54 protein-coding genes, 1 tRNA gene and 1 pseudogene (2 of these 56 only partly in view) are annotated in these 56,168 nt (G+C 64.6%); 29 read left to right on the forward strand and 27 right to left on the reverse strand.

All coding sequences use genetic code 11. The annotated features are described in order from the left end of the window. Both QX071_RS08350 and QX071_RS08355 read right to left on the reverse strand, forming a co-directional pair. Positions 1-993: the 5' portion of a TIGR01620 family protein gene (locus QX071_RS08350; protein WP_315701353.1), read on the reverse strand. 36 nt of this gene lie to the left of the window's left edge; 993 of the gene's 1,029 nt are visible here — the first part of the coding sequence; it begins with the start codon at positions 991-993; its stop codon lies beyond the left edge, outside the window. Beyond that, positions 990-2,456 carry a YcjX family protein gene (locus tag QX071_RS08355; protein ID WP_315701352.1) on the reverse strand — a complete coding sequence of 489 codons (1,467 nt, stop codon included), beginning with the start codon at positions 2,454-2,456 and terminating at the stop codon, positions 990-992. The genes QX071_RS08350 and QX071_RS08355 overlap by 4 nt, the downstream gene beginning before the upstream one ends. A gap of 186 nt (positions 2,457-2,642) precedes the next feature. Between QX071_RS08355 and trhA the strand changes: the two genes are divergently transcribed. Together trhA and QX071_RS08365 are read left to right on the forward strand one after the other, a co-directional pair. After that, entirely contained in the window at positions 2,643-3,338 is a 696-nt protein-coding gene (gene trhA, locus QX071_RS08360) for a PAQR family membrane homeostasis protein TrhA (RefSeq protein ID WP_315701351.1), read from the forward strand. 21 nt (positions 3,339-3,359) lie between these two features. Further along, the gene (locus QX071_RS08365; protein WP_315701350.1) at positions 3,360-4,154 is read left to right on the forward strand and encodes an SDR family oxidoreductase; all 795 of its coding nucleotides are present in this window, start codon (positions 3,360-3,362) and stop codon (positions 4,152-4,154) included. Positions 4,155-4,573: 419 nt separating this feature from the next. On the opposite strand, the gene QX071_RS08370 is transcribed toward QX071_RS08365, so the two are convergent. Both QX071_RS08370 and QX071_RS08375 read right to left on the reverse strand, forming a co-directional pair. Then, on the reverse strand, positions 4,574-5,674 hold the full coding sequence (locus tag QX071_RS08370; RefSeq protein WP_315701243.1) for an IS4 family transposase: 1,101 nt from the start codon (positions 5,672-5,674) through the stop codon (positions 4,574-4,576). Positions 5,675-6,438: 764 nt separating this feature from the next. After that, entirely contained in the window at positions 6,439-6,909 is a 471-nt protein-coding gene (locus QX071_RS08375) for a MarR family winged helix-turn-helix transcriptional regulator (protein WP_315701349.1), read from the reverse strand. 81 nt (positions 6,910-6,990) lie between these two features. On the opposite strand from QX071_RS08375, the gene QX071_RS08380 reads away from it, so the two are divergent. After that, positions 6,991-7,782, forward strand: coding sequence for a glucose 1-dehydrogenase (locus QX071_RS08380; RefSeq protein ID WP_315701348.1), 792 nt, complete (start codon positions 6,991-6,993; stop codon positions 7,780-7,782). 105 nt (positions 7,783-7,887) lie between these two features. Here the strand turns inward: QX071_RS08380 and mdlC are convergent, their stop codons facing one another. From mdlC to QX071_RS08420, 8 genes are all read right to left on the reverse strand, one after another. Beyond that, a complete protein-coding gene (mdlC, locus tag QX071_RS08385; protein WP_409977731.1) occupies positions 7,888-9,510 on the reverse strand; it encodes a benzoylformate decarboxylase in 1,623 nt (540 codons plus the stop codon). 130 nt (positions 9,511-9,640) lie between these two features. Then, positions 9,641-10,489, reverse strand: a complete 849-nt coding sequence (locus QX071_RS08390; RefSeq protein WP_315701346.1) for a MaoC family dehydratase N-terminal domain-containing protein — start codon at positions 10,487-10,489, stop codon at positions 9,641-9,643. Continuing rightward, positions 10,489-11,604 (reverse strand): CaiB/BaiF CoA-transferase family protein, encoded by a 1,116-nt coding sequence (locus tag QX071_RS08395; protein ID WP_315701345.1) that lies wholly within the window; start codon positions 11,602-11,604, stop codon positions 10,489-10,491. The genes QX071_RS08390 and QX071_RS08395 overlap by 1 nt, the downstream gene beginning before the upstream one ends. 8 nt (positions 11,605-11,612) lie before the next feature. Next, a complete protein-coding gene (locus tag QX071_RS08400) occupies positions 11,613-12,779 on the reverse strand; it encodes an acyl-CoA dehydrogenase family protein (protein WP_315701344.1) in 1,167 nt (388 codons plus the stop codon). 136 nt (positions 12,780-12,915) lie between these two features. Next, on the reverse strand, positions 12,916-13,497 hold the full coding sequence (locus QX071_RS08405) for a thiamine pyrophosphate-dependent enzyme (protein ID WP_315701343.1): 582 nt from the start codon (positions 13,495-13,497) through the stop codon (positions 12,916-12,918). Continuing rightward, the gene (locus QX071_RS08410) at positions 13,497-14,042 is read right to left on the reverse strand and encodes a thiamine pyrophosphate-binding protein (protein ID WP_315701342.1); all 546 of its coding nucleotides are present in this window, start codon (positions 14,040-14,042) and stop codon (positions 13,497-13,499) included. Before QX071_RS08410 ends, QX071_RS08405 begins: the two co-directional genes overlap by 1 nt. Positions 14,043-14,350: 308 nt before the next feature. Further along, positions 14,351-15,625, reverse strand: a complete 1,275-nt coding sequence (locus tag QX071_RS08415; RefSeq protein ID WP_315703094.1) for a cytochrome P450 — start codon at positions 15,623-15,625, stop codon at positions 14,351-14,353. Between the two features lie 313 nt (positions 15,626-15,938). After that, the gene (locus QX071_RS08420; protein WP_315701341.1) at positions 15,939-17,219 is read right to left on the reverse strand and encodes a cytochrome P450; all 1,281 of its coding nucleotides are present in this window, start codon (positions 17,217-17,219) and stop codon (positions 15,939-15,941) included. 252 nt (positions 17,220-17,471) lie between these two features. Here QX071_RS08420 and QX071_RS08425 point away from each other — a divergent pair, with 252 nt between their 5' ends. The 3 genes from QX071_RS08425 to QX071_RS08435 all read left to right on the forward strand — a co-directional run bounded on the left by QX071_RS08425 (position 17,472) and on the right by QX071_RS08435 (position 21,024). Then, positions 17,472-18,644, forward strand: coding sequence for an isovaleryl-CoA dehydrogenase (locus QX071_RS08425; protein ID WP_315701340.1), 1,173 nt, complete (start codon positions 17,472-17,474; stop codon positions 18,642-18,644). A gap of 118 nt (positions 18,645-18,762) precedes the next feature. Then, on the forward strand, positions 18,763-19,896 hold the full coding sequence (locus tag QX071_RS08430; protein WP_315703093.1) for a DUF898 family protein: 1,134 nt from the start codon (positions 18,763-18,765) through the stop codon (positions 19,894-19,896). Positions 19,897-19,929: 33 nt separating this feature from the next. Then, positions 19,930-21,024: a M48 family metallopeptidase gene (locus QX071_RS08435; protein ID WP_315701339.1), complete on the forward strand. Its 1,095-nt coding sequence runs from the start codon at positions 19,930-19,932 to the stop codon at positions 21,022-21,024. A 211-nt stretch (positions 21,025-21,235) separates the two neighbouring features. Here the strand turns inward: QX071_RS08435 and QX071_RS08440 are convergent, their stop codons facing one another. After that, positions 21,236-22,015, reverse strand: a complete 780-nt coding sequence (locus tag QX071_RS08440) for a DUF2927 domain-containing protein (protein ID WP_315701338.1) — start codon at positions 22,013-22,015, stop codon at positions 21,236-21,238. A gap of 51 nt (positions 22,016-22,066) precedes the next feature. Further along, the gene (locus QX071_RS08445; RefSeq protein WP_315701337.1) at positions 22,067-22,654 is read right to left on the reverse strand and encodes a L,D-transpeptidase; all 588 of its coding nucleotides are present in this window, start codon (positions 22,652-22,654) and stop codon (positions 22,067-22,069) included. A gap of 283 nt (positions 22,655-22,937) precedes the next feature. Here QX071_RS08445 and QX071_RS08450 point away from each other — a divergent pair, with 283 nt between their 5' ends. Then, entirely contained in the window at positions 22,938-24,485 is a 1,548-nt protein-coding gene (locus tag QX071_RS08450; RefSeq protein ID WP_315701336.1) for an acetolactate synthase large subunit, read from the forward strand. 135 nt (positions 24,486-24,620) lie between these two features. Next, the gene (locus QX071_RS08455) at positions 24,621-25,136 is read left to right on the forward strand and encodes a hypothetical protein (RefSeq protein WP_315701335.1); all 516 of its coding nucleotides are present in this window, start codon (positions 24,621-24,623) and stop codon (positions 25,134-25,136) included. 204 nt (positions 25,137-25,340) lie between these two features. Here QX071_RS08455 and QX071_RS08460 read toward each other — a convergent pair whose 3' ends face one another. Then, positions 25,341-25,541, reverse strand: coding sequence for a hypothetical protein (locus QX071_RS08460; protein WP_315701334.1), 201 nt, complete (start codon positions 25,539-25,541; stop codon positions 25,341-25,343). 198 nt (positions 25,542-25,739) lie between these two features. Between QX071_RS08460 and QX071_RS08465 the strand changes: the two genes are divergently transcribed. Continuing rightward, complete coding sequence (locus tag QX071_RS08465) at positions 25,740-25,880, forward strand: hypothetical protein (RefSeq protein WP_315701333.1); 141 nt, start codon at positions 25,740-25,742, stop codon at positions 25,878-25,880. A gap of 890 nt (positions 25,881-26,770) precedes the next feature. Here the strand turns inward: QX071_RS08465 and QX071_RS08470 are convergent. After that, positions 26,771-27,292, reverse strand: coding sequence for a GNAT family N-acetyltransferase (locus tag QX071_RS08470; protein ID WP_315701331.1), 522 nt, complete (start codon positions 27,290-27,292; stop codon positions 26,771-26,773). A gap of 155 nt (positions 27,293-27,447) precedes the next feature. Here QX071_RS08470 and QX071_RS08475 point away from each other — a divergent pair, with 155 nt between their 5' ends. Together QX071_RS08475 and QX071_RS08480 are read left to right on the forward strand one after the other, a co-directional pair. Beyond that, a complete protein-coding gene (locus QX071_RS08475; protein WP_315701330.1) occupies positions 27,448-28,275 on the forward strand; it encodes a cysteine hydrolase in 828 nt (275 codons plus the stop codon). Positions 28,276-28,323: 48 nt separating this feature from the next. After that, a complete protein-coding gene (locus QX071_RS08480; protein WP_409977732.1) occupies positions 28,324-28,884 on the forward strand; it encodes a helix-turn-helix domain-containing protein in 561 nt (186 codons plus the stop codon). 82 nt (positions 28,885-28,966) lie between these two features. On the opposite strand, the gene QX071_RS08485 is transcribed toward QX071_RS08480, so the two are convergent. The 4 genes from QX071_RS08485 to QX071_RS08500 form a co-directional block, all read right to left on the reverse strand. Next, the gene (locus QX071_RS08485; protein WP_315701329.1) at positions 28,967-29,353 is read right to left on the reverse strand and encodes a hypothetical protein; all 387 of its coding nucleotides are present in this window, start codon (positions 29,351-29,353) and stop codon (positions 28,967-28,969) included. A 515-nt stretch (positions 29,354-29,868) separates the two neighbouring features. Then, positions 29,869-29,943: transfer RNA gene (locus QX071_RS08490), tRNA-Val, on the reverse strand. Positions 29,944-30,119: 176 nt separating this feature from the next. After that, a complete protein-coding gene (locus tag QX071_RS08495; RefSeq protein ID WP_316171579.1) occupies positions 30,120-31,403 on the reverse strand; it encodes a hypothetical protein in 1,284 nt (427 codons plus the stop codon). Between the two features lie 280 nt (positions 31,404-31,683). Further along, a complete protein-coding gene (locus tag QX071_RS08500) occupies positions 31,684-32,292 on the reverse strand; it encodes a DUF1134 domain-containing protein (RefSeq protein ID WP_315701270.1) in 609 nt (202 codons plus the stop codon). A 117-nt stretch (positions 32,293-32,409) separates the two neighbouring features. Between QX071_RS08500 and QX071_RS08505 the strand changes: the two genes are divergently transcribed. Next, positions 32,410-32,925 carry a YHS domain-containing (seleno)protein gene (locus tag QX071_RS08505; protein WP_316171581.1) on the forward strand — a complete coding sequence of 172 codons (516 nt, stop codon included), beginning with the start codon at positions 32,410-32,412 and terminating at the stop codon, positions 32,923-32,925. A 16-nt stretch (positions 32,926-32,941) separates the two neighbouring features. Here the strand turns inward: QX071_RS08505 and cysQ are convergent, their stop codons facing one another. After that, on the reverse strand, positions 32,942-33,784 hold the full coding sequence (cysQ, locus tag QX071_RS08510) for a 3'(2'),5'-bisphosphate nucleotidase CysQ (RefSeq protein WP_316171583.1): 843 nt from the start codon (positions 33,782-33,784) through the stop codon (positions 32,942-32,944). Positions 33,785-34,061: 277 nt separating this feature from the next. Here cysQ and chpT point away from each other — a divergent pair, with 277 nt between their 5' ends. The 9 genes and pseudogenes from chpT to QX071_RS08555 all read left to right on the forward strand — a co-directional run bounded on the left by chpT (position 34,062) and on the right by QX071_RS08555 (position 44,581). Further along, the gene (gene chpT / locus QX071_RS08515; RefSeq protein ID WP_316171585.1) at positions 34,062-34,724 is read left to right on the forward strand and encodes a histidine phosphotransferase ChpT; all 663 of its coding nucleotides are present in this window, start codon (positions 34,062-34,064) and stop codon (positions 34,722-34,724) included. A 213-nt stretch (positions 34,725-34,937) separates the two neighbouring features. Next, entirely contained in the window at positions 34,938-37,703 is a 2,766-nt protein-coding gene (locus QX071_RS08520; protein ID WP_315701266.1) for a hybrid sensor histidine kinase/response regulator, read from the forward strand. A gap of 29 nt (positions 37,704-37,732) precedes the next feature. Next, entirely contained in the window at positions 37,733-38,203 is a 471-nt protein-coding gene (locus QX071_RS08525) for a chemotaxis protein CheW (RefSeq protein WP_315701265.1), read from the forward strand. A gap of 158 nt (positions 38,204-38,361) precedes the next feature. Further along, positions 38,362-38,727, forward strand: coding sequence for a response regulator (locus tag QX071_RS08530; RefSeq protein WP_315701264.1), 366 nt, complete (start codon positions 38,362-38,364; stop codon positions 38,725-38,727). Between the two features lie 86 nt (positions 38,728-38,813). Further along, on the forward strand, positions 38,814-40,007 hold the full coding sequence (locus tag QX071_RS08535) for a chemotaxis response regulator protein-glutamate methylesterase (protein ID WP_315701263.1): 1,194 nt from the start codon (positions 38,814-38,816) through the stop codon (positions 40,005-40,007). Then, positions 40,004-40,876, forward strand: a complete 873-nt coding sequence (locus tag QX071_RS08540; RefSeq protein ID WP_315701262.1) for a protein-glutamate O-methyltransferase CheR — start codon at positions 40,004-40,006, stop codon at positions 40,874-40,876. The genes QX071_RS08535 and QX071_RS08540 overlap by 4 nt, the downstream gene beginning before the upstream one ends. Before the next feature lie 157 nt (positions 40,877-41,033). After that, a pseudogene (gene kaiC / locus QX071_RS08545) lies at positions 41,034-42,787 on the forward strand (circadian clock protein KaiC). Next, positions 42,784-43,080: a circadian clock KaiB family protein gene (locus QX071_RS08550; protein WP_315701261.1), complete on the forward strand. Its 297-nt coding sequence runs from the start codon at positions 42,784-42,786 to the stop codon at positions 43,078-43,080. The pseudogene kaiC and the gene QX071_RS08550 overlap by 4 nt, the downstream one beginning before the upstream one ends. A gap of 10 nt (positions 43,081-43,090) precedes the next feature. After that, complete coding sequence (locus tag QX071_RS08555) at positions 43,091-44,581, forward strand: sensor histidine kinase (protein WP_315701260.1); 1,491 nt, start codon at positions 43,091-43,093, stop codon at positions 44,579-44,581. Positions 44,582-44,597: 16 nt separating this feature from the next. Here QX071_RS08555 and QX071_RS08560 read toward each other — a convergent pair whose 3' ends face one another. From QX071_RS08560 to QX071_RS08580, 5 genes are all read right to left on the reverse strand, one after another. After that, positions 44,598-44,978, reverse strand: coding sequence for a hypothetical protein (locus tag QX071_RS08560; protein WP_315701259.1), 381 nt, complete (start codon positions 44,976-44,978; stop codon positions 44,598-44,600). 131 nt (positions 44,979-45,109) lie between these two features. After that, positions 45,110-46,267 carry a glutathionylspermidine synthase family protein gene (locus tag QX071_RS08565; RefSeq protein WP_315701258.1) on the reverse strand — a complete coding sequence of 386 codons (1,158 nt, stop codon included), beginning with the start codon at positions 46,265-46,267 and terminating at the stop codon, positions 45,110-45,112. Positions 46,268-46,275: 8 nt separating this feature from the next. After that, positions 46,276-46,527, reverse strand: a complete 252-nt coding sequence (locus QX071_RS08570; RefSeq protein ID WP_315701257.1) for a hypothetical protein — start codon at positions 46,525-46,527, stop codon at positions 46,276-46,278. 153 nt (positions 46,528-46,680) lie between these two features. Further along, positions 46,681-47,070, reverse strand: a complete 390-nt coding sequence (locus QX071_RS08575; RefSeq protein WP_315701256.1) for a hypothetical protein — start codon at positions 47,068-47,070, stop codon at positions 46,681-46,683. Positions 47,071-47,072: 2 nt separating this feature from the next. After that, complete coding sequence (locus QX071_RS08580; RefSeq protein WP_315703091.1) at positions 47,073-47,477, reverse strand: DUF350 domain-containing protein; 405 nt, start codon at positions 47,475-47,477, stop codon at positions 47,073-47,075. A 170-nt stretch (positions 47,478-47,647) separates the two neighbouring features. Here QX071_RS08580 and QX071_RS08585 point away from each other — a divergent pair, with 170 nt between their 5' ends. The 3 genes from QX071_RS08585 to QX071_RS08595 are packed head-to-tail and all read left to right on the forward strand — an operon-like array spanning position 47,648 to position 50,707. After that, positions 47,648-47,905, forward strand: coding sequence for a hypothetical protein (locus tag QX071_RS08585; protein ID WP_315701255.1), 258 nt, complete (start codon positions 47,648-47,650; stop codon positions 47,903-47,905). Between the two features lie 47 nt (positions 47,906-47,952). Next, complete coding sequence (locus QX071_RS08590) at positions 47,953-49,110, forward strand: hypothetical protein (protein WP_315701254.1); 1,158 nt, start codon at positions 47,953-47,955, stop codon at positions 49,108-49,110. 13 nt (positions 49,111-49,123) lie between these two features. Then, positions 49,124-50,707, forward strand: a complete 1,584-nt coding sequence (locus tag QX071_RS08595) for a S53 family peptidase (RefSeq protein ID WP_315701253.1) — start codon at positions 49,124-49,126, stop codon at positions 50,705-50,707. A 10-nt stretch (positions 50,708-50,717) separates the two neighbouring features. Here the strand turns inward: QX071_RS08595 and QX071_RS08600 are convergent, their stop codons facing one another. Then, on the reverse strand, positions 50,718-51,458 hold the full coding sequence (locus QX071_RS08600) for a GntR family transcriptional regulator (RefSeq protein WP_315701252.1): 741 nt from the start codon (positions 51,456-51,458) through the stop codon (positions 50,718-50,720). A 258-nt stretch (positions 51,459-51,716) separates the two neighbouring features. Between QX071_RS08600 and QX071_RS08605 the strand changes: the two genes are divergently transcribed. The 5 genes in view from QX071_RS08605 to hydA are tightly spaced (at most 22 nt apart) and all read left to right on the forward strand, a layout consistent with a single transcriptional unit that may run on beyond the window. Next, positions 51,717-52,667: an ABC transporter substrate-binding protein gene (locus tag QX071_RS08605; RefSeq protein ID WP_315703090.1), complete on the forward strand. Its 951-nt coding sequence runs from the start codon at positions 51,717-51,719 to the stop codon at positions 52,665-52,667. Between the two features lies 1 nt (position 52,668). Next, complete coding sequence (locus QX071_RS08610; RefSeq protein WP_315730256.1) at positions 52,669-53,478, forward strand: ABC transporter permease; 810 nt, start codon at positions 52,669-52,671, stop codon at positions 53,476-53,478. 1 nt (position 53,479) lies between these two features. Beyond that, entirely contained in the window at positions 53,480-54,265 is a 786-nt protein-coding gene (locus QX071_RS08615; protein ID WP_315730255.1) for an ABC transporter ATP-binding protein, read from the forward strand. Then, entirely contained in the window at positions 54,262-54,993 is a 732-nt protein-coding gene (locus tag QX071_RS08620; RefSeq protein WP_315701249.1) for an aspartate/glutamate racemase family protein, read from the forward strand. Before QX071_RS08615 ends, QX071_RS08620 begins: the two co-directional genes overlap by 4 nt. A 22-nt stretch (positions 54,994-55,015) precedes the next feature. Next, positions 55,016-56,168, forward strand: the 5' portion of a protein-coding gene (gene hydA / locus QX071_RS08625) for a dihydropyrimidinase (RefSeq protein ID WP_315701248.1). Its footprint extends 251 nt past the window's final position; 1,153 of the gene's 1,404 nt are visible here — the first part of the coding sequence; its start codon is at positions 55,016-55,018; its stop codon lies off the right edge, out of view.

Genomic DNA, 56,168 nt, shown 5'->3' on the forward strand with positions numbered 1-56,168 from the left:
GGCGAGATCGGCGAGCACGGGGCGCGGCAGGGCCGTGAAGGGCAGGGGGCGGGTGACGTCGATCGCCGCCAGGCCTAACCTTGCAGTCAACAATCCGTTGAGTACGCCTTCGCCGAGCCGTTGCGACAGCTTGGCCGCGATGCCGTGGCCGAGCACCTGCTGGATCAGGCTGTCGCTTGCGGCCATGCCGCCGGTGATGGCGAGGTGGGCGATGACATGGCGCAGCAGGCTGATCATCCCGAGCGCACCGGGCCGGCCGCCATAAAGCCGCGCCAACTGCCGGATCAGCCGCAGCGAGGCGACGAACACGAACAGCACATCGACCAGGGCGCGCGGCGAGACCGCGGTCACCACGGAGACCCGCTGCGCGGCAACCGAGACCATCCGGCGCGCCTCCGCGTCGAGCGGGGTCATCAGTTCGCGTTCGGCCAGCTTGATCATGTCGGCGCCGTCGATGATCTCGTCGGTGTGGCTGGTCAGCGTGGCGCGGGCCCGGGCAAGCCGCGGATTCTGGTGTGCGATCTTCAGGAGATCGACAACGACGGCGCGGCTCTCGGCGCGATCGTCGGACAGCAGCACCTCGGCAGCACGGCGGTGCAGCTTCTCGATCGTCGCAAGCCGCGCCAAGCCATGGATCTCGCGCGCGATCACCGCGGCGAGTGCAACGGCGGCTGCAGCAGCAAGCGCAGCGCCGAAATAGCCGAGCCCTTCACTGCGGGCGAACAGATCCTCGATCAGATGGGTGACGCTGAGACCCACGCCCAACAGGACCAAGCCAGCGACCGAGGTCCAGAACAGCGCGCCCCAGCGAAAGCCGCGCCGCTCCAGGACGGGGGCCCCGATCGGCACCGGCAGTTGAACCGGCTCGGCCTCAGGCGTGATCTGGACGGTGCCGCGGGCCGGGCGTCCGGCCTCATCGCTGTCGACCACGACGACGCCGGGATCGTCGAGCCGGAAGGTGGCGGGACGGCGCTGCTTGGATCGTTCGCTCATAGCAGTCGGTCTCCGATCAGGAACTGAAGCGCACGGTCGAGCCTGATATGGGGAAGCATGGGGGCGCCGCCATCGGTATCGAGCAGGGGCGGCCGAAAGCGCAGGAAACGGAAATCGGTGGTTTCCGCCGAAGCGCTCGAAAGGCCACGATAGGCCTCGCCGCCGCTGAACAGCTCCGCGGCGTCGGCCGGCAGGTCGCCCGGAAAGGTCGCGACCTCGGTGCCGCCGTCGAAGATCTCGCCATTGGCGCTTTCGCCCGCCGCCGGCGTTCCCAACAGCGACGGCAGCTTGTCGCGGCCGCGCGCGACCATTGCCTCGCGGGTGGCCCTGACGGCGGCCAGCGCAACCACATCGATCGCCGCTCCCGTGCTCTCGGCCCTTGCGACCGCCTGGTCCACCGCCCGCCGCAGCACCGCTTCCAGCCGGTCGTGGCTGGTGTGATGCAGATGGTCGGCTTTGGTCGCCGCGAACAGGATGCGGTCGATGCGCGGCCGGAACAGGGGCGACAGCAATGTGCCGCGGCCGACGCGATAGCAGGCGAGAATGCCCGACAGCGCGGCTTCCAGATCGTGCAGCGCCTCGGGGCCGGCGTTGAACGCGGCGAGCGCGTCGACCAGCACGATCTGACGGTCGAGCCGGGCGAAATGTTCACGGAAGAACGGCCTGACGACGATGTCTTTGTAGGCCTCGTAGCGGCGGACCATCATCGCCCACAGCGAACCGTCCTTCGCGCTGCCTTCTGCAGGCAAGTCGAGTGGTGCGAAGGTGAGGGCCGGCGAGCCCGCGAGATTGCCCGGCATCAGGAAGCGGCCGGGCGGCAACAGGCTCATCGCAAAGCGTTCGTCGCGGCAGGCCCGCAGATAATCGGTGAACAGGCGCGCCGCCTCCAATGTCGCCTGCTCGTCCGCAGGTGCCTCAGGTGACAGTGTCGCCAGATGCGCCTGCCACTCCTTGGCCAGATGCGCCCGCGGCGCCTCGCGCGACAAAGTGACGCTCTCGCGCGCCCATTGTTCGTAGCTCTTGTCGAGCAGCGGCAGATCGAGCAGCCACTCGCCGGGATAATCGACGATGTCTAGCGTCAGCGTTCGCTCGGCGCCGTTCGGACGCTGGTAATCGATCACAAGCCGGAGCTCGCTGATATCGACGGTCGAGCTCGGCCAGCGCCGCTCCTCGATCAGCGCGCGCAGATGGTTTTCATAGGCAAAGCGCGGCACCGCGTCGTCGGGCTGAGGCGAAAGGTGGGCGCGGGCAATGCGGCCCGACGCCAAGGCCTCGAAAACCGGAAAGCGGCCGCCCCGGATCAGCCCGTGGATCAGCGCGGTGATGAAGACCGTCTTGCCGGCCCGTGACAACCCAGTGACGCCGAGCCGGACCGTGGGGTTGAACAGGCTCTCGCCATAATCGCGCAGGGCGCGCGCTGACAGCCGCGCTTCCTCGACGATTTCGGAGAAAAAAGGGGGCATGCGCGAAGCGTGAATCCGCGGTTAAAATGCGTGTGAACGACTTGTGAAAAGTGGCGATTGAAACAGCAGAATCAAGCTCATATTTCCGGCGCGTTTCCGGGCAAGACCGGGTAAGACGGGGCTTGAACGGATCGTTGACCATCTGGCACTCATAGTTGCCGCGTTAAGACTTGCGACGGGTTCCGCATGAGCGTGTTCAAACTGAAGCAGTTCGCCTCCACCTCCGTGCACGCCGCCACCGGCGCGATCCGGTGGAATTACGACAAGGTTGAATTGATCGCCGACGGCATCGTGCACGCGGTCGGCGTCAGCAGCGGCCTGGTCGCTGCGACGGTTCTGGTCGTGCTGACGTCGATCTATGCGCGCGCGCTCGATATCGTCGTGGTGTCGGTCTATGTCGCGGGTCTGCTGTCGATGCTGGTGCTGTCGGCCACCTACAATCTCTGGCCGGTGTCGCCGACCAAATGGGTGCTGCGGCGCTTCGACCATTCCGCGATCTATGTGCTGATTGCCGCGACCTACACGCCGTTCATCGCCGCGATGCAGAACGGCGCGCTGGCGATCGCGCTGCTGGTCGGCGTCTGGGGCGTCGCCATCTTCGGCATCGTCCTGAAGCTGCGCTGGCCCGGCCGGTTCGACACCGTGGCCGTCGGGCTTTATCTGGCGCTCGGCTGGAGCGGCATCATGATGTACGACCATGTCGTCACCATCATGCCGAAGACGGTGCTCGGTTGCGTGCTCGCCGGCGGCATCCTCTACAGCTTCGGGGTCATCTTTCATTCCTGGCGGCGCTTGCGTTTCCAGAATGCGATCTGGCATTGTTTCGTGCTGCTGGGTGCCGGCTGTCATTACACGGCGGTGCTCGACCTGGTTCTGACATAACGAATTGCTTGGAGGCGACGCATGCAGGTGACCGGCAAGAATGTGGTGGTCACCGGCGGCGCCAAGGGGATCGGCAAGGCGCTGTGCGAGGCGTTCGCCCGTGCCGGCGCCGCCAAGGTAGTGGTGGCCGATCTCGATGTCGCGGGCGCCCGCGCCGTGGCGGAGACGATCGGCGGCGCGGCCTTCCGCTGCGACGTGTCGCAGGAAAAGGACATCCTCCACGTCATCGAGGAGACCGAACGCCAGTTCGGCCCGATCGCTTTGTTCTGCTCCAATGCCGGGATCGGCGGCGGCTTCGATCCGCTGTCGGTCAATGTCGGCGGCGCCTCGGACGAGCCGTGGATGCGGAGCTGGGCGATCCATGTCATGGCCCACGTCTATGCGGCGCGCCACATGATCCCGCGCTACAAGGCACGCGGCGGCGGCTATTTCCTCAACACCATCTCGGCGGCGGGCCTGCTGTCGCAGGTCGGCAGCGCGCCTTATTCGACCACCAAGCACGCGGCCGTCGGCTTTGCCGAGAACCTCGCGATCTCGCACAAGGCCGATAACATCAAGGTCTCGATCCTGTGTCCGCAGGGTGTCGAGACCGACATGCTGCGCTCGATCCCCAAGGGCCCGCAATCCGGCGACGGCGACCTCGCACCTGAGCAGGTCGCGCAGGATGCGCTGAAAGGCCTCGATGAGGAGAGCTTCCTGATCCTGCCGCATCCGCAAGTCCTGGGCTACATGCGCAAGAAGACCGAGAACTACGACCGCTGGCTCGCCGGCATGGCCAAGATCCAGGCGAAGATGCGCGAGGAGTTTGGGAAGTAGTCGCGGCGGCATATCAGTGCCGCCTCGCCGTCGTCCTCGCGAACGCGAGGACCCATGCCGCGCGATCTCTCTTTGGTCCGTGTGGCGGACATATCATTCGACAATTTCACTCTGTGGGTATGGGTCCCGGCTTTCGCCGGGACGACAGAGAAGCAGACGAGGCGTTTCCTCCTCGCGACGCATCGCGCCCGAGTTTTGCTTCAGGTCCGCCCTCAAAAACGAGAGGGCGCAGGGAAGGCCGCATAGGCGTTAAGGTAGCGCGAGCATCGATTGATACTTGCGTTTTCGAGGAGGCTCGCGAAGGTGGCGCCCCAACGCGCGTTTTCTGCGGCGCAAGCAACGGATGGTTGGTTGTGGAATGATTGCTTGCAGCAAGGATGCAACGAGCTGCTGCAGGACCCGCCAAGCGCCAGGCGTCGTTAAGCGGCCTGCGTCCAGTGGGGAGAGTCCTCGAAGTCGCTGGCAAGCGGCTCGAGCAACAGGATGATCAGGAGGTGGGCCAGCAGGTAGGGCTTGGCAGAGCGCGGATCGGTTCCTGGCGGCGTCTTGAGGCCAATCAGACTCTTCAGTCGCTTGAACCCAAGCTCGATCCGCCATCGCAATCGATAGAGCGCAAGCACATCTTTGGTGGAGAACTCGTCCCGCGCGAGCGACGTGATCAGAATGACCCAATCCGCAGCCTCCAAAGTTTCTTTGGAGATGATGCGGTTTTCATCTTTTGCGTCTTGCCGGGCTTTACGCCGAGAAGCAGCAGCCGCACCGGTGGGCTTCTTGATTGCGACCAGACGCATAGCCAGAGGCGCGCCGCCCTTGCGCTTGATCCAAATCTCCCGATCGACCAGTCCGCGCGCCTTCGCGGCACGCAATTGGGCCATCAGATCGAACGGAAGGCCTTTGGCGTCAAGCCAACGTGCGTTCTTCCAGCCCGCTCGGATCAAAACGTCGGCCCCGGCTTCGCGGACGGCCGCAATGCGGTCAGGTTGCAGATAAGCGCGGTCAGCAATGCGGATCTCGTTCTTGACCACTGGTATCCGGTCAAACGTTTCGCCCTCTTGCTGATCTGTCAGCTCGAAGTGACCAAAGCGCTCATAGGGCAGATCAAATGCGCTATGAACGCGCCAAAGCTCACTGTTCTTGCGCGCAGCCGGTCCCGCCTGAGGCACTGTCGTCGCATCGATGATGCGGATCAGGCGGCCTTGGCTCGCCTTCGGAGCTGCCGCAGCGAGCAAGCCCTCCACCAGCACCGCAAACCAATCACCACATTGACGCAGCCGATAGAACAACGCCACGCTGGTGAGGTCGGCAAGGCCAACAGAAGCCGCCCATGCGGCTGTCGATCTCAGCCCTCTTTCACCCAAACAATAGGCCAGCATCAGCCGAAGTAACGTCACCGCATCTGGAATCTGCCGCCGACGCGCGAAGGCCTTCGTCTGGCGCGCAGTTTTCTCGAGCTGCGCAGCCCCGCCCAGCTGCGCAACCACTCTCGTCCAGTCCTCGTTCAGGAGCGATTCGTCTGCCATCCCCTGTTCGAATCACGGCGGATTCCAACACTCAAGCATAAACTTAACGCCTATGGGGAAGGCCGGGTGTTGGCTCACACCCATGGCCCGCCTGCAGAAAAAAATGCAGGCGGCAGTCACCACAGGTACGAGCCGGACAACCGGCCTTCCCTGCGCGGTGGGGGAACGGCTTATACGTACTCTCCCCGGTGAACGGGCTTTCTTGCCACCGTCGTCGGCGCGATGCCCTCGCATCGCTAAGCGATGTCGAGTTGCATCGTGCCAACTTAGCGCCAGCGTCGCGGCGCCAGGACCATACGATTTCGCCGTCCATCACCCTGCCAGTCGTCTTGCGCAAAGCGCCTGACAGGACAATGGCCACCGCATCCCGCACTCCACGTATCGTGACGACGCGCACGCCCCTCTTCGACGAGGCGGGACGTGCGGAAAGATCGTCCTGATTTGCCCGACACGGCAAGCCCACGCGCATGCGGCATGATGGCACGACGGGCAATTGCCGCATGGATCGCATGCGCCGATTGCCCGTCGGGCAATGGGCTGCCTCTGTCAGGTCGCCATTTCTCCATCCGTCATTGCGAGGAGCGAAGCGACGAAGCAATCCAGTATCCTTGCGGGGCTCTGGATTGCTTCGCTTCGCTCGCAATGACGCGCAAAGATCGCGGGCTCAATGACCGTTGCGATGCCGCGCCGTTCACCTGCAGGCCACCGATGTTGCGAACGACTCAACGGCGCCCTCGTTGATCCAAGCAGTGGGATTCCACCATCTAACTTGACGCCTCCATCCCCTCTTCGACCGTCCGCCATGCCCTCAGCGCGCGGGCATAGAGCAGCATGCCCTCCCGCACCACGCGCCGTTCTCGCTCCGACAATGGCGCCAGCGCGCTTGTGACCTGATGCCGGCCGAACGCATGCAGTGCGGCCAGCGTGCGCCGGCCCTTTGCAGTCAGGGACAGCGGCTTGATGCGGGCGTCGTCCGGGTCGGCCGTCTCATTCAATTCGCCGCTCTCGATCAGCTTGCGGACCATGCGGCTGACGCTGGATTTTTCCAGATGCAGGATCTCGCCGAGCTGCATCGCGGTCAGCGGGCCACGGATGCCGATCTCGATGATGGTGTGAACCGCCGATGGCGGATAGTCGGTCGCGGCGACGGTTGCCTCCATGAAGCCGAGCTCGCGCACCATCAGGCGCGATGCGGCGCGGATATCGTCGATCAGGCCGAGATCTGAATTGCTCATCTTGACTCCCCGCATATAGTTGTATCATACAACTGTTGTCAGGCGCAACGGCGCGCCCGACCTGCTTCCGGAGGACTGCGCATGAGCGACATCCTGCACGAGCCTGGACGGTCGGCGGGCAACCGGATGCAAAGGCTGGTCTGCCTCGTGACCGGCGGCGGCACCGGGATCGGGCGCGCTACCGCCCTGAAGATGGCGGCCGAAGGCGCGGATGCGGTGTTGATCGCTGGCCGCCGTGAGGCCGAACTGGAGGCAACGGCGGCACAATGCCGGAGTTTCGGCGTCGATGCCATCGCGGTGCGCACCGACGTGACGCGCCAGGATGAGGTTGAGCGTCTGGTACAGACCGCGCTCGACCGTCATGGCCGGCTCGACATCGCCTTCAATAATGCGGGTTATCAGGAGCGGCGCGCGCCGCTCCAGCAGCAGGACGTTGCGGTCTACGATGCCGTGTTCGACGCCAATGTGCGTTCGATGTTCTTTTGCCTGCGCGCGCAAATGGCGGCCATGGTCGCGCGCGGGCAAGGGCGGATCGTGATCAACGCCTCCGTGAGCGGAGTGCGCAATCCGAATCCCGGCTTCGCCCTGTATTCCGCGTCGAAGGCGGCGGTGATCTCGCTGACACGATCGGCCGCCATGGAAGCGGCGCCGCATGGCGTCAGGATCAACGCGATCGCGCCGGGTCGCGTCGTGACCGACATGATGCTGCGGGCCGGCGTCGGTGACGTCGCAACCGTCGCGGCGGGCCTGCCATTGCGGCGGATGGGCGAGCCCGAGGATATCGCCGAGGCGGTGGTGTGGCTGGCCTCCGACGCGTCAGCCTATGTGGTCGGTCACGTGCTGGCCGCCGATGGCGGATTTTTGGCCTCGTAGTTCGGGCTGGATCGAACCCGTGGCTGCGACCGATGAGATTTTGCAGGACATGTCGAGCGGCGGTGGGCACGGCGCTTTGCGCCTTTGCCCACCCTACGCAATCTTTCAATGCTTCTGCGCGTACAGGAGCGGCACGGCGGAATCGACCATCACCTCGACCAGGCTGGCGCCGCCATGCGCGAGGCTGCGGGACAGGGCGGAAGCAAGCTCGGACGCCTTGGTGACGCGCACCGCATCGCAGCCCATGCCTTCGGCGAGCTTGACGAAATCGAGGCCCGGCAGATCGAGCCCGGGGACGTTGCGCACCTGCATGACCTGGCTGAACGAGCGCATGGCGCCATAGCCTGAATTGTTGATGACGACGATTGTGAGCGGCAGCTTGCGCTGCGCCGCGGTCCACAACGCCTGGATCGAATACATCGCCGAGCCATCGCCGATCAGGCAGACCGTGCGGCGCTGCGGCCGGCCCAACGCCATCCCGACCGACGCCGGCAGGCTGTAGCCGAGCCCGCCGCTCGCCATCGTGTAGAAAGAGTCCTGGCCCCGCATCGGCATGAATTTCTGCATCGCCGGCCGATGTGACGGTGCTTCCTCGACCAGCGCGGCATCCTCCGGCATGGCGCTGGACAGCGTATGCAGCAGGTAATCGACCGGGATCGGGTCGGCCGGCTTCGGTGCTTCCGGCGCCGGGCGGGCCTGCGGCACGGTGCGCTCGATCTCCGGCAGCAACTCCAAGAGCGTCGTGAGCGCCGAGGTCATCGTTGCGATGATGCTGGTGCCGACCGGCGTGATGGATGCGGCATCGGGATCGTCGGTGAGCTGATAGATGGCCGTCGTGCCGTCGAAGATCGCTGCATGACCCTCGACATGGAAGGTGAAGACCGGGGCGCCGATGACGACCACGAGGTCGTGCGCATTCAGCGCATCCGACAGCTGTGCCGGCGAGGCATGTAGGAAGCCGGAAAATTGCGGATGCCGTTCCGGGAACGAGCAGCGCGCCGAAAACGGGCTGGCCCACACGGCCGCCTTGGCCTTCTCCGCCACTTTCACCATCAATTCGACGGCGCCGGCGCGATCGACGCCGGGGCCGACGACGATGGCGGGATTCTTGGCGGCGGCGAGTGCCGCCGCGAGCTCCTGCATCGCCTGCCGATCGGGGCCGAGCTCACGGCTGACCTTGCGCGCGCCGATGATCCCGGCCGCCGGATGCGCCCAGTCGTCGATCGGCACCGAGACGAAGGTCGGTCCGCAGGGCGGCTGCATCGCGACATAGTAGGCGCGGGCGATTGCTCCGGGAACGTCCTCGGCGCGTGCCGGCTCGACGCTGTATTTCACATAAGGCCGCGGGAATTCGCTGGCACGCTCGGCATAGAGGAATGGATGCAGCGGCATGATCGACCGCGCCTGCTGGCCGGCGGTGATTACCAGCGGCGTCTGGTTGCGATAGGCATTGTAGATGTTGCCGAGTGCATTGCCGACGCCCGCCGCCGAATGCAGGTTGACGAAACCGGCATTGCGCTTGGCCTGCGCATAGCCGTCGGCCATGGCGACCGCGCTCGCCTCCTGCAGCGCCAGCACGTAATCGATGTCGTCGGGCCAGTCGCTCAGGAACGGCAGCTCGGTCGAGCCGGGATTGCCGAACACCTTGTCGATGCCGAAGGCGCGGAGCAGGTCCAGCGTGGCGTGCTTGACGGTGAGGGGTTTTGTTTTGGACGACTTGCCGGACAAGGCATTTCCTCGGGTGCGGTGCTTGTTGTTTTCCGTCATTGCGAGGAGCGAAGCGGCGAAGCAATCCAGACCTCGTCCTTTGCGGCAGTTCTGGATTGCGTCGCTTCGCTCGCAATGACAGCGAGAAATCTCACCACGTCGCGGTGCCCTTCATCGTCGGCTGCCGCTCCGCATTCGCGGTCCACAATTCCAGGCCGGCGTCGGTGGGATTGGCGTTGACCGAGAACTCGCTGCCCTCGAACAGCGGCTGCACGCCGCGATAGCTGAACTTGCCCGGCACCTTGCCCTTCAGCTTGGCGGCGAACTCGACCAGCAGGGCGGCCTGCAAGGGACCGTGGAAGATCAGCCCCGGATAGCCTTCGACCTTGGTGACGTAGTCGCGGTCATAATGGATACGGTGGCCGTTGAAGGTCAGCGCGGAATAACGGAACAGCAGTACGGGATCGGAGACGTGGCTCTCGCGGTGCTGCGCGACCGGTGGAGGCGGCGGCGCTTTGGCGGGCGCGGCCGGCGTGCCGCCCATGTCGCGATAGACGATGTCGTGGCGCTCGCGGATCGCCACTCCCCGCGGCGTCGTGATGGTGTGTTCCACCGAGACGAAGCAGAGCTGTCCGGTCGAGCCGGCCTTGACCGCAATGTCGGAGATACGCGAGACGCGCGTGGCGAGATCGCCGACGCGCAACGGATCGATGAAGTTGAGCTCGCCGCCGGCCCACATCCGGCGTGGCAGTGGTACCGGCGGCAGGAAACCGCCGCGCGTCGGATGGCCGTCAGGTCCGAGCTGATCGTGCGGAAACACCGGCTGCGCCAGGCACCAATGCACCGTGTAGGGCGCGATCTCGCCGGTGACGGGATCGCCGATCTCCTGGAACAGCGTGGCGCGCAGGCCCTTGGTCAGTTGCGCGGTGACGATGTCGGACGCCTCGGTGGTGCGGCCGATCCATTGCTTGAGATGATCGAGATCGAGCTGTTCGGCCATCACGAACTCCGCTTTTGTGCGAGCGCTGCGCTTTCGCCGATGGAAGGCACCGCACCATAATGACGCTCCTCGCCGACGATGATCGCGGCCGGCGCGGGATAGGTGACGACGCCCTTGGGCGTCGCGACTTCGATCCGGCGCAGATGCGGATGGATCGACAGATCGGCCATGCTGTTGACCTCCGCGAAGGCGATGTCGGCGGTTGTCAGCCTGTCGAGCAGTTCGTCGCGCGTCATCGCGCCGAAGCGGTCGGCGACGATCCGGTCGGTGAGGGCGCGGTTGCGCACGCGCTCGACCATGTTGCAGAACCGCGGATCGTCCGGCAATGCCGGCTGGTCCAACACCTTGGCGCACAGCGTCTTCCACTCGCGCTCGCTCTGGATCGAGATCAGGATGTCCTTGCCGTCCTTGGAGGTGAAGACGCCGTAAGGCGCGATCGAGGGATGCGCCAGCCCGATGCGCTTGGGCGGATTGCCGGCCTCGGAATTGAGCAGCGGCACCGTGAGCCAGTCGGCCATGACGTCGAACATCGAGATCCGAATGTCGGCGCCCTGGCCGGTGCGGCCGCGGCCGATCAGCGCTTCCAGGATCGCGGCATGCGCGGTCGCGCCGGTCGCGATGTCGACGATCGACAGGCCGACGCGCGAGGGACCGTCGGGGCCGCCGGTGATCGAGGCCAGCCCGCTCTCGGCCTGGATCAGGAGGTCATAGGCCTTGCGATCGGCGTAGGGGCCGCTGTCGCCATAGCCTGAGATGGTGCAACAGATCAGCTTCGGATAGTCCTTGCGCAACCGCTCGCGCGCAAAGCCGAGCCTGTCCATCGAGCCGGGCTTGAGATTTTGCAGCAGCACGTCGGCGCCGGCGATCAGCTTCTCCAGCTCGGCACGCCCCTCTTGCGTCGCGAGGTCGACGACCACCGAATCCTTGCCGCGGTTGAGCCAGACGAAATAGCTGCTCTGGCCCTTGGCAGCGGCATCGTAGCCGCGGGCGAAATCGCCCTCGGGGCGTTCGATCTTGATGACGTGGGCGCCGGCGTCCGCCAGCCGCGACGAGCAGAACGGCGCAGCCACCGCCTGTTCGACGGCGATGACGGTGATCCCTTCAAGCGGCAGCATCGCTGACCTCAATAAGACCGCGGCATGCCGAGGACGTGCTCGGCGACATAGGACAGGATGAGATTGGTCGAGATCGGCGCGACCTGATAGAGCCGGGTCTCGCGGAACTTGCGCTCGACGTCATACTCTTCGGCGAAGCCGAAACCGCCATGGGTCTGGATGCAGGCGTTGGCCGCTTCGAACGAGGCGTCCGCGGCCAGCATCTTGGCCATGTTGGCCTCGGCGCCGCAATCGAGCCCGGCTTCGTATTTGCGCGTCGCTTCCGTCACCATCAGCTCGGCCGCGCGCATCGACGCATAGGCTTTCGCGATCGGAAACTGGATGCCTTGATTCTGGCCGATCGGCCGGCCGAACACGACGCGCTCCTTGGCGTAGTTGGTCGCCTTGGCGATGAACCATTTGGCATCGCCAACGCATTCGGCCGCGATCAGGATGCGCTCGGCATTCATGCCGGAGAGGATGTAGCGGAAGCCCTTGCCTTCCTCGCCGATCAGGTTTTCCGCCGGCACCCGCATGTCCGTGAAGAACACTTCGGTGGTGGCGTGATTCATCATCGTGCGGATCGGGCGGATCGTGAGTCCCGCCTGCTTCGCCTCACGCATGTCGACGATGAAGACGGAGAGCCCGTCGGTGCGCTTCTGCACCTGCTCCTTCGGCGTCGTGCGCGCGAGCAGGATCATCAGGTCGGAATATTCGGCGCGGCTGGTCCAGATCTTCTGGCCGTTGACGATGTAGCTGTCGCCGTCGCGCCTGGCGAATGTCTTGAGCGAGGATGTGTCGGTGCCGGAGGTTGGCTCGGTGACGCCGAAGGCTTGCAGCCGCAATTCGCCGCTCGCGACCTTGGGCAGCCACTTGGCCTTCTGCTCGGCGCTGCCGTGGCGCAGCAAGGTGCCCATCGTGTACATCTGCGCATGACAGCCGCCGCCATTGCAGCCGGCACGCTGAATCTCTTCCAGGATCGCGGCGGCCGCGGACAGCTTCAGCCCGGCGCCGCCATATTCCTCGGGGATCAGCACGGAGAGATAGCCGGCCTGGGTCAGCGCATCGACGAAGGCGGAGGGATAGGCCATCTCGCGATCGAGCTTGCGCCAATATTCGCCGGGAAACTGGGCGCAGAGTTTCGCCACCGCCTCGCGGATATCGGCGTGATCGTCCGCCTGATGCTGTTCAGTCATTCGTCGCTCCGCGGTGCGTCCGTGTCGTCCGCGGCCTCCCTATCTCGTTGTTCATAGCCTATGGCGAAGCCGTCCAGCCTTGGCAAGCTTCGATTTCTGCATGGCCGGCCACGAGGCCAGCAGGCGAACGATTGGCTCACATGGTTTGAAAGCCGAGATGCGCGCGAAAGCGGTTCTTCAGGAACACGCCGTCGCGCGGCGGCAGCGCCCGCTCGACATGTGCGGTGCTGATTGCGATCCGGGCGAAATGCGGGCCGCTCATATCCCGCAGCATGGGACGGAACGCGTCGAGCGCATCGAGATCCCTGATCTCGGTCACGGACGGAAAGCCAGCCCCGGAGGCGATCAGCTCGAGCTTCGCACCAAGCCCGGAATGGCTCTGCTGCATGCCGGTTTCGCCGAAATGGGCGTTGTCGAGCACGACGATGGAGAGATTCCTGGGCTTCTTGGCAGCGATGGTTGCGAGGCTGCCCAGCCCCATCAATTGCTCGCCATCCCCGGTGATCACGGCGACCGGGCGCGCAGGTTGCGCCAGCGCAAGGCCGAGGCCGACCATCGCCGCCCCGCCCATCGCGCCCCAGAGATAGAAGTTGGCCGGATGATCGCCGGCATCGAACACGTCGTAGGAGGACGAGCCGAGGCCGGTGACGACGAGCAGATCGCCGCGATCCTTGAGCAGCGCCTTCACCGCCGAACGGCGATCGAGAGCGTTCATCATCACTTCGTCTCCGTCCACTTCTTGGCGCCGATCATGCGCTGCGAAATCAGCACCGCGATCGGCTGATCGCTGTCGAAGGCGAGCGCTGCGGCGGCGGAGGCGACCTCGCCGGCGTCCTCAGGCCGCTCCAGCCGGAACACGGTCACGCCCATGATCTCGAAGGCCGCTGGCGTCGCCTTGCCCATCGGGACCTGCCACGGATTGAACTCGGCCCATTCGCCACGCATGGTCACGAAGGTCAGGAACGGGAAGCGGCAGCTCGCGAGCAGCGATAGCATGTTGACGCAATTGCCGACGCCGCTCGACTGCATCAGCAGTACCGCGCGCTGGCCGCCAAGCCAGGCGCCGGCCGACAGCGCCACGCCTTCCTCTTCCGTCGTCAGCACCGTGGTCTGGATCGCGTCGTCGCCATGGGCGAGCTGGATCAGGCGGGAATGGCCGGCGTCGGGCACGTAGCACACCTGCGCGACGTCGGCCGCCTTCAGCGCGTTGTAGATGGCGAGCGGCCAGTCGGGGCGATTGTCATTCAGAGCGGGGTCGGCCATGGCATCCTGCAATCGGTGTCACGCCGGAAAGGGCGCGTCCCAGCTTTAGCGAAAAGCCGGCCGGCTTCCCACCTCATCCGGTTCAACCCGCTATACCGGAATTGTATGGGGGCAGAGGGAAGCGGGCCTCACGGTTCGAGACGCAGCGACGCGGCTCCTCACCATGAGGATCGAATTTTGCCGCTCGACACCCCTCATCCCGAGGAACTCGCCGGAGGCGAGCGTCGCGAAGGTCGGCCGCGAGAGAGATCGTCGGCCGTGTTTTCGCATATGCGATAGCCCTGCCGCTTGCGGAGAGGGACAGGAGCTCACCCCGGAATGCGCACCGGCAGTGTCTCGTAGCCGCGCACGAAGCTGGAATAGACCCGCTTCGGTTCGCCCACCACCTCGATGCGCTCGAAGCGCTTCAGGATCTCCTCCCAGACGATGCGCAGCTGCAGTTCTGCCAGGCGCATGCCGACGCAGCGATGGATGCCGAAGCCGAAGGAGAGGTGGATGCGCGGCCGCTTGCGATCGATGATGAAGGCGTCGGGATTCTCGATCACCTCGTCGTCGCGGTTGCCGGAGACGTACCACATCACGACGCGGTCGCCCTTCTTGATCTTCTGGCCGCCGAGCTCGGTATCGACCAAGGCGGTGCGGCGCATATGCGCCAGCGGCGTCTGCCAGCGGATCACCTCCGGCACCATGGTCTCGATCAGGGCCGGGTTGTCGCGCAGCTTCTGGTATTCGCCGGGGTTCTCGTTCAGCGCCAGCACCGATGCGGTCATGGTGTTGCGCGTGGTGTCGTTGCCGCCGACGATCAGGAGGATCAGATTGCCCATCAGATTGTCGGGCGTCATGTGGCGGGTAGCCTCGCTATGCGCCATCATCGAAATCAGGTCGTTGCGCGGCTCGGCCTTGGCGCGTTCCTTCCATAGCTTGGCGAAGGTAGCCGCGCATTCCTCCAGCTCGCGCCGGCGCTGCTCCTCGGATTCGACGATGCCGCTCTTGGGCAGCGCGGTCGAGACATCCGACCAGCGCGTCAGCTTGCGCCGCTCCTCGAACGGGAAATCGAACAAGGTCGCCAGCATCTGGGTGGTCAGCTCGATCGAGACCTTCTCGACCCAGTTGAAGGTCTCGTTGCGGGGCAGGGAGTCCAGCACGCGCGCCGAGCGCTGGCGGATCAGCACGGCGAGTTCGTCGAGATGATCCGGCGTGAACATCGGCGACACCGTCTTGCGCTGCTCGCCGTGAACGGGCTCGTCCATGGCGATGAAGCTCGGCCATTCGTAGCCCGGTGCGACGTCGCGGATCATGATCCCGCCATGGCTCACGTCCGAGGAGAAGATCGCATGGTTGGTGTCGACATGCATGATGTCGTGATAGCGCGTGACCGACCAATAAGGCTCGATCGGCGCCTTGGTGCAGTAATGCACCGGCGCTTCCTTGCGTAGCCGTTCGAACCAGGGCCACAGCGTGTCGTTCTGGAACAGCCGCGGTGCGCCGGGATGGAAATCCTCGATCGGTGTGGAATAGGCATCGAGCCGGGCCTGCTGCAGCAGCTCAGCCTTTTCGGGACGGATCGCGGTCTGGACGTTCATCGGCATCCTTTGCTCAAAGGCGGTTCGAGTGCGTAGGGCGGGCAAAGGCGCGGAGCGCCGTGCCCGCCGTCTACCTGATCATAGTCCATTGGTGGGCACGCTTCGCTTTGCCCACCCTACATCTCTCCGTCATTGCGAGGAGCGGAGCGACGAGGCAATCCAAAGCAGCGTGTCTGGATTGCTTCCGCCTTCGCTCTGTGAGCTTCGGCGGACAGGTCGCTTCGCTCGCAGCCCAAGATCACGCCCCGAAGGCTGCCATGCTCCTACGGACAGTTTCGCCCAAACCAAGCCCGCCGTCTTGCGAATACACGCTTCAGGCGGCGATCCGTACCGGCAACTTCTCGTAGCCCTTGACGAAACTGGAATAGACCCGCTTCGGCTCGCCCATCACCTCGATATGATCGAAGCGCTTCAGGATCTCCTCCCAGATGATCTTGAGCTGCAGTTCGGCCAGCCGCAGGCCGACGCAGCGATGGATGCCGAAGCCGAACGACAGATGCTGGCGCGGCCGGGCGCGGTCGATGATGAATTCGTAAGGCCGCTCGATCGCGTCCTCGTCGCGATTGCCGGACACATACCACATCACGACCTTGTCGCCCTTGCGGATGGTCTTGCCGTGGAACTCGACGTCCTCCAGCGCGGTGCGGCGCATATGCGCGAGTGGCGTCTGCCAGCGGATCACTTCGGGCACGAAACTGTCGATCAGCGCCGGGTTATCCTTGAGCTTGCGGTACTGGTCGGGGTTCTGGCTCAGCGCATAGATGCTGCCGGACATCGTGTTGCGGGTGGTGTCGTTGCCGCCCACGATCAGGAGGACCATGTTGCCGAGGAAGTTCTTCGGGTCCATGTCGCGCGTGGCCTCGCTATGGGCCATCATCGACAGCAGGTCGCTCTTCGGCGGCTGCTTGATGCGCTCGTTCCAGAGCCGGGAAAAGTAGCGCGCGCAATCCATCAGTTCGGCCTGCCGCTCGTCCTCGCTCGCAACCAGCCCGCCGGGACCGGGAATCGTGGTCGCGATATCGGACCAGCGGGTCAGTTTGCGGCGGTCCTCCCAGGGAAAGTCGAACAGCACCGCCAGCATCTGCGTGGTCAGCTCGACCGAGACGCGGTCCACCCAATCGAACACTTCGCCGCGCGGCAAATTGTCGAGAACTTCGGCCGAGCGCTTGCGGATGTTGATGGCCAACTCATCGAGATGCGCCGGTGTGAACATCGGCATCACGGTCTTGCGCTGCGCGGCATGGCGCGGCGGATCCATGGCGATGAAGCTTTCGCGGCGAAGATCGGGCGGGACGTCGCGGATGGTGATGCCGCCGAGCACGGACGCGGACGAGAATGCCGCGTGGTTGGTCTCGATCTCCATGATGTCGTTGTATTTGGTCACCGACCAATACGGACCGAACATCGAGTCCCTGCAGTAGTGCACCGGCGCTTCCTGCCGCAGCCGGTCGAAATAGGGCCAGTGCGTGTCGGTGCGAAACAGCTCGGGGTCGCCGGGATCGAACTCGTCGAGCGGTAAAGCTCGTGCGCGCTCGCGTGCGGCGTCCTGCCGATCCTTCTGAGGATCCTCGGCGCGGTCGATGGTGCCGTGCATTGGCGTCTCCCCTCGGTATCTCCCGTTGGCCGCTCGGCGCTGTACGCCCGGCGGCATTTGTCGCGATTACATCCCGCTTAGGGTGCAGGAGCAAGCGGGAGTTTTGCCGCGGGCAGGATCGAGGCTCGGCCGGCCAGCCGCCACGCCGCCATGCTAGCCGTGCTTCGGGGCGCTTTCCGGTCGTGACAACGCATGGATCAGGGAATATGGCTACGACCGTAACATCGACAGGACTGCTGGGAGGCCGTTGAGATGATCCCGAACGCGCGAGCCATCTTCAATTTCGATCTGGGCGAGACCGCGGATGCCATTCGCGAGACCGTGGCCAATTTTTCGCAGAACGAAATCGCCCCGCGCGCTGCCGAGATCGACCGCTCCAACCAGTTTCCGCGCGATCTCTGGCCCCAGATCGGCGCGCTCGGCCTGCACGGCATCACGGTCGAGGAGGAGTATGGCGGCTCAGGCCTCGGCTACCTCGAACATTGCATTGCCATGGAGGAGATCTCGCGCGCCTCGGCCTCGGTCGGCCTGTCCTATGGCGCCCATTCCAATCTCTGCGTCAACCAGATCCGCCGCAACGGCAATGTTGCGCAGAAGTACAAATATCTGCCGAAGCTGATCTCCGGCGAGCATGTCGGGTCGCTGGCGATGTCGGAGCCGCAGGCCGGCTCTGACGTCGTCTCGATGAAAACCCGCGCCGACAAGAAGGGCGATCGCTTCGTTCTCAACGGCAGCAAGATGTGGATCACCAACGGCCCGGTCGCGGACACGCTCGTGGTCTATGCCAAGACCGATCCGAATGGCGGCCCGCGCGGCATCACTGCCTTCATCATCGAGAAGGGCATGAAGGGCTTCTCTACGGCGCAGAAGCTCGACAAGTTCGGCATGCGCGGCTCCGACACCTGCGAGCTCGTCTTCGAGGATTGCGAGGTGCCCGAGGAGAACGTGCTGGGCGAGGTCGGCCGCGGCGTCAACGTGTTGATGAGCGGATTGGATTACGAGCGCGCGGTGCTTGCGGCAGGACCGCTCGGCATCATGCAGGCCTGCATGGATGTGGTGCTGCCCTATGTGCACGAGCGCAAGCAGTTCGGCCAGCCGATCGGCACCTTCCAGCTGGTGCAGGGCAAGCTCGCCGACATGTATACCACGATGAATGCTTCGCGGGCCTATGTCTATGCGGTGGCGAAAGCCTGCGACCGCGGCGAGACCACGCGCGAGGATGCGGCCGGCGCGATCCTCTATGCCGCGGAGAAGGCGACGCAATGCGCGCTGGATGCGATCCAGCTCCTCGGCGGCAATGGCTATATCAACGACTATCCGACCGGACGGCTGCTGCGCGACGCCAAGCTTTACGAGATCGGCGCCGGCACCAGCGAGATCCGCCGCATGCTGATCGGACGGGAATTGTTCGAGAAAACCGCCTGACGCCGCGGTTGCACGAAAAATCGCCGGGCGGATCGAACCCCGGCGTCGTGGCGCCGACAAACGACAGGGGTATAGTTGTATTGTCCGTGCGTCGTCGGAGATCAATTCCGTGAATCAGATGAATTTCATCCCGCAGCCGCCTCCGCCGCTGCCGGGGACACCGGTTACTTTTGCGGGTGAGCGGGGCGAGTTTTTCGGCCTGGTCGGCCGTGGGGCGCTGCTCGAACTGGTCACACTGGGCTTCTACCGGTTCTGGCTTGCCACCGACATTCGCCGGCACCTGTGGGTGAACACGGCGGTGGATGGCGATGCCGCCGAATATACCGGCCGCGGCAAGGAGCTGCTGATCGGCTTCCTGTTCGCGATGGCGATCCTGGTGCCGATCTATCTGGCTTATTTCATCGTCAGCGTCGAAGCCGAGCGCCTCAAAGGCTTTGCGAGCGTGCCGCTGGTCATCGCGTTCTATGCGTTCGGCCAGTTCGCGATCTATCGCGCGCGGCGCTACCGGCTCACGCGCACGGTGTGGCGCGGCGTCCGCTTCTGGATGGACGGCTCGGGCTGGGCCTATGCCGGACGCGCGATGCTCTGGACGTTGCTGGTCGTCGTCACTCTGGGGCTGGCCTGGCCCTGGCGCGAGGCCGCGCTCGAACGCTACAAGATGCAGCATTCGCATTATGGCGATCTGCGGGGTGATTTCGCTGGCAGCGGCTGGGAGTTCTTCAAGCGCGCCTGGTATCTCTGGCTTTGTGCGCCATTCGCGCTGGTCTTGTTTCCGCTGTTTCCGTTCCTTTACGCGCAGTTCAAAGCGGTCGAATGGCGCTGGTGGCTGTCGGGCATCCGTTTCGGCGGCGTGCGGTTGCAGTCGAGCTTGAGCCCAGGCGCACTTTACGGGCTCTATTGGAAGGTGATCGGCTGGTTCGTTGTGTTGTGGCTGGCCACCGGAGCCTATTTTATCGGCGTCACATGGCTGGCCTTGAAGCTCGGCGGTGCGCCTATCGCGGAGGCGAAGGTCGCAGAGGCGCTCGCCAACAATATCCCGATGCTGATCATGATGGCGCTCGGCTACGTGGCGCTGATCCTGGCGATCAATGTCGTGATGCGGCTCTATTTGTTGCGGGACGTCTGGGCGCGGCTGCTGGCGTCGGTCGAGCTGCATGGTATCGAGGCAATTGCTGACATCTCGGCCAAGGGCGATCTTGCCAGCGCGCTGGGCGAGGGCTTTGCTGACGGTCTCGACGTCGCCGGATTTTGATTCGGGCGCATTCTCCGCATAGGCGCTTGCGATATGGATGAGACGGAGCAGGATCAGTCGGCGCAGGCCGGAGACGGACAGGCGATCTATTTCGACGGACTGTCGAACCGACGGCAGACGGTCACGGTCGTCCTTGCCAACCAGCTCGTGCTGCGCAGCGCCGACAATTTCGTCTCATGGCCGTATCTGGATATCCGGCGGGTCGATGCGCCGAGCGGCATTCTGCGTGTGAGCTGCCTGTCGGCGTCGCCGCTCGCGCGCCTGGAGATTCGCGACCCTGCGCTCGCGTCCGGGATTGTGGCGCGCTGCAGCCGGCTCGACGAGAACAGGCTGACCTCCGGCGCGATCGCGCGGATCATCGGCTGGTCGCTGGCGGCTGCGGCGTCCATCGTCGTGATGGTTCTCTTCGTCGTGCCCTTTGCCGCCGATCGCCTCACGCCGTTGGTGCCGCAGGCGATGGAGCGGCACCTCGGCGAAGCCGCCGAGGTTCAGCTGCAGGCCGTCTTCGGCAACAAGATGTGCCGAGCCGCCGCCGGGCAGGCCGCGTTCGCCAAGCTGGTCGAGGCGCTCCGTGGTCCGGCCGGGCTTGATGCGGACCTGGCGGCACAGGTTCTGGACACGCCGATCCCAAATGCGTTCGCGCTTCCCGGCGGCCGCTTCTTCCTCCTGAGCGGCCTGTTGGCCAAGGCGAACGACCCCGACGAGATCGCCGGCGTGCTGGCGCACGAGCTCGGGCATCTCAAACATCGCGACAATCTGCGGCAGGCGATTCACAATGGCGGCAGCTCGTTCCTGATCGGCCTGTTGTTCGGCGACATCACCGGCGCGGGCGCGGTGATCTTCGCCTCGCGCACGATCGTCACTGCTTCCTATTCGCGCGAAGCCGAGCACGATGCCGACAGTTTCGCGATCGAGGTGATGCACAAGCTGGGACGTCCGGCCGCGCCGATGGGCGAGTTGATGTTCCGTGTCACCGGCAAGGAGGGCGGCAAACAGCCGTCGCTGCTCGCAAGTCATCCGCTGACCGAAGAACGGCTCGCGCGCATGCGCGCCGAAGACCAGCCGCCGAGCGGCCCGCCGCTGCTGACTGCGGAGGAGTGGAGTGCGCTGAAGGGGATTTGCAGGTAGTTGTCGAGTCGTATTGGTGATATGCTCGGGTAGACAAATACTCAACGTCGTCCCGGCGAACGCCGGGACCCATAATCACTGAGCACAGTTGTTTTCGGCGAGCGTTGCGCAGTTTGCCTGCTTGCAGCGCCGCGGCGTATGGGTCCCGGCGTTCGCCGGGACGACTGCGGAGTTTGGCTCTGCGCCAAGGCTCCCACGGCGAGCATATCCGTCAATCCGCCAGGTGGTTCACCTGCTTCACCCAGGCGCGGACGTCGGTCAGCACCTCCGGCAGCACGGCCTTGACCTCGGCGAACGTCATGCCCGCCTTGATGCGTGGATCGTACAGCACATTGAGGATGTACTGGTCGTAGACGTCGAAATAGCCCATCGAGACATTGTCGTTGAACATGGTCCACGGCACGCTCGATGTATCGTTGATCGGGCCGAGCGACTGCAACAGCTCTTCATAGGCGCAATCGAGGAAGACGAAATCGCCGTTGTCCACGGTCAGGATCACGTCGGAATGCTCGATCTCGAAGGCATCGTTCTTGTGGAAGCCGGAGAGGCATTGCGGATCGAGCGAGGTCTTGATCTCGCGCGCCCGTTCGCTGCCATAGTCCTGGCTGATGGTGCGGTAGAGATCGCGGTCGCGCACCAGCTTGACCCGGACATTGGCATCCTCGCCGTTGTCGGTCATCGCAATGTCGAGATGCTGGACCCGTTTGCCGATGTCGCTGACGACCCTGGCGAGCTGCGTCTTGCGATCGGCGCGGTGGCCGTCCGCGAACACGCGCACCGGCGCGTTGTATTTTCTGATGCGATCGACCCGCCCGGCCAGATGGTATTCGGCTCCGAACGCGGTCTTGAAAAAGCCCTCGATGATCTCGGCATCGGTGAAGGTCTTCTTCTCGATCCGCTGCCGCGAGACAATAGCCGGAATGTCCCCGGTCGCCGCGGGGGCGGCCGTGACCGGGACAAGGAGGATGGCGAGCGCTGCCGTCCGAAACATCCACCAGTTTCGGCCGCGCCTCGGCGCGGCACTTCGGCTTTGACCCATGTGTTAGTTCTTGACGATCACCGTGGCGCCGACCGAGACCCGATTGTAGAGGTCGGTGACGTCCTCATTGGTCATCCGGAAGCAGCCTGAGGACACCGCCTGGCCGATGGTTTCCGGTTCGTTGGAGCCGTGGATCCGGTACAGCGTCGATCCCAGATAGAGCGCGCGGGCGCCCAGCGGATTTTCGATGCCCCCGCGCATGTGGCGCGGCAGGTCCGGCCGGCGCCGCAGCATCTGGGAGGGCGGAGTCCAATCCGGCCATTCCTTCTTGGCCGTGATGCGGTGCACACCGCCCCAGCGGAAGCCGTCGCGGCCCACGCCAATGCCATAGCGCAGTGCCTGGCCGCTCGACAGCACGAGATAGAGCCGGCGCTCGGCGGTGTTTATCACGATGGTGCCGGGCGCGTAGTTGGTCGGGTACATCACGGTTTCGCGCGGGATCGGGCTGGCTCCGCTCTGGTAATAGTTCGGCCCGCTGCCGAACAACTCGCGCGTGTCGAAGAATTCCGCCCGGGCCAAGCCGCTGCTGGCGAGCAGCGTCGCCCCGGCCATCGTGACAGCCGCAATCGCCATACCCAATGAACGCGTCATTTCAATCCCCCGGCAAGCTATCGAATTATGCGAAAAGACAGGCCACAAACGGCCGTTTTTCGCAACCCACGGACCCGTGACAAACGGCGTTTCGCCGGCCGCCGTAACCTAAATTCCACGTCCCGAGCATGCGCGATCGGATCTTCCAACAAAGGCGTTAGCCAATCCTTTGCGTTGTTCGTGGTGCCATGGCTGCAATGCAGCTCTGCCCTTTGACTGAGCCGGCGAACAATGATTGATCTCAAATTCCTTGTGGTAAAGCGCGGTGTGAACGGAGCGGATGATGAACGGTGCGGAAAGTCTGGTGCGGACCCTGGTCGCCGGCGGTGTTGACGTCTGCTTCACCAATCCCGGCACCTCGGAGATGCATTTCGTCGCCGCGCTGGACCGGGTCGAAGGCATGCGCTGCGTGCTCGGCCTGTTCGAGGGCGTGGTGACCGGCGCCGCCGACGGCTATTTCCGCATGAAGGGCACCCCGGCCTCGACGCTGCTTCATCTCGGGCCCGGCCTCGCCAACGGCCTTGCCAATCTGCACAACGCCAAGAAGGCGCGCTCCGGCATCGTCAACATCGTCGGCCAGCACGCGACCTACCACATCGGCTTCAACGCGCCGCTCACCTCGGACATCGAAGGGCTGGCGCGGCCGATGTCGGACTGGGTGCGGACCTCGCCGAGCGCCAAGGCGGTGGCGGCGGACGGCGCTGCGGCAATTGCTGCTGCGAAGAGCGCGCCGCCGCAGATCGCGACCCTGATCCTGCCGGCCGATACCGCCTGGAACGAAGCCGATGGCATCGCGACGGTCCCGGCTGAGACCCAGCGTCCGAGCTATTCGGCTGACGCGGTCGAGAAGGCGGCCAAGATCCTGCACGCTCATGGTCCGGAGACGCTGGTGCTGATGACCGCCAGTGCGCTGACCGAGCAGGGGCTTGCCTTCGCGCAGCGGATCGCCGGCAAGACCGGCTGCCGCGTCATGGGCCAGACCTATCATCCACGGATGGCGCGCGGCGCCGGCCGCTTCTCGATCGACCGCATCCCTTACGTGATCGAACAGGCGCTGCCGATCCTGAAGAACTACAAGCATATCGTGCTGGTCGATGCCAACGATCCCGTCGCCTTCTTCGCCTATCCGAACAAGCCGAGCATGTTGAAGGCCGAGGGCACCGAGGTGCACCGGATGACGGCGTGGGGCGAGAATTCCGTCGCCGCGCTGGAAGCGCTGGCCGGCCATCTCGGCGCCAAGGCGTCCGATGTGCAGCCGCAGAAGCTCGCCGAGCTGGTCAAGCCGACCGGCGCGCTGAACCACACCACGATCGCGCAGGCGATCGCTTACGCGATCCCGGAGAACGCGATCGTGGTCGATGAGTCCATCACCACGGGCCGCGGCTTCTTCCCGCCGACCGCGGCCGCCGCCCCGCACGACTGGCTGCAGAACATGGGCGGCTCGATCGGCTTCTCCACGCCCGTTGCGACCGGCGCGGCAGTCGCCTGTCCCGACCGCAAGGTGATGTGCCTGGTCGGCGACGGCAGCGCCATGTACACGATCCAGTCGCTGTGGACCCAGGCGCGCGAGAACCTGAACGTCGTGACCGTCGTGTTCGCCAACCGCATCTATCAGATCCTGCGCGGCGAGTTCGATGGCGTCGGCGCCGGCGAGCCGGGGCAGCGCGCCCAGGACATGCTCAAGATCGACCGGCCGACGCTGGATTTCGTCGCCATGGCCAAGGGCATGGGCGTCCCCGGCCGCGCGGTCACGACCGCCGACGAGTTCAACAAGGCGCTGGCCGAGGCGAACGCGGAAGCCGGGCCGCGCCTGATCGAAGTGCAGATGTAACCCCGCTCGCCCCGCTCGTGGCGGCCGCAAAACGGCCGCCGGTTGATGGCAGCGTCATGACCTCATTATGCGGTTGGCGACTCAGGCCGATTGCGTGTTGTTGGTGACGTCTCCATCCTTTGCTTCTTGGGCAGCATGCACAGTGAATTGAACCGATTGATCTCCGCGCTGCAGGAGTTCTATGCGCGCGAGCGCTTCATTCTTGACCGCGACGTCGGCGAACGCGCGCTGACGCATCGGTTCGCGGTGCATCTGGAGCGCAACTTCCTCGGCTGGGACATCGACTGCGACTACAACCGGCTCGGCGAACGCAGGATGATCCTGCCGCGCGGCAGCATCGTCTCGACCGACGATACGCTCGGCAAGTCCATCTATCCCGACATTGTCGTGCACCGGCGCGCCGTTCCGGAAAACCTGCTGGCGATCGAGGTCCGCAAGGCAAGCAATCACCAGCCGATCGAACATGATCGCCACAAGCTGATGGCGCTGACCGACCCGCATCTCTGGTTCGCCTATTGGATCGGGGTGCTGCTGGTGCTGGATCGGACCGGGGTGAGGGGCGCGGAAGTCTTTGCCGGCGCCCGACTTGACCAGCAGATGACAGCCTGGCTTGCCGTCCGCCTCGTGCATATGGGCCTGCTCGCATCCTGAGACAAAGGATGCTGAGGCCCGGCTGCTCGACCTGGGCAAACAGACGGTCGCCCAGCGCTCGGGCGCGGACCAGATCGACGCGCGTCAGCAAACAGGGGGCTTGCGGGTTGCGGCATGCCGCAATGAACTGCCGCGCTACGCCTCGGACAGCGCGGCAGATCGATGGCCGCTCCGGCAACGGAGCGGCCGGGCGTCTCGAAATGCTTACTGCTTCATCGTGTCGCTGGACGACTTGGTCGACTTCTTCGATTTCTTCTTGGTCTTGCTCATCTTCATGCCGTCGCCCTTGCTCATGGTGTCGCCGCTCTGGGCTGTAGGAGCGGTAGAGCCGCCGGCCTTGTCCTGGGCGAAAGCGGTAGACGACATCAAGGCAACTGCGGCCGTGGCGATGATCAGTTTGCGCATTGCGAAAAAACCTCCATGGGGTTTGGAACCGGCGCACCATAACGGAACTTGCGCCGCGTCGTTCCGTCGCAGGGATCAGTTATTCGTGAGAGTTCCGCCATCCAAAAGCCGCTTTACGCCCTCGCCGCGCGGGAACGGCGCTGGTTCTGTGGCGATTGTCTCGCGTGCAGATACCCATGCGCAGACGAGGAGGCGGACATGGACTGGCAAACGGCAATGATCGCCCACGAGCCGCCGCACGACATGCAGGAAGATGATTTCGGCTACGCCGCTGGCTGGACCATCAGCGGCCTGGCGACGCTCGGCACCATCGTCGCGGTCTGGCTGTTCGCGATCTGATCGAGCATTCAGCACACTGACCAAGCGAAGCGATCGCGGCCACGGCAGATGCCAGAGGCGAGCGAGTGAGGAGCCGCGCGAACGGCTTGAGGTCGGCTAGGCACCGCACCCATATTGGTTGCGGGTAGGATCAGAAGGAGGCCGTCATGCTGATTTGCGATCCGAGACATTTCGCTGTCGCCTTGCTGATAGCCACGCTGCCTATGGGATTTGCCTCCGCCGCCGGGCCCGGCGGTGGCGCGACGTCCGGCGGAATAGGCGCCGGCGTGGGTGCAGGAGGCACGGGAAGTGCCGCCGTCGGAGGCGGAGCACCGACGGGAGCCGTTGGGGGCGGCATCGGTCGGGTGGGGGGCGGATCACCGGGTTCAAGCAATCCAGCCGGTAATGGATCAGCCGGAACAGGAAACCCCAGCACGAATGCCCGCGGACTCGTCGGAAGTGGTACCAATGCGTCATCGGGAGTCACGACCCCCGCGACCAGGAGCGGCACCATCGGTGGTTTGGGTGGTGCTACGGGCGTCGCGCCCGCACCCGCCGACTTGCGTGGCGGCGCCTCGCCGGCCGCATCGAACCCAGAAGGTGCATCAGCAGCAAATAAGACGGTGCCAGAAGCCGTCCACGGTGCGGCGGAGGAGCAGATGCAAGTATCGTCCACTGGACTGTCTCGGCCGGGACCAGACGGATCGACGATCACAGTTCCCGCGCGGCCGTGCGGCCTCGCCGCTCACGAAACGGACGGAACGACAACCTGCATCGGAATTCCGGTTCCGAAGAGAAGCCGCCGATGACTGGCACTGCTGCCGTCGGCTGATCATGGCGTCGATCGCGGTGCTTCGCGGCCGGCGCGCCGCATGGTTGCCGGTGGCCGAGAACGGCGTTGCGCGATCGCCTTATCCCTGGAGTTCGTCTTCCAGCGTCAGCTGCATGAAGACAAGATCGAGCCACTTGTCGAACTTTCGACCAACCGATCGAAGCTGGCCAGCCGTGGAAAAACCGAGCCGTGCATGCAGCTGCAAGGACGGCTCGTTCGTCGCTTCGATCCCGGCGACCATGACGTGCTTGTTCATCGCGCGTGCGCGCGAGACCAGTTCGCTCACCAGCGCATAGCCGACACCAAGTCGTCGTGCGGCGCGATCGACATAAACGGAGTGCTCGACAGTGTGGCGATAGCCGTCCCACGGCCTGAAGGCACCGAACGACGCATAGCCCAGTAACCTGGAACGATCTGAGGCGACCAAGACCGGATAGCCGCTCTGTCTGCGCTCGGCCAGCCAGGCCATCCGCGCCTCAAGATCGGAAGGCCGATCATTCCAGATCGCCGTCGTATGCAGCACCGCATCGTTGTAGATCGATAGGATCGAAGCCGCATCAGCTTCTGCCGCGTCGCGGATTTGCAGTTCATCTATCGGCATCGGCGGCCTCTCGGGATCGACATCCGACTATTGCATCTCTGAGAAGCGCTCAGCAATTCTCAAAGCAGCACCGCGCGAATTCTCATATATTGACCGATCGTCAGCTCCGGTTGGTACATGCGTTGCTCTTGGAGAGGACGGTCGCACGATCGGCAATGAGCCAAATTTTGCGGCTATGTCATCGATACCCACAGGAGCTACAAATGAATTATCCTCTCACGACGCGCCGCGGCGCGCTCGTCGGCGCAGTTGCGGTCGCCGCAACCTCGACGCTTGCTGCTGATAAGGCAGCGGCATCGGGAGTCGGCGGGATCAACGCTGTTCCGCCGCTCGCGGCGCACTGGAATGAGCTCGACCTCGTTGAGATCCTGTCGCGGCCGGCGGCCTACATGTCTGTGAGCCAGAACAAGTCCGTGTACGATCCCGGCGGCGTGCAAGCATCTGAAGGTCACCGCGAACGCGGAAGCCTCGAAGCAACCGTCAAGGTTGTCAACGCGGCGCGAAAGGTGAAAAATTTCGTGTCGTTCAACTGGATCGGCTATGAGGTGTTTCGCGGGAATTATCCGCAATCGGACTTCGATCGCGTGCAATATGCGAGCTGGACCAAGGGGTTGAATTTCAGTTCGGAAATGAAACGGCGAGACAATGAACTCGTCGGGGAATTGCGGGCGCTGGTTCGGCCTGGCGACAATGAGTTCAACGAGCTTGCGCTTCAGACGGCTTTCGCCGGAACGCAATTGCCGCTGGAGCTTGCGCGCAAGCGCATCCAGACGATCGTGCTTACCGGCATTCACCTTGACTGGTGTATCGAGGGAAATGCGCGCGCGGCGCGCGACGCGGGTTACCTTCCGATCGTCATCGGCGACGCCTGCGGTTGCCAGAAGCCCGAACAGGAGGCGGCTGCCATGCAGCGCATCAACAACTTCTTCGCGCCGGTTATCTCCGCGGACCGGTTCGTGGAACTTCTTTCCCAGCGGGCCTAGGATCGATCCGAAGCGTCGCCGCTGGGCGACGCTTCGGAGGGCGCGCTGATGACAGAAGAACTGGACAAAGCGATCGGGACTCGCCTCAAGCAGCTGCGAGTGAAGGCAGGTCTCAGCCTGAACGAACTCGCAGCCCGGTCAGGCGTCAGCCGTGCCATGATCGGGCGAATAGAACGTGCGGAGAGCAGTGCAACGGCGGCACTTCTCGGAAAACTGTGTGCGGCACTCGACGTCACGTTGAGCGCGGTGATCGGCCTTTCGGATCGGCCTCCCGAACGTCTCACCCGGAAGGCGGATCAACCGGTCTGGCGGGATCCGGAAACCGGATATCGTCGCCGTCATGCATCCGCGCTCGATGCGGCCAGCGGCATCGAGATCATCAGTGTCGAGCTGCCTGAAGGGCAGCGCGTGTCCTATAGTCCTTGGGGCAGGCGCGCCTACACGCAGCAACTGCTTCTGCTCGAAGGTCGATTGACGGTCTTCGTCGGAGAAAAGCGCTTTGACCTCGACGAGGGAGACTGTCTCGATTTCGACGTCATGCGACCTGTCGCGTTCGAGAATGCCGGCCACGTGCCGGCAAACTACATCGTGATCGTCAGGCATTCCTAGGCAAGTTGGGCGCATCTGTTCGTCATTTGACGCCCAGGAACGTGACGTGCAGTTCGGCCCTCTCTCAGGGCTCACAGCAAATTTAATGCTTCGGGCGCCCGGCTTGCCGGCGAAACTGCTCAAGTTGCGCTTCCAACAGCGCTTCCGTCGCGGCCCGAGCTTTTGGATCACTATCAATCAGGCTGAAATGGAGCTCGGCTCTTTGAGCAACACGCTCCCATATCTTACTTACGCGATCGAACGGTGGGTCGATCCGCCTCAGCATCATCTCAGATTCGCAGTCGTCCATGTCTTGGGACGTGAACTCGGTGGAGCCATTGGCCCAATGGTTCATCGTAAGTACCCAGAAATCGATCAACTCGGTATCTGGCAGAAGTTGGAACCGTCTCCCTCGCTTCGTGTAACCTTGGACTTTTTCGAGACGTTCATGCTTCAGCAGAGCTTCTAGCTCGTCGCGCCGGTCAATCACTATGCATTCCTTAAAGCATAAAGGCGGTATTAATATGTGAATCGCCTATCTGGTTACCGCATTCGCAGTATAGTTTCCAGCCTAGGTTGAGCGTTTTTGCTGCGGCGTCTTTCTCCCTCCTTGTCGAGAGAGCCGCGCCTGGCGCGCCAGTACCGCACGGGCAGCCACGTAGGCTGTCCGTCGGGGATCGAGCCCGTTGCTTCGTCAATTCTTCCGGCAAGCCTGCTGCAAAATCCGCTTCAGTGCTTCCGCGATCTCTTCCTGCTCGCTTCAGGTCGCGCGCATCGAGCGCATGTAGGAAGAGACCCGCAAGTTCGTCGCCGAGCAGCATAAGCGCGCGCGATGCCGCTCTCGCGAAGCCGGAACGCGTGCAGCGATGACGGCATGGGCTCGGTGGCGATCATGTCGAGGCAGTCGACATCGTCTGCCGCATCACGGGGGTTCACTTGCCGCTGCTCGTTCCGCGAGCCCGATGGCCGGTCCGCAGCTGAAAAGGATCGCGCGTGGTCGGAGAATGGTGGGCGCACAAGGGATCGAACCTTGGACCTCTCCCGTGTGAAGGGAACGCTCTCCCGCTGAGCTATGCGCCCGGATTTCGATGGCGGGGCGGCGATGAAGCCGGCCAGCACCCGAAGCAGTCCGTCGGAGGCTGCGATTTACGAAGTGCAGGCTACCGGTGTCAAGGTTTGCACGGTCTTTCGAGGCGGAATTCCTCGGGTCAAGCCGCAAGAATCGAGCAAGTCGGCCGCATGCGTGTCGCAGGGCGCTAGCTAGCCCCGATCTGGCGGGCGCGCGAGGCGTGGGCCTGCAGGGCGCGGATGCGCTCGGCCAGGGTGCCGCCCTGGATGCCATTCGGGCCGGTGGCGGCCGTGCCGCTCGCATTGCCGTTGGCGGGATGGGGCGGGGCCGGCTCGGCCTCCAGCATCGCCTCGATGGCCGAGTTCGGCCCTTCCAGCTGCATGGCGAGCTTGGCGACCTCCGCGGCGATGTCGTTGATCCGCTCGCGCAACAGGGCGTTCTCCATCCGCTCCTGGGCCCAGGTGCTCTCCGCCTGCTGCTGGATCGTGTTCATCTCGCGCTGCAGCTTGGCGCGTTCGTCGCGGGCGATCCGGAGCTGCTCTTCCAGCGCCGCCTTCTCGCCCTTGAGCTTCTCCACGGCCGAGGATTTGCCGCCGGAGAAGCCGGCGAGCTCCTCGCGCAGCTCCTGCATGCTGCGCTCGGCGGCCGCGTTGGCCTGGCGGAGCTGATTGGTCTCGAAATCGCGCTCGGCCAATAGCTTGCCCTGCGTTGCCAGCCGCGTCTCCAGGTCGGCGGCCCGGCCCGCCAGCATCTCGGCCTCCTTGACCTGAACGATGAGCTGGCGATCGAGGTCGGTGACGCGCTGGCTGAGATTTTCGACCCGGCCGCGCGCGTCGGTCAGCTCGCGCGAGGTCGCCTCCTGCTCGCCGCGCTCCTGCGTCAGCCGCGCCTGCGTCGCGGCAAGGTCGGTCCCGGCCTCGCCGACCCGCGCCTTCAGCTCCTCGATCTGGGTCCGCACCGTGACCAGCTCGATCTGGCGGCTATCCGCCAGCATGGCCCGGTCGTTCAGTTCGGTTGAGAGCCGGGTGAGTTCACTCTGCTTGTTCTTCAGGGCCTGCTCGGCGGCGCGCAAGCCATCGGCCTTGGCGATCACTTCCTCCTCGGTGGCGCGGAGCTGGTCCTTCAGCGCCTTCTCCCGGGCTTCGAGCGCAAAGATCGTGGCGTTCTTCTCGCCGAGTTCGATCTTCATGCGGTTGATCGCATCGGTCTTCTTGCCGAGTTCGGCAAGCTGGTTGGTGGTCTTGCTTTTGAGGGTCTCGAGGCTGAGCTCAAGCCGCCGGGCCGACATGGCGAATTCGGCGCGGAGCTGGTCCTTGTCGGCCTGGATCTCTGCCATCGACAGCGGTGTGGCGGCCTCGAGGCGGCGCGTGGTCAGCCGCACCGCCCGGCTGTGCACCAGGGGCACCAGCATCAAGGCGCACAGCATCGCGACCAGAAAACCGATCGCGAAATAAATGATCGGCTCGACCATGACACGCAACTCCAGGCCAGCTCGCGTAGCGGAGTTGGCGTTCGCAACCCGCTCGCCGCGAGTCCTGATGCGAACGTTACGACCGAAACGTCACGAGCATTACGTTCGCTCGTGGTTCTCTGGTGCCGACATCCGCAAAAGTAGTTCCCAGACGGGATACGTATGTCAGCCTCAAAACCACGAGGCTTGATAGAATCACATTGCCACGCCAGCAGGGGCTAACGCCAGCATGTCGCCGCGCCAATGTCGATCAGTCAGTGCAAAATGTGTCTGATCGGTATCAGAACGGGTTCCAGGTCGGGCTCGGAGTGTATTTGAGATAGCCGACATTGGCCCCGAGCCTCAGGCCGATACCGGAGCGGATCGGCACCAGCACGATGTTGTTGGCGGTGAGCGCGGTCATGCCGAAGCCGCCGACGATATAGGCCGAGCCGTCGATCCCGACGAAGCGCTGATAGATCGCGCTGGTCGCGGGCAGGTTATAGACCAGCGTCATCGTGCGCGCGCCGTCGCCGCCCCAGTCGAAACCGACCGAGGGCCCCTGCCAATAGACACGCAGGTCGCCGGCGTTCTTGGTGTAGAGCGTGCCCTCGCCGTAGCGCAGGCCGGCCACGAACGCGCCCGAGCCTTCTTCGCCGAGCACGTAGCCGTTCGGCAGCCCCCATTGGCTGACCGCGCGCTCGATCACCGAGGCGAGGCCGCGCGAGACGTTGCCGAAGAAGTGATGGCCGGCGGTGACCAACTCGTCAGGTCCGTAATTGTCCGGCCCGGGCGCGCGCTGTGGCGGTGGCGCGCTCGGGGGGGGCGGCGCCTGCTGCGCACTCGCCGGCAGAGCCAGCGCGAGACAGGCCGCAAGCGTCGCGGCAACAACGCGGGAAACGAAGCTCATGAAAGGATCCCCTGCAATCGAATGTCCGACCGTCGCTTAACCTGACGCCAACCACCCGCGAGCGATGATCAGAGAAGGGCATGGCCCCCTTCGACTAGCATCTTATCGGCACCAACTATGACCGGACAACGGCAACAACGAAACCTCGGAGGGGCAACGTCGCGGTTTTGCCTGGGAATAGTCGCGATTCTGTTTCTGGCGGCTGCCTCCGCCGCCGTCGCCGGAGCCCGGGCCGCCACCACCGAACGCGTCATCACCAACCGCTTCAGTGGGCTTGCCATCGACGGCTACGACCCGGTGGCCTATTTCGTCAATGGTAAGCCGATGCAGGGCCTGCAGGAGTTCGAGGCCTGGCAGGGCGGGGTGGTCTGGCGCTTCCACAATGAAGGCAACCGGGCGTCCTTCCTGGCCCATCCGGAAATCTATGGCCCGCAATTCGGCGGCTATGACCCGACCGATGTCGCCCGCGGCGTCACCGTCGCTGGTAATCCGCGGCTCTGGCTCGTGGCCGATCAGCGGCTGTTCCTGTTCAGCCGCGAAGACAATCGCGACAGCTTCGCGGCCGATCCCGACCGCTATTTACGCCAGGCCGCCGAGCGCTGGCCGGCGCTGATGCAGGATCTTCCGGAATAGGAACGGCGCAATCGCTTCAGGCTGCCGGCGCGACGGCGGCCGGATCTCCCCAGGCGATGAACGCGGGGATGATGAAGCCCTCGCGCCCTTCGCCGAAGCGCAAGGGGGCGCCGGTTGCGGTGGTGACCGCGCCGCCGGCCGCCGTCACCACCGCATGGCCCGCGGCCACGTCCCATTCGGAGGTCGGCGCCAGTCGCGGATAGATGTCGACCGTCCCTTCTGCGAGCCGTCCGAATTTCACCGCCGAGCCGAGCGGCAGCTTGACCGCTCCGGGGCGGCTTTCAATGAACGCCTCGGTCCGGGGATCCCCATGCGACCTGCTGACGGCCGCAACCCAGCGGTCGCCGGCTTTCGGCAAGGGACGCGTGTGGATCGGCGTTGGCGGCCCGATCCGATCATCCTCGAACGTCAGCCGCTCAGCGCCACGGCCGACCAGTCCCCGCCACAGCAATCCCAGCGCCGGTGCGCAGACAATCCCGAGCAGGGGGGTGGCCGCTGTGACCAGCGCGAGATTGACGGTGAACTCGCCGCGGCCGGCGACGAACTCCTTGGTGCCGTCGAGCGGATCGACCAGGAAGAAGCTGCCGCGAAATGGGCTAGCTGCCGCGCTGGCCCGTTCTTCCGAGAGGGTCGGAATTTCAGGCGCAATCCGCGCAAGACCCTTGGCGATCACCCGGTCGGCGGCAAGGTCCGCTTCCGTGACCGGAGAGCCGTCCGATTTTTCGGTGACCGCCATCGCCCGGCGGTTGACGGCGAGAATGGCCTCCCCGGCCTCCACGACCAGTTGGGTCAGTGGCTCCATCAGCGCCGCGGCAGCCTCGAGGTCGACGATGGGTTCTTTAGCTGCCCCGGGGGTCATGGCGATTTCGTCCTCTGGAATGACACGAGCAGGCGACACAGGATTGGCGAGGGCCCGCGTTCTGCCATGTGTCACGATTTCGGGTCTTCGCGCGAGTCTTGCGCGGCCGGTATTCGATTGTTCGGGTGTGAAAGCGATGTGGGAGCGCAACGTCTGCCCGCAAAAACCTATACGCGGTTTTGCGGATCGGTCCTAAGCTCAGGTGGCCGTTCATGCGCTCGCAGTGTATCAAGCCTGAAAGGCTCCATGATTCGTCCGGTTTTTTCAGGAACTTCGAATGTCAAGCACATCGTCTCCCGCTCCTGCGTCTCAGCATCCTGCCCCCGATACGCTCGAACTGGCAGCATTGCTCTGCTCCAAGGTGTGCCACGATCTGATCAGTCCGGTCGGCGCCATCGTCAATGGGCTCGAGGTTCTCGACGACAATCCGAAACCTGAGGATCGCGATTTCGCGCTCGAGCTGATCCGCAAGAGCGCCAAGACGGCGTCGGCCCGGCTGCAGTTCTGCCGGCTCGCCTTCGGCGCGGCGGGCTCCTCCGGCGCGCAGATCGATCTCGGCGATGCCCAGACCATGGCGCGCGGCCAGATCGAGGATGCCAAGACCTCGATCGTCTGGAATCTGCCGCGGCTGCTGCTGCCGAAGAACAGGGTCAAGCTGCTGCTCAACATGATGGTCATTGCGCAGCAGACGATTCCGCGCGGCGGCGTCCTGACCGTCGATCCGGTCGGAGAAGGCGAAGCCATCAGCTTCCGCGTGTCCGCCACCGGCCTCAACGCCCGTCTGCCGCAGAACATCGTCAATCTTCTCGGCGCAACTCATGAGGGGCCGATCGATGCGCATGCGGTGCAGCCTTATTATACGCGTCTGCTGGCGGAAGCTTGCGGGCTGAAGGTGACGCTGGTGGCCGAAGGCGAGGCGATGGTGGTTTCCGCCTCTTGATGTCCGAAGCCGCGCGCGGTCTCGCGTGCGTTATGGTTAATCAAAGCTTGCGATAGTTCTCCGGCGATCGTTGAATCGGCGGAGGAATCTTATCTCTTTGTTGAGCCCATTCATTTCCGCTTACTCAACCAATATTAAACGGTTTGCATCGAAACTGGCCACGGTTTGAAGGCGCGTCATGTCGCGTGCCGCTGCGTGCGAAGGCCTGGTTTCATGGATGATCTGTTGCGTGAGTTTTTGACGGAGACCAGCGAAAGCCTGGATACTGTCGACAATCAGCTGGTGCGGTTCGAGCAGGAGCCGAACAACGCCAAGATCCTGGATAACATTTTCCGTTTGGTGCACACGATCAAGGGGACCTGCGGCTTCCTCGGCCTGCCGCGGCTGGAAGCGCTGGCGCACGCCGCCGAGACCTTGATGGGCAAGTTCCGCGACGGCATGCCGGTGACCGGCGAGGCCGTGACCTTGATCCTGACCACGATCGACCGGATCAAAGACATTCTGGGACAGCTCGAGGCGACCGAGGCCGAGCCCGAAGGCGCCGATCGCGACCTCATCGATGAGCTCGAGGCGATGGTCGAGCGCGGCATGGCGGCCATGGCGGCGGGCGGAGCGCCAGCCGAGGCGGCGGCACCTGCAGCGGTGGAGCCGGCGGTCGCGAAGGGCACGCTGATCGATCAGACCTTGGAGCGGCCGCTGCGTCCGGGCGAAGTCTCGCTCGACGAATTGGAGCGCGCCTTCCGCGAGACCGCGATCGAAGTGCCGGCCGCGCATGAGCAGGCGAAGCCCGTCGCCCCAGCACCCGCCGCCAAGACCGACGCAAAGACCGAGGCCGCCAAGGCCGAGCCGAAGAAAGACGCCAAGCCCTCGCGGCTCAGCAAGGCCGCCGCCGAAACCGAGGTTCAGGAGAGCGACAAGGTCGCCAACCAGTCGATCCGCGTCAATGTCGACACGCTCGAACATCTGATGACGATGGTCTCCGAGCTGGTCCTGACCCGCAACCAATTGCTCGAGATCGCCCGTCGCAACGAGGACACCGAGTTCAAGGTGCCGCTGCAGCGGCTGTCCAACGTCACCGCCGAGCTGCAGGAAGGCGTCATGAAGACGCGCATGCAGCCGATCGGCAATGCCTGGCAGAAGCTGCCGCGCATCGTCCGCGATCTCGCCACCGAGCTCGGCAAGCAGATCGAGCTCGAGATGCACGGCGCCGACACCGAGCTCGACCGCCAGGTGCTCGACCTGATCAAGGATCCGCTCACCCACATGGTGCGCAACTCCGCCGATCATGGCCTGGAGACCACCGCCGAGCGTGCCGCCGCGGGCAAGCCGGAGCAGGGCACCATCCGCCTGTCCGCCTATCATGAAGGCGGCCACATCATCATCTGCATCGCCGACAACGGCCGCGGGCTCAACACCGAGCGGATCAAGGCCAAGGCGCTCGGCAACGGCCTCGTCAGCGAGGCCGAGCTCGAGAAGATGACGGAAGCCCAGATCCACAAATTCATCTTCGAGCCGGGCTTCTCGACCGCCGCCGCCATCACCTCGGTGTCGGGCCGCGGCGTCGGCATGGACGTGGTGCGCACCAATATCGACCAGATCGGCGGCACCATCGACATCAAGTCGGTGGCCGGCGAAGGCACCTCGGTCACCATCAAGATCCCGCTGACGCTCGCCATCGTCTCGGCGCTGATCGTCGAGGCCGGCGGCGACCGCTTCGCGATCCCGCAATTGGCGGTGGTCGAACTGGTGCGGGCGCGCGCCAATTCCGAGCACCGCATCGAGCGCATCAAGGACACCGCGGTCTTGCGCCTGCGCAACAAGCTGCTGCCCTTGATGCACCTGAAGAAGCTGTTGCGGATCGACGACGGCTCGTCCTCGGATCCGGAGAACGGCTTCATCGTGGTGACCCAGGTCGGCAGCCAGACCTTCGGCATCGTGGTCGACGGCGTGTTCCACACCGAGGAGATCGTGGTCAAGCCGATGTCGACCAAGCTGCGCCACATCGACATGTTCTCCGGCAACACCATCCTGGGCGACGGCGCCGTGATCATGATCATCGATCCGAACGGCATTGCGAAAGCGCTCGGCGCCGCCGGCTCGGCCTCGCAAGGCGTCGCCGACGAGCATGCGCTGCATCACGCCACCACCGGCGAGCAGCTCACCTCGCTGTTGGTGTTCCGCGCCGGCACGGCGCAGCCCAAGGCGGTGCCGCTGGCGCTGGTCACGCGGCTGGAAGAGATCGCGGCCGACAAGATCGAGATCAGTAACGGCCGCTACATGGTGCAGTACCGCGATCAGCTGATGCCGCTGGTGCAGATGGAGGGCGTCTCGGTCCAGACCTCGGGTTCGCAGCCGATCCTGGTGTTCGCCGACGAGACCCGCGCCATGGGCCTCGTGGTCGACGAGATCATCGACATCGTCGAGGAGCGCCTCCACATCCAGGTCTCCGGCTCCCGCGACGGCATTCTCGGCTCGGCGGTGATCAAGGGCCAGGCCACCGAAGTGATCGACGTCGGCCACTTCCTGCCGATGGCGTTCGCCGACTGGTTCATCCGCAAGGAGATGGCCACCGAGGCGCAGACGCAGTCGGTACTCCTGGTCGACGACTCGCCGTTCTTCCGCAACATGCTGGCGCCGGTGCTGAAGTCGGCGGGCTACAAGGTGCGCACCGCAAGCTCGGCGATCGAGGGGCTGGCGGCGCTGCGCTCGGGCCAGAGCTACAACATCGTCGTCACCGACATCGAGATGCCGGAGATGAACGGCTTCGAGTTCGCCGAGACCATCCGCGCCGATCAGCACCTGCACCATCTGCCTGTGATCGCGGTGTCCTCGCTGGTGTCGCCGGCGGCGATCGAGCGCGGCCGCCAGGCCGGGTTCTACGACTACATCGCCAAGTTCGACCGTCCGGGGCTGATCGCGGCGCTGAAGGAACAGGTCGAAGAGCAGGCCCGCGCCGAAGCCGCCAAGCAGGCCGCCTAACCGCAGCCGCCTCAAGGAGTAGCGTTAAGATGAGCATCAAGACCGAAACCAGCGACGGCGCGGTTGCCGAGTATGTCACCGCCGTGATCGGCGGCCAGCTGTTCGGATTGTCGATCTCGCGGGTGCAGGACGTGTTCATGCCGGAACGGCTGACGCGGGTGCCGCTGTCCTCGGTGGAGATCGCGGGCGTCCTGAACCTGCGCGGCCGCATCGTCACCGTGATCGACATGCGCGCGCGGCTCGGCCTTGCCAAGGCCGACGACGGCAAGCCGCCGATGGCGGTCGGCGTCGACCTGCGCGGCGAGTCCTATGGCCTCCTGATCGACCAGATCGGCGAGGTGCTGCGGCTGCCCGAGGATGGCCGCGAGGAGAACCCGGTCAATCTCGATCCGCGCATGGCCAAGCTCGCCGGCGGCGTCCATCGCCTCGACGGCCAGCTCATGGTCATCCTCGACGTCGATCGCGTGCTCGAGCTCGCACAAGACAAGATGGCTGCCTAGTGCGGCGCATTCGGAGCGCCGATCGATTCCTCTGCGTATTCTCGATCGGAACTTCGATTCAAAGCCGCGCTAGATTCACAGTTGCTGGTAGCACCAGGCCCTCGATGACGAGGCGATATGCACGAGAGTATTGGGTCGGAAAAACCTGAGGGGCTGACATGAGAACATGCCTTGTAGTCGACGATTCGAGCGTCATTCGAAAGGTTGCGCGACGTATCCTGGAAGGGTTGGATTTCCAGATCCTGGAGGCCGAGGACGGCGAGCAGGCGCTGGAGATCTGCAAGCGCGGCCTGCCCGACGCCGTCCTGCTCGATTGGAACATGCCGGTGATGGACGGCTACGAGTTTCTCGGCGCCCTCAGGCGCATGCCCGGAGGCGACGCGCCGAAAGTGGTGTTCTGCACCACGGAGAACGACGTCGCTCACATCGCCCGCGCACTGCATGCGGGCGCCAACGAATACATCATGAAGCCGTTCGACAAGGACATCGTGACGGCCAAATTCATGGAAGTTGGATTGATCTGAAGCGTTTCCTCCGGGACGAACAGACGCCGTTCAGTATTGCGTTCGGCGTCGTCGTTCCGGTTCGGCCCTGGCCTGTTTGGTGAACAATGAGCGTCGCGTTAGCAAGTTCCTCGATCCCGGGCTCGAGCAGCCAGGAGCCGCTGCGGGTGATGGTCGTCGACGATTCCGTCGTGATCCGCGGAATGATCTCCCGTTGGATCGGGTCCGAGCCGGACATGGTCGTGGTCGCCTCGCTCAGGACAGGACTTGAAGCGGTCAACCAGCTCGATCGCGCCAATCCCGATGTTGCCGTGCTCGATATCGAAATGCCGGAGCTCGACGGCATCGCGGCATTGCCGCGAATGCTGGCCAAGAAGCGCAACCTCGCCGTGATCATGGCCTCGACGCTGACGCGCCGCAACGCGGAGATCAGCTTCAAGGCGCTGTCGCTGGGCGCCGCCGATTACATCCCGAAGCCGGAAAGCACGCGTCAGCCGGACGCCGCCGACACCTTCCACCACGATCTGATTCAGAAGATCCGCACCTTGGGCGGCAAGGCGCGCCGCGCCGGACATGGAGCGCCGCTGCATGCGCCGACGCTGGTGCCGCTGCCGGAGCACAGGCCGGCCACCGTGCGTCCGCTCATCGCGCCCGTGTCCTCGCACGCGATGCCTGCCGCGCCGATGGCGCTGGCACGCCGTCCCTTCAGCTCGCAGACGCCGCGTGTGCTGCTGATCGGCTCCTCCACGGGCGGGCCGCAGGCGCTGATGTCGCTGGTGACGGACCTCGGCCCGGTGATCGATCGTGTCCCGGTCCTGATCACCCAGCACATGCCGCCGACCTTCACCACCATTCTGGCCGAGCATCTGGCGCGCGCAAGCCGGCGACCGGCGCATGAAGCGATCGACGGCGAAACGATCAAGGCAGGCCAGATCTATCTGGCTCCGGGCGGGCGCCACATGCGTGTCGCGCGCCACGGAGCCGATGTCGTGATCGCGCTCGATAACGGGCCGCCGGTCAATTTCTGCAAGCCGGCCGTCGATCCGCTGTTCACCTCCGCGATCGACATCTGGCAGGGCACCACGCTCGCCGTCATCCTGACCGGCATGGGCTCCGACGGCATGCGCGGCGGCAAGGACATCGTCGCGGCCGGCGGCAGCGTGATCGCACAGGACGAGGCCACCAGTGTCGTCTGGGGCATGCCGGGTGCAGCTGCCAATGCCGGCATCTGTGCCGCCATCCTTCCCTTGAATCAGATCGCACCGAAGCTGGTCCGATTGTTCGCAGGAGACCGTTCGTGACGCCTCTGGACTATGAGTATTTGCGTAAGCTCCTGAAGGAACGTTCCGGGCTCGACCTGTCGTCCGACAAGCAATATCTGGTCGAGAGCCGTCTGTTGCCCGTGGCTCGCCGCACCGGCTTTCCCGGGATCTCCGAACTCGTGCAGAAAATGCGAAACGGTTCGGAAACACTGACCACCGAGGTGGTCGAGGCGATGACCACCAACGAGACGTTCTTCTTCCGCGACAAGATTCCATACGATCATCTGCGCGACACGATCCTGCCCGGGCTGATCAAGTCGCGCGCCGCGCGGCGCTCGATCCGCATCTGGTCGGCGGCAAGCTCGACCGGCCAGGAGCCCTATTCGATCGCGATGTGCCTGCGTGAATATGGACCGGCGCTGTCGGGCTGGCGCATCGAGATCGTGGCCACCGATCTGTCGCAGGAGGTGCTGGAGAAGTCCAAGGCGGGCCTGTACAGCCAGTTCGAGGTGCAGCGCGGCCTGCCGATCCAGCTGCTGGTGAAATACTTCACCCAGCTCGGCGAGTTCTGGCAGCTCAGCGCCGACATCCGCGGCATGGTCCAGCACCGGCAGCTCAATCTGCTGCAGGACTTCTCCCATCTCGGCAAGTTCGACATCATCTTCTGCCGCAACGTGCTGATCTATTTCGATCAGGAGACCAAGGCTCGGATCTTCGAGCGCCTCGCCAAGGTGCTCGAGCCCGACGGCACGCTGATCCTCGGTGCGGCGGAGTCCGTGGTCGGGATCACCGATATCTTCCGGCCGAGCCAGGAGCGGCGCGGCCTCTACCAGCTCAATCCGGCGCGCGGCGCGCGACCGGGGTCTGCAACCCTGCCGCCGGGGCTGAAGGTGGTGGCCGCGCGCTGATTTCTCCGCCCGGGTTCGGACCGCCGCGTTCGTCCTTGCCTCGCCGTCCACTCGCATTCGTCGCAGAATGAATCGCGAGGGCCGGGAACTTTGCCTCTTGCTGCGCGTTGGCGCCGGTTATGTCCGGGGTAGACCGCGCATCGATGCAGGGGGCTGAATGAAGGCGGGTCTGCGTCCCAAGATCGTGGCGGGGGAGCTTCCCGTCATCGCAAAGTCCCCGACGGGCATCGACGGGCTGGACGAGGTCACCTTCGGGGGGCTGCCCAAGGGGCGGCCAACTCTGCTGTGCGGCGCCGCCGGCTGCGGCAAGACGCTGTTTGCGATGACCTTCCTGTATAACGGCGCGGTTCAATTCGGCGAACCCGGCGTCTTCATCGCGTTCGAGGAGCACCCCGAAGACCTGATCAAGAATGTCAGCTCGCTCAGCTACGACATCGAGAAGCTCATCGGCGACAAGAAGATCGCCGTCGACCACATTCATCTCGACCGCAACGAGGTCGAGGAGGCCGGCGAATACGATCTCGAAGGCCTGTTCATCCGCATCGGCTTTGCGATCGACGCGATCGGGGCCAAGCGTGTCATCATCGACACGATCGAGACGCTGTTCGGCGGCCTGGACAACCAGGCCGTGTTGCGCTCCGAGCTGCGCCGCCTGTTCGAGTGGCTGAAGTCCAAGGGCGTGACCGCCATCATCACCGGCGAGCGCGGCGACGGCACGCTGACGCGCTACGGGCTTGAGGAATATGTCGCCGATTGCGTGATCCTGCTCGACAACCGGGTTCACGACCAATTGTCGACCCGTCGGTTGCGCGTAGTAAAATATCGCGGCACCGCCCACGGTACTAACGAGTACCCCTTCATCATCGACCAGGATGGCGTGACGGTGATGCCGATCACCTCGTCAGGCCTGGCGCATGACGCGTCCACCGAGCGCGTTTCCACCGGAATTCCCGATCTTGACGCGATGCTGGAGAGCAAGGGCTATTACAAGGGCTCCAGCATCCTGATTTCAGGCATGGCCGGCTCTGGCAAGTCGACGGTAGCCGCGCATTTCGCCGACTCGATCTGCGGCTCCGGTCAGCGCTGCATCTATTTCGCGCTGGAGGAATCGCCCCAGCAGATCGTGCGCAACATGCGCTCCGTCGGCCTCGATCTCCAGAGATGGGTCGATCGCGGCTTGCTGCGCTTCTCGGCGCGCCGGCCGAACCTCTACGGGCTGGAGACGCACCTCGCCGCCATGCATCGCGAGGTCAAGGAGTTGATCCCGCCGCCGTGGTGGTCGATCCGATCTCGGCGTTGATGGGGGCTGGGGTGGCAGGCGATGTGCATTCGATGACCCTGCGGCTGATCGATTTCCTCAAGTCGCGCGCCATCACAGCGGTGTTGACCAATCTGGGCGGCGGGGCTGCGGACAGTGCGACCACCGAAATGCAGATCTCCTCGCTGACGGACACCTGGCTCCTGCTCTACAATCGCGAAAGCAATGGTGAGCACAACCGCCAGCTCTATTTGTTGAAGTCGCGTGGCATGGCGCATTCCAACCAGGTGCGGGAGTTTCTGATGACCTCCGACGGCATTCGCTTGCGGGAGGTCTATGTCGGGCCGGAGGGGGTGCTGACCGGCTCGGCGCGGCTGGTCCAGGAGGCCAAGGATCGCGCCGATCGTCGGCTGCGCGAACAGGAGATCGAGCGCCGCGCCCGGGAGGTGGAACGTCGCCGCCACGAGATCAGCTTGCAGATCGAGGCGCTCAAGGCTCAGCTCGCGAGCGAAGAGAGCGAAATTTCGTACTTGAATCGCGACGTCCACGCGCGGGAGGGTCAGCTCTCCGCTGACCGGGCCGCGATGGTGATCAGCCGCACATCCAACCGTGGGGCCAGCCGGCCTTCCGATACCAGGACATCCAGGAAGTGACGGCCGCAATGACCGAAAATGACGGCTACAATCTCCGCCTTTACGTGGCGGGACAGACTCCCAAATCGGTTGCGGCGATCGCCAACCTGAAAAAGCTATGTGAGACCCATCTGCCGGGGCGCTACACGATCGAGGTGATCGACCTGATGAGGGATCCGGCGCTGGCGCAGCGCGACCAGATCGTGGCGATCCCGACCCTGATCCGGCAGCTGCCGGAGCCGTTGAAGCGGATCATCGGCGACCTCTCGAATGCCGAGAAGGTGCTGGTCGGTCTCGATATCGCACCGAGTTGATGGAGCAGGCGTGATCTCGCCGACCACGACAACGCAGGCAGACCGGCCGCGCAACGAGGCGGAAGAGACCGTCGAGGCGATCCACCGCGGCAAGGTCGATGCCGTGGTGGTGCAAGGCCCCGAGGGTCCGCAGGTCCTGATGCTGCAGGGGGCGGACGCGCCCTATCACATCCTGGTCGAGCGCATGAGCGATGGCGCGTTGACGCTCGATGGCACCGGCAGCATCGTCTATGTCAATTCCAGGCTCTGCTCGCTGACGGCGCAGAGCGCGGCCCAGCTGGTGGGCCGAAGCTTTGCCTCGCTGTTTGCAGGTACCGTGCCGGAGCAGGGCGCGGGCGACACGGCAAGCGAAGCCCAGCTCAAGCGCGCCGGCGGCGATTGCCTGCCGGTCTCGGTGTGGATGCGGCAGATGGTCATGGGGGGCGTCGTCGCGACGCTCGTCACCTTGACCGATCTGTCGATCCATCGCCGCGCCGAGGAGGTCGCGAGCGCCGAGCGCTTCGCGCGATCGATCCTGGAGCAGGCCACCGATGCGATCGTGGTTCTGGCGCTGGACGGGCGCATCACCCATGCGAGCGGCGTTGCGGAGCAGCTCGCAGGCAGCTCGCCGGTCGGGCAGCCGTTCTCGGAGGCGTTTCCGCTCGACGCGCTGAGCGCACGGCATCAGGGCGCGTTGGCGCGCTTCTCGCGCGAGAGTCTCGATCGTGCGCTGGCGACCAAGCCGTTTCATGGGCTCGAAGTGAAATTGCGCAAGGAGGGGCTGGCAGGGCGTTCGTTCCTGCTCAGCGCAGGGCCGCTGGTGAACGAGACCAAGGATGTGGTGGGCTCGATCGTCACCTTGACCGACATCACCGAGCGCAAGCGGGCCGAAGAGCAACAGACGGTGCTCGTCGCCGAGCTCAATCATCGCGTCAAGAACATCCTGGCGATCGTTCAGTCGGTGGCCGGCCAGACCTTGCGCACCGCGCCATCCCTGCCGGCCTTCAACAAGGCGTTCTCCGGCCGTATCCAGGCCGTCTCGATCGCCCACGACATCCTCACCCAGACGCGTTGGATCGGCATCGGCCTCAATGAATTGCTGGGGACCGTGCTCGCGCCCTACGGCCTCAGCGAGGGGCGGCTGACGACGGACGGCGCCTCCGTGCTGCTCGGGGCGCGTCTGGTGCTTCCGCTCTCGATGGTTTTGCACGAGCTTGCCACCAATGCTTCGAAATATGGTGCGCTGTCCAAGTCGTTCGGAAAGGTCGCGATCTCCTGGCGCCTGCTCGACGACCGCCACAGGCTCGAATTGACTTGGCTGGAGCGCGGCGGACCGCCGGTCGAGCGTCGCGGCGCGCGCGGCTTTGGCACCAAGCTGATCGACCGCGTGGTGCGGTTTGACCTGGATGGCGAGGCCATCTTTGATTTCGCGCCGGAAGGTCTTTGCTGTGTGCTCGGCTTTGCCCTCAGCGCCGAGACCTCGCCGCAGGAGCTGCCGGCTTCGGCCGTGCAGTCCGACTAATCAGCTCTTTCCAAAGCTAGCTCCTGGAAAAGGTCTCCTCGCAGATCCGCCGCAGCGCCTTCTCGCCGAACGGCTTTGCGAGGCGCGGCAGCGAGCGGAATGCAGGCGGATACAGCGTGGCGTCGTCGTAGCCCGAGGTGATGACCAGCTTGAGCCTCTGCTCGATCAGGCGCGGCAGGACCGCGAAGATCTGTTCGCCGCGCAAGTTGACGTCCAGCAGCGCGCCGTCGAGCCCGCCGCGTTCGGCCTCCTCCAGCACCTCTGATACCCGCGACACCGGGCCGACCACCTCGCAGCCAAAGCTCTGCAGGATCGTCTCGAGTTCGAGCGCGATCAGCCCCTCGTCCTCGGCAACCAGGATGCGCAGTCCGGCCAGGGAGGAATTTGTCGTCGCCATGGGGATACGGGGGCTAGTTGCCGAAACTCGGTCGCGGTCAGGTTCGCGCCTGCCTTTCTAGCGCTCCCCGGAGCGGAGTCGAGGTGTTTTCCGGCGGCTATGCCGGAATGAGGCGCGACGATGCGTCGCCCTCAAATGATCGCATGCGGCAGGAAACGGGAGCTGTTGCCGGTGATCGGGGTCGCGTCTTCCCGGATCGACACTCCGCAGGGCTCATGCGCCACCAGCCAGCTGCCGACCACCGGGAACACGCCGCCGAAATCCGGCAGCGGCGCGAGGGCCTGGCGGATGAACCCTTCGGCCCCATAGGGGCCATCCTGCGCGCTCACCGCGACCCCGTCGGAGACCAGGCTGACATTGGCGCCCTCGCGGGAAAACAACGGCTTGCGGACGAAGCTGGGGCCGATGCCGGCCGCCTTCGGATCGTCCTCGAAAAAGGCCGGCAGAAGATTGGGATGCCCTTCGAACATCTCCCAGAGCAGCGGCAGGATTCCCTTGTTGGACAGGATCGCTTTCCACGGCGGCTCGACCCAGCGCGTCGCAGCCTGCTCGAGCCGCGCGCCGAATGTATCCTGAAACATCCATTCCCAGGGATAGAGCTTGAACACCAGCCCGATCGCAGTGCCGTCGAGATCGACGAAGCCGCCGCCCTCGCGCCAGCCGATGTCTTCGATGTCGAGGACCGTGGTCGCGAGCCCGGCTTGGCTTGCGGTGTCGGCAAGATAGGTAAGCGTCCCGGCATCCTCGCTATCGCCGGTGAGGCCGGTCAGATGCAGATGATGGCTGCCGCCAAGTTCTTGCCAGCGTGCGATCAGTCGTTCGTGGATCGAATTATACTGGTCGGCCCGCGGCGGGATGATCCGCCGCTCGATCGCCTGTTCGAGCCAGGTCCATTGGAACACCGCCGCCTCGAAGATCGAGGTCGGGGTGTCCGCATTGTATTCGAGCAGCTTCGCCGCACCGCGACTGCCATAGCTGAGATCCAGCCGGCCATAGAGACTCTTGTCGTCGCGCTGCCAGCTTTCGGCGAGCAGCGGCCAGAAGGCTTGCGGGATTTTCAGCCGGCGCAGCAGGCGTTCGTCTTCGAGAATGCGGCCGATAGCTTCGAGGCACATCTCCTCGATCTCGGCCGTCGGAGTCTCGATGTCGCGCTCGATCTCCTCGAGTGTGAACGCGTAGTAGGCGCGCTCGTCCCAGTAGCGTTCGCCGTCGATCGTGTGGAAGTCAAATCCACATTGCACGGCGGTGTCTTGCCAGTCGTTACGTTCCGGACAGGCGATGCGCCGCATATGATCATCTAGCCGCCGGCGTGACCGCCGTGACCATGCGCGCCATGGCCATGCCCATAACCGCCATGACCATGACCATGGAAGCGATGCATGGCGCCGCCGAAGCCGCCATGGACCGCGCGACAATAAAGCATCCCATCCGGCCCGGGCACCGCTTCGAGCCCGGGGCCGCAGCGCCGCGCAGGTGTGAAGCCCATGGAGACGGCGCCAACCGCCGCAGTCCCCATCATCGTCAGCACCACCCGGCGCGACCGTTTCATCGCTGGCTTGATCCCAAAGAGTCAGATCCCAAAAGAGGGAGATCCCAAAGAGTCAGAAGAGTCTTTTGTTATGATTTTGTAGTCTGTGTCAAAGATCCATGCTCGATTCACCACATAATCGCGGAGATTTCACGGCGATCGCGCGACAAAATCTCAGCCGCCACCGGAAAAGCCGAATGCATGCGCAAAGGAGCCGAAGCCGCCGCGCGTGACATGGCTCGACGCAGCGTCAGCCGTTGGCGCCGTGCTTCGGTGACCGTCGCTATCACTGTCGAAGAAGCTGTAGTGCGAGGCGTGTCCGGACCCGCCGCTGCCGCCGCCGGATCGTCGCGTGCAATCAGTCCTGACATCATCGGCTTGCCTCGGTATGTTTGGCTGAGGATCACAGGTCCGCTCGCTCGGCATCAGCGCATAAGCGCTGCCGCCGACCGCAAGCGTGCCCATCAGCAGCAATGCGACATGACCGGAACGTTTGGCGGGCGGCGCAGAGACCTGCGACCGACGCGGCCTGCGCTTGCCGAACTCGGTGCGATGCTCGGTCATGATCAGGTGATCATCGATGCGGCGTTGAGCGCACCGGCCGAGAGCGAGGCGAGACCGAGCCAGATCGCGGGCGCAAGCTCACCGGCTGCGATCCGCTGCGACAGGTTCGGCACCGGAATCCTGACGAGATAATAGACGATGACCTGGACGATCAGGGCGATCAGCGCCCAGATCAGGCAGTCCAACACATTGGCCGAATGGGCGATCGCGCTGACCAGGGGCAGGGTGAAGCCGAGCAGGCTCAGACCGAGCGCGACCGCCGCCGCCGGATCATTGTCGCGGATCAGCTGGAATTCGTTGTGCGGCGTGACGCGCGTGTAGACGAACAGGTACGCCGTGACCGCAATGATCGCGGTGCAGAAGTACACGAGGAATGCCGGCAGCCCGGCGAGCGATTGCAGGATCATGAGGGTCGGCCGAATGACGTCGTCAGGGGTTGGTCGCCGCATCCTGCGCTGCGGTTCGATGCCGTTTCGTAAACAAGCAGAAGCATCGGCTGCGAATTCCTGAGCAGATTGTGAACCAGTTCATGGAGGGAAACGCAACCTCAGGTGACATTCGGACGAGGGGGTGACCGATGGCGACCGGGTTCAACAAGGACGTTCTGCCGCTGTTTCGGGACGTCGACATCGACTGCATGAACGCGAAAGGCGTTCATCTCGGCGACGCGCAATGGATGTGCGACGTCTCGGCAAACGAGGATTTCCAGGATCACGCCAATGCACGTCGCGTCTACGCGGCGCTGTCGTCCGGCTTCATGCCACCGGGTCACCGGTGGCCGCAGGCCGCACTGTCCATTTATTCGAATTGGATGCTGGACGGATTCCAGCCTTAGACGAAGGGATTGCACCCGTGAGATATTTGATAGCAGGGACATTTGCTTTGGGACTGAGCGCCGTTGCGGCTGGTTCGGCCCAGGCCCAGTCGGCGTCGAACCCCGCCCTGAATGCGCCGGACCAGGTAGCATGGCAGCTCTTCATCCAGGTCAATAGCCGGGCTGGCGGCAGCAACTCGGTATTCGAAACCTGGGCCAGCGACACCGACACGTTCCAGCCGACTCCGCAATTCCCCACCGCGCCGACGCCCCCGTCGTTGCGGCGGCCGGTGCTGCCGCAGGTCGCGCGGGACGGTGTGCAGGCGGCTGGCGGCCTGTTGCCCGCATTGCCGCCGGGCATCTCGGACGGTGTGACCGAGGAAACCCGGCGCAACAAGGCGACGTTTGACTTCATCGTCCAGAACGATCTGTACAAGGTGTCCGGGCTGAAGGCGGCGTTCGGCAAGAATCTGTCATTTCCCGTCGACGCGGTCGAGGTGAAGGCCAATTGGGTACCGGTCAGCGCCATTCCGGCGTTCACCAACAACCGTGTCACGATCGCGCAGGTGCCGCAGCTCTATCACGTCAACAGCGCCGGTGGCGTGCAGTATGCGCTGGTGGCGATGCACGTGATCAGCAAGCTGGTGCCGAATTGGACCTGGGCCACGTTCGAGCAGAAATCCAATCCCGCGCGCTGCGACATCCTCGGCTGCCGGGACGCATTCGGCGCGCAGCAGGCGGTCGTGCCCTCCAATCGCACGGCGGGGCAGGGCTATCCGGATTGCGTCAAGACGCCGGCTCTCGCTGCGCTGCTCAAGGCCGCGGATATCGATCCGGTCTACGAGAACTACTGCCTGAAGGGCTCGCAGGCCGATTTCGTCGACAATGTCGGCCTCGATATCCGCGTCGGCAACTCGGTCACGGAGGACGGCTTCGTGGCGACCGCGTCATGCATGACATGCCATGGCCGCGCGGCGTGGAACAAGAACGGGCAGGCGACCTCGCAGGCCGGCTTCCTGTCGTTCAGTCCGAATGGTCCGATCGGTCCGCTCGGCGCGCTGCTGCCGAACTGGTATTGGAGCTTCAACTCGCAGCCGCCGATCTTCGAGGGCAAGCCGGGCCTCACGCGCACCGCAACGTCCGCCGACTTCGTCTGGTCGATTCCGTTCTGCGCGATCGACGATACCCAGTCGCCGGTGCCGCAGTCCAATTGCGCGGGTAAGTGATTCCGGGGGCGGCATGACCGGGCACAAGGTCGCGCTCTCCGGCAGTCTTCGCATCCCGCCTGAGGGTGCGACCTTGATCGGCGACGTCGATCCGGACGAGCCGCTCAGCGTCGTCGTTCACGTCAAGCGCCGCACGCCCGACATGTTCGCGCCGGGCAGTGCCGGCGATCTCGCCCGCCTCGCCGGCAAGCCGCTCACGCGCCGCGCGCTGGCCGCGCAGCGCCGTCGTACCCATGCGCGGGCGGCCGCGCGGATCGAGAATCTCGCGCGGGCCTCGGGGCTCAAGGTCGGTGACATCGACCTCCCCCAGCGCACCGTCGTGATCGAAGGCACGGCGCGGCAGATGGCGGACATGTTCGGCGCCACCTTGCGGTGCTACGACGATGGCCGGCATCAATTCCGCGCGCGGGTCGGTCAACTGATGCTGCCGTCCGAGATCGCGCCGTGGACGCGCGCCGTTCTCGGCTTCGATCAGCGGCCGCTGGCGGCGCCGGCCCATCGGCTGCAGCCGCAGGCCGGTGACGGCACCGGCGTGGGTCTTTGGCCCAGCGAGATCGCCTCGCTCTACGGCATCCCGACCGATCGCGACGTATCCTCGGTCTGTGTCGGTATCGTCGCGCTCGGCGGCGGCTATCTCGCGTCCGACCTCGCGACGGCGATGGCCGCGATGGGCCGATCCGTGCCTGATGTCATCGATGTCACGGTGGAGGGCGACGGCAATCAGTTCGTCGACGGCTTCAGCCTGGCAGAGCAGGAGATCGCGCTCGATCTTCAGGTCGTGGCCAGCCTGCTGCCGAAGGCCCGCATCGTCGTGTATTTCGCCAACAATTCGACGGACAGCCTGACGCGCGCGGTTCATCGTGCGGTGTTCGACGACGTCAACCGCCCGCAGGTGGTCTCGGCGAGCTGGGGCAACAGCGAGCGGAGCTGGACGGATACCAGCCGCGACGCGATGCAGGCGGTGCTCGCGGATGCGATCAGGCTGCGCGTCAGCGTCACATTCGCGGCCGGTGATCTGCTGGCGACCGGCGGCCTCACGGATGGCAGGCTGCATGTCTGGTTTCCGGCCTCCAGCCCCTATGCGCTCGGCTGCGGCGGCACGGCGCCGACCCTGAACGAGGCGGGGAGCGCGGTCGTCACGGAAGCGGTCTGGAACCAGGCGCCGATCGGCACCGGCGGCGGCATCAGCGACGTCTTTCCGATTCCTGCCTATCAGTCGGGGCTGGCGCTGCCGGTCTCGCTCAATGATGGCGCGGTGCGCCGTGGCGTGCCCGACGTTGCCTGCGCCGCCGCCGATCGACCCGGCTACCGCATCGTGCTCAACGGGCAGGAGGTGGTGAAGGATGGCACCAGTGCAGCGACACCGCTATGGGCCGCCCTGCTCGCCATGGCGAATGCGGGGCGCGAGACGCCGGTCGGCTTCGTCAATTCCGCGCTCTATTCCAATTCGGCGCTGTGCCGCCTCATCACCAAGGGCGACAATCGCGTCGACGGCCGCGGCTATGATGCCGGCCCCGGCTGGAGCGCCTGCACCGGGCTCGGTGTGCCGAAGGGCGCCGACATCCTCGCGGTGCTGGGCTCGCTTCCCACCGTATAGGCAGGTTGCATTACGAGGCTGCGGCTTGGTCAAGCATCTGCAACACCGAATCTCCCGTCCTTCGCGTATGCTGGCTCAGCGCATCCGCAAACCCATCCGCGTCGCGGGCGCACAGAAGTGCCATGAAGGCTTCATGCTCCGTGACCGACTCGCTCCAGCGCCGGGCGTCGTAATTGGCCACCGCACGGGCGCGGAATACGTTTCGCTGCAGCGCGCTCCACATGTTGAACAGGACGTCGTTGCCGGCGAGCCTCGTGATCTCGGTGTGGATCTGCTGGTTCAGCCGGAAATAGGCGGCGCGTTGCGCAGCCCTATGCAGCGCCACGAGCTCGGCATGCATCGCCTCCAGCCCGGCGATGTCGTCAGCTGATGCGCGACTTGCGGTCTGGAAGCCGGCGGCGCGGTCGAGCGCGACCATCACGTCGAAGATCTGGGCGATCTCGGTCCGATCGATCGGCGTCACCACGGGGGTGCGATGCGGCCGCAATTCGATCAGGCCCTCGGCCGCGAGAATCTTGAACGCTTCGCGCAGCGGCGTGCGCGAGACGCCGAAGGTCTCGCACAGCATGCGCTCGGGCAGCGGCGCGCCGGCGGCGAGCTCGCCGTCGACGATCATCTCGCGCACCTTGGCGACGAGCTGATCGTGCAGCGACATGCGCTCCAGCGGGCGTTTCGAATGGTCCGAGGACAGTTTGAGCCGGGCCGGCTTGAAGCGCGTCTTCAGCCGCGTCCGGGGGGCGGATGTGCTCATGCTGGCGACGCCGCTCCGCGAATGATGTGCCTGGAAAGCAGGCGCTGCGCCCAAGGATCGGGCATTTATTGCTCCATAAATTTACGCTCCAGCCATTGATTATACGTCAAAAAAATGAAATTGCATACCGCATCCAGATGGCACGTCGCTTGCTACCCACTTTGTTGCTCGTCTGCTGACCCATTTGCGTCGACCATGGAGATCGAAGTGACACGATGTCTGCTCGCCTTTCTGACCGCCCTGGTGCTGGCCTGGCCTATGCAAGGCTTCGCCCAGGACGAGGCCAAGATCAAACTGGGCTATGCCAAATGCGCGCATTGCACGCCGATGTCGCTGACGCCGCAATTCGCGAAAGGCGTTGAGATCGACGCGGTCAGCTTCAACACCGGCACCGATGCGCTGACCGCGCTGGTCTCCAAGAACATCGAGGTCGCGCAGGTGACCTATCTGCATTACGCGATCGCTCTGGATAAGGGCTTCGACGTGGTCGCCATTTCCGGCCAGGTCAATGGCGGTTCGGCGCTGCTGCTTTCCAACGATCTCGACGTCCCGCAGAACGATTGGGGCGCGCTGAAGAAGCTGATCGCGAAGTACAAGGCCGATGGCAAGCCGTTCCGCGTCGCCGCCTCGCGCGGCAATGCGCAGGACATCCACATGCGCGGCGCCTTCGCCAAGCAGGGCATCGACATCAACAAGGACGTGCAGTTCGTCAACATCCCGAACCCGTCCGACCATCTGCAGGCGTTGCGCCGTGGCGAGGTCGAGCTGATCTGCACGGTCGAGCCGTTCGCCACCCAGATCATGCAGGCCAAGGCCGCGAAGTTCTTCGGCTTCCCCTATGATCAGGCCGCCGGCAAGCTGACCAACCTGATCGTCACCCGCTCCGATGTCATTGCCGCCAAGCCGAAGGCGCTGGAAGAGACGGTGCGCGCGGTGGTCAAGGTCGACGAGCATATCGCGGCCGACAAGCCGGCGCTGGTCGAAGTGATCTCGAAGATCACCGGTCTCGACAAGACGATCGCGACCGGTGCGATCGAGAATCTCGATCCCGATCCGAAGATGTACCGGGCATCTGCCGTGGCCATCGCCACCATGATGCGCGATCTCAAATACATCAATTCGGACGTGTCGGCCGCGGTCGAGAAGAACATGGATTATCGCTTCCTGGAAGCGGCGACCGGCAAGCCGAAATCCGAGCTCGGCTATTGAGATGAGCGCACTTGCTCACATCAGGAAGCTTGATCGCTACCTCGTTCCCGTTCTCATTCTTGCGGGATGGGAGGCGTTCTCGCGCTCCGGCGCGCTGCCGGCGGCATTGCTGCCGGCACCCTCGACCGTGCTCCTGGCCTGGGCGGATTGGGCGTTCGGCACCGACGGCAACACCCAGACCTACAGCGGGCATTGGCTGGTCGACATGGCCGCGAGCCTGTCGCGCGTTGCCGCCGGCTTTGCCATCGCCACCGCGCTCGGTGTCGCGTTTGGCGTCGCCATCGGCTGGTCGCGGGCGACCGAGATCGTGATCGAGCCGACGCTGCAGATGCTGCGGCCGATCCCGCCGGTGTCGTGGATTCCGCTCGCGATCATCTGGTTCGGCATCGCCAACAAGCCCGCGATCTTCCTGGTGTTCCTCGGCGCGTTCTTCCCGATCCTGCTCAACACCATCCACGGCGTGAAGAGTTGCGACCGCAATCTGATCCGCGCCGGCGCGATGGTCGGCGGCAGCGAGCGCAAACTCTTGCGCTACATCGTGGTGCCGGCGGCGCTGCCCAGCATCTTCGCTGGCCTGCGCATCGGCATCGGCTCGGCCTGGATGCTGACGGTGACGGCCGAGATGGTCGCGGTGAAGAGCGGCCTCGGCTATGTGCTGTGGGATTCCTATTACTTCCTGCGCTACGATCTCGTGCTGGCGGCGATGGCGAGCATCGGCCTGCTCGGCTTCCTCAGCGATCTCGGCATCCGCATGATCATGGCGCGCGTGCTGCATTGGCAGCGCAACACCACCTTGCGCGGCGGAGAGTGACATGGCGACGATCGATATTTCCCACGTCTCCAAGATCTTCCGGGACGCCAAGCGCAGCTCGAACGTCACCGCGCTCGACGACATCAACATCTCGGTCGCCCGCAATCAGTTCCTCTGCCTGCTGGGGCCGAGCGGCTGCGGCAAGTCCACGCTGCTCAACATGATCGCGGGTTTCGAGCAGCCGAGCAGCGGCAGCATCTGTGTCGACGGCCAGCCGGTGACGGCGCCCGGCGCCGATCGTGGCGTCGTGTTCCAGCAGGCCAACCTGATGCCGTGGCTGCCGGTGTGGGAGAACGTCGCCTTTCATCTCTTGCTCAGCGGCAGCCAGAAGGGCGAGCGCCGCGCCAGGGCACAGACCTATATCGACATGGTGGGCCTCACCGGCTTCGAGAACCATTATCCGTCCGAGCTCTCCGGCGGCATGAACCAGCGCGTCGGCATCGCGCGTGCGCTCTTGATGAATCCGCAAGTGATCCTGATGGACGAGCCATTCGGCGCGCTCGACGAGCAGACCCGGATGGACATGCAGAACGAACTGGTGCGCATTTGGCAGCAGCATCAGGGCACGATCGTCTTCGTCACCCACGGTATCGACGAGGCGTTGACGCTCGGCACCCATGTCGCCGTCATGAGCGCGCGTCCCGGCCGTATCCGGGAGATCATCCCGATCGAGCTGCCGCGGCCGCGCGACATCACCAGCCCGCAATTCAACGCGATGAAACGGCATATCCTCGAGCTCCTGCGTGGCGAGCGGACGCCGTCCCCCTTGGAAGTGGTCAATCAATGAATAGCAAACGTATTCTCCTGGGCATGCTGACGCCGTCCTCCAACACGGCGCTGGAGCCGATCACCTCGGCGATGGTCTCTGGGCTGCCCGGGGTGTCCGCGCATTTCTCGCGCTTCAAGGTGACGGAGATCGCGCTGTCGGAGCAGGCGCTGGCCCAGTTCGACAACAGCAACATCCTGCGTGCGGCCGAGCTTCTGGCCCACGCCAAGGTCGATGTGATCGGCTGGAACGGCACCTCCTCGGGCTGGCTCGGCTTCGAGGCCGATGTGAAGCTGTGCGAGCAGATCACGGCGGCGACCGGCATTCCCGCTACCACCTCGATGCTGGCGCTGAACGAGATCCTCGAACAGACCAAGGTGACCAGGCTCGGCTATGTCACGCCCTATCGCGATGACGTGCAGGCCAAGATCATTGCCAATTACGAGACGCTCGGCATCGCCTGCCAGGCGGAACGGCATCTCGGACTGCAGGACAACTTTTCCTTCTCCGAAGTGACGCCGACGCAGATCGAGACCATGCTACGCGAAGTCGCGGCCCACAAGCCCGAGGCGATCGCGATCATCTGCACCAACCTGAAGGCGGCGCCACTGGTCGCACGGCTCGAGCTGGAGCTGGGGATTCCGATCTACGACACCATCGCGACCGTGGTGTGGAAGTGCCTGAAAATGACCGGTGTCGATCCCCGGCGCGTGAGCGAATGGGGCTCGTTGTTTCACAAGCTCGGCTGAAGCCGCGTAGGGAGGCGCGAACATGACCGCGTTCGACACTGTGATCCGCCACGGCACCGTGGTCACGGCCAGCGATATCTATCAGGCCGATGTCGCCATCAAGGACGGTCGCATCGCCGCGATCGGCGAGGCGATCACGGACGCCGCCGAGATCGTCGATGCCTCGGGCCTGTTGGTGCTGCCGGGCGGCATCGACAGCCACGTGCACATCTCGCAGCCGTCCGGTCCGGGCATCGTGATGGCGGACGATTTCGAGAGCGCGACGCGCGCCGCCGCCTTCGGCGGCAACACCTTCGTGATGCCTTATTGTCTGCAGGCCAAGGGCCAGCCGCTGCGCGAGGCGCTGAAGGACTATCATGCACTCGCCGATGCGAGTTGCTACATCGACCACTCCTTCCATCTGATCGTCTCGGATCCGAGCGAGGCCGTCCTGGGGCAGGAGCTGCCGGCGCTGGTCGCCGACGGCTACACTTCGCTCAAGATCTTCATGACCTACCAGGATTTGGCGCTGAGCGATTTCGAGATTCTCGGCGTGCTCGATGTCGCGCGCGAGACGGGCGCGCTGGTGCAGATCCATGCCGAGAATTACGATGCGATCCGCTTCCTCACCGAGAAGCTCGAGCGCGCCGGCAAGATCGCGCCTTACTTCCACGGCAAGTCGCGGCCGATCGCGGTCGAGCGCGAGGCGACCCATCGCGCGATCTCGCTGGCCGAGCTGATCGATGTTCCGATCGTGATCGTGCACGTCTCCAATCGCGAGGCGATGGAGGAGATCAGGCGGGCGCAGATGCGCGGCCTGAAGATTTTTGGCGAGACCTGCCCGCAATATCTGGTGCTGACCGAGGAGGACATGCAGGGCCTCAACATGGAAGGCGCCAAATATGTCTGCTCGCCGCCGCCGCGCGACAAGGAAAGCCAGCAGGCCTGCTGGGAAGGGCTGCAGCAGGGTGTGTTCGCGCTGTTTTCCAGCGATCATTGCCCGTTCCGCTATGACGACGAGGCCGGCAAGCTGACGCCGAAGGGACGCACCAGCTTCCGCTGGGTGCCGAACGGCATCCCCGGCGTCGAGACCCGGCTGCCGATCCTGTTTTCGGAAGGGGTCGGCAAGGGCCGCATCACGCTGAACCAGTTCGTCGCGTTGACGGCGACCAACCACGCCAAGACCTACGGCCTGA

The organism is Bradyrhizobium sp. SZCCHNS1022, from assembly GCF_032484835.1.
Classification (GTDB): Bacteria; Pseudomonadota; Alphaproteobacteria; order Rhizobiales; family Xanthobacteraceae; genus Bradyrhizobium.

Coding starts and splice junctions, on each gene's coding strand:
- QX071_RS08355 (WP_315701352.1), bottom strand. CDS start 2,456: ATGCCCCCTTTTTTCTCCGAAATCGTCGAGGAAGCGCGGCTGTCAGCG.
- trhA (WP_315701351.1), top strand. CDS start 2,643: ATGAGCGTGTTCAAACTGAAGCAGTTCGCCTCCACCTCCGTGCACGCC.
- QX071_RS08365 (WP_315701350.1), top strand. CDS start 3,360: ATGCAGGTGACCGGCAAGAATGTGGTGGTCACCGGCGGCGCCAAGGGG.
- QX071_RS08370 (WP_315701243.1), bottom strand. CDS start 5,674: ATGGCAGACGAATCGCTCCTGAACGAGGACTGGACGAGAGTGGTTGCG.
- QX071_RS08375 (WP_315701349.1), bottom strand. CDS start 6,909: ATGAGCAATTCAGATCTCGGCCTGATCGACGATATCCGCGCCGCATCG.
- QX071_RS08380 (WP_315701348.1), top strand. CDS start 6,991: ATGAGCGACATCCTGCACGAGCCTGGACGGTCGGCGGGCAACCGGATG.
- QX071_RS08390 (WP_315701346.1), bottom strand. CDS start 10,489: ATGGCCGAACAGCTCGATCTCGATCATCTCAAGCAATGGATCGGCCGC.
- QX071_RS08395 (WP_315701345.1), bottom strand. CDS start 11,604: ATGCTGCCGCTTGAAGGGATCACCGTCATCGCCGTCGAACAGGCGGTG.
- QX071_RS08400 (WP_315701344.1), bottom strand. CDS start 12,779: ATGACTGAACAGCATCAGGCGGACGATCACGCCGATATCCGCGAGGCG.
- QX071_RS08405 (WP_315701343.1), bottom strand. CDS start 13,497: ATGATGAACGCTCTCGATCGCCGTTCGGCGGTGAAGGCGCTGCTCAAG.
- QX071_RS08410 (WP_315701342.1), bottom strand. CDS start 14,042: ATGGCCGACCCCGCTCTGAATGACAATCGCCCCGACTGGCCGCTCGCC.
- QX071_RS08415 (WP_315703094.1), bottom strand. CDS start 15,625: ATGAACGTCCAGACCGCGATCCGTCCCGAAAAGGCTGAGCTGCTGCAG.
- QX071_RS08420 (WP_315701341.1), bottom strand. CDS start 17,219: ATGCACGGCACCATCGACCGCGCCGAGGATCCTCAGAAGGATCGGCAG.
- QX071_RS08425 (WP_315701340.1), top strand. CDS start 17,472: ATGATCCCGAACGCGCGAGCCATCTTCAATTTCGATCTGGGCGAGACC.
- QX071_RS08430 (WP_315703093.1), top strand. CDS start 18,763: ATGAATTTCATCCCGCAGCCGCCTCCGCCGCTGCCGGGGACACCGGTT.
- QX071_RS08435 (WP_315701339.1), top strand. CDS start 19,930: ATGGATGAGACGGAGCAGGATCAGTCGGCGCAGGCCGGAGACGGACAG.
- QX071_RS08440 (WP_315701338.1), bottom strand. CDS start 22,015: ATGTTTCGGACGGCAGCGCTCGCCATCCTCCTTGTCCCGGTCACGGCC.
- QX071_RS08445 (WP_315701337.1), bottom strand. CDS start 22,654: ATGACGCGTTCATTGGGTATGGCGATTGCGGCTGTCACGATGGCCGGG.
- QX071_RS08450 (WP_315701336.1), top strand. CDS start 22,938: ATGAACGGTGCGGAAAGTCTGGTGCGGACCCTGGTCGCCGGCGGTGTT.
- QX071_RS08455 (WP_315701335.1), top strand. CDS start 24,621: ATGCACAGTGAATTGAACCGATTGATCTCCGCGCTGCAGGAGTTCTAT.
- QX071_RS08460 (WP_315701334.1), bottom strand. CDS start 25,541: ATGCGCAAACTGATCATCGCCACGGCCGCAGTTGCCTTGATGTCGTCT.
- QX071_RS08465 (WP_315701333.1), top strand. CDS start 25,740: ATGGACTGGCAAACGGCAATGATCGCCCACGAGCCGCCGCACGACATG.
- QX071_RS08470 (WP_315701331.1), bottom strand. CDS start 27,292: ATGCCGATAGATGAACTGCAAATCCGCGACGCGGCAGAAGCTGATGCG.
- QX071_RS08475 (WP_315701330.1), top strand. CDS start 27,448: ATGAGCCAAATTTTGCGGCTATGTCATCGATACCCACAGGAGCTACAA.
- QX071_RS08480 (WP_409977732.1), top strand. CDS start 28,324: ATGACAGAAGAACTGGACAAAGCGATCGGGACTCGCCTCAAGCAGCTG.
- QX071_RS08495 (WP_316171579.1), bottom strand. CDS start 31,403: ATGGTCGAGCCGATCATTTATTTCGCGATCGGTTTTCTGGTCGCGATG.
- QX071_RS08500 (WP_315701270.1), bottom strand. CDS start 32,292: ATGAGCTTCGTTTCCCGCGTTGTTGCCGCGACGCTTGCGGCCTGTCTC.
- QX071_RS08505 (WP_316171581.1), top strand. CDS start 32,410: ATGACCGGACAACGGCAACAACGAAACCTCGGAGGGGCAACGTCGCGG.
- cysQ (WP_316171583.1), bottom strand. CDS start 33,784: ATGACCCCCGGGGCAGCTAAAGAACCCATCGTCGACCTCGAGGCTGCC.
- chpT (WP_316171585.1), top strand. CDS start 34,062: ATGTCAAGCACATCGTCTCCCGCTCCTGCGTCTCAGCATCCTGCCCCC.
- QX071_RS08520 (WP_315701266.1), top strand. CDS start 34,938: ATGGATGATCTGTTGCGTGAGTTTTTGACGGAGACCAGCGAAAGCCTG.
- QX071_RS08525 (WP_315701265.1), top strand. CDS start 37,733: ATGAGCATCAAGACCGAAACCAGCGACGGCGCGGTTGCCGAGTATGTC.
- QX071_RS08530 (WP_315701264.1), top strand. CDS start 38,362: ATGAGAACATGCCTTGTAGTCGACGATTCGAGCGTCATTCGAAAGGTT.
- QX071_RS08535 (WP_315701263.1), top strand. CDS start 38,814: ATGAGCGTCGCGTTAGCAAGTTCCTCGATCCCGGGCTCGAGCAGCCAG.
- QX071_RS08560 (WP_315701259.1), bottom strand. CDS start 44,978: ATGGCGACGACAAATTCCTCCCTGGCCGGACTGCGCATCCTGGTTGCC.
- QX071_RS08565 (WP_315701258.1), bottom strand. CDS start 46,267: ATGCGGCGCATCGCCTGTCCGGAACGTAACGACTGGCAAGACACCGCC.
- QX071_RS08570 (WP_315701257.1), bottom strand. CDS start 46,527: ATGAAACGGTCGCGCCGGGTGGTGCTGACGATGATGGGGACTGCGGCG.
- QX071_RS08575 (WP_315701256.1), bottom strand. CDS start 47,070: ATGACCGAGCATCGCACCGAGTTCGGCAAGCGCAGGCCGCGTCGGTCG.
- QX071_RS08580 (WP_315703091.1), bottom strand. CDS start 47,477: ATGATCCTGCAATCGCTCGCCGGGCTGCCGGCATTCCTCGTGTACTTC.
- QX071_RS08585 (WP_315701255.1), top strand. CDS start 47,648: ATGGCGACCGGGTTCAACAAGGACGTTCTGCCGCTGTTTCGGGACGTC.
- QX071_RS08595 (WP_315701253.1), top strand. CDS start 49,124: ATGACCGGGCACAAGGTCGCGCTCTCCGGCAGTCTTCGCATCCCGCCT.
- QX071_RS08600 (WP_315701252.1), bottom strand. CDS start 51,458: ATGAGCACATCCGCCCCCCGGACGCGGCTGAAGACGCGCTTCAAGCCG.
- QX071_RS08605 (WP_315703090.1), top strand. CDS start 51,717: ATGCAAGGCTTCGCCCAGGACGAGGCCAAGATCAAACTGGGCTATGCC.
- QX071_RS08610 (WP_315730256.1), top strand. CDS start 52,669: ATGAGCGCACTTGCTCACATCAGGAAGCTTGATCGCTACCTCGTTCCC.
- QX071_RS08615 (WP_315730255.1), top strand. CDS start 53,480: ATGGCGACGATCGATATTTCCCACGTCTCCAAGATCTTCCGGGACGCC.
- QX071_RS08620 (WP_315701249.1), top strand. CDS start 54,262: ATGAATAGCAAACGTATTCTCCTGGGCATGCTGACGCCGTCCTCCAAC.